The sequence below is a fragment of the Bradyrhizobium sp. 521_C7_N1_3 genome (assembly GCF_052075975.1).
GTDB lineage: Bacteria > Pseudomonadota > Alphaproteobacteria > Rhizobiales > Xanthobacteraceae > Bradyrhizobium > Bradyrhizobium japonicum.
This window is the reverse complement of record NZ_CP197232.1, coordinates 4,685,683-4,741,012: the sequence shown is the minus strand read 5'-3', so window position 1 is coordinate 4,741,012 and position 55,330 is coordinate 4,685,683. Positions and strand designations below refer to the sequence as shown.

Sequence of the window (55,330 nt, the reverse complement as noted above, 5' to 3'; positions counted from 1 at the left end):
GCGAGCCTGAATGGCCGAACGTTAGCGGATGATCGTCGTCAGCGACGAGTAGCGCCGGTTCGGCTTGGCCTCGCCCGGCGCAAACTGCGCGAAGGCCTCGCTGACGCGGACCGCCGGCGGCGTGTCGCTGGCGAAGCGGAATTCCTTCGGCCGCGGCGCGTAGAAGCTGGCGCTGTAATAGGCGTCGTCGAAACGCGCCTCGCCGACGCCGAACAATGCGTCGCAGACGAACAGGAGCGCGTAGACTCCCGCAACCGCCACAACGATCTCCCTGAGAACAGACATGCCGATGCCCCAACCTTTGGCAGGCAGGATGCACGCCGGTTCCAAAGCTGAGGTTTAAGGCAACAGCCTTCTTGTCCGCAGGGTTTGCCGCCACTGAGCGGAATGCAGACAATTTTATCGATGTCGAAAAAGAGCCCGCCTGACCGAGATCAGGCGGGCCCAGGATTGGCCGATCGGGAGGTTAATCAGACGGCCAGATTCATCCAAACAGCCTTCGGCTCGGTGAAATTGTCGAGCGCGGCGGTGCCGTGCTCACGGCCGAGGCCGGAGTCGCGCTCGCCGCCCCAGGGCAGGCGCACGTCGGTGTAGCCATAGGTATTCATCCAGACCGTGCCCGCGCGCGCCCGCTTGGCGAAGCGCTGGAGCTTGCCGATGTCGCGGCTCCAGACGCCGGCGGCGAGGCTGTAAGCCGTGCCGTTGGCAATCCTGAGCGCGTCGGCCTCGTCCTTGAACTTGATGACGCTGACGACGGGGCCGAAGATCTCCTCCTGCGAGATCCGCATCTCGTGCGCGACGCCTGCGAACACCGCGGGGCTGATGAAATAGCCGCGATCTCCGACTTTCTCGCCACCGGTGACGAGGGTCGCGCCCTCCTTTTGGCCGATGTCGACATAGTCGAGGATCGACTTCATCTGCTTCTCGGAGATGACGGGGCCGAGCGCCGTCTTGCGATCGAGCGGATCGCCGATCCTGAGCGACTTTGCGCGCGCAGCCAGACGCTCAACGACTTCGTCGTAAGCCTTCTCCTGCACCAGCACGCGGGAGCCGGCCGAGCAGACCTGGCCGGCATTGAAGAAGATGCCTGAGGCCGCAGCCTTGGAGGCCGCTTCGAGATCGGCATCGTCAAAGATGACGTTCGCCGACTTGCCGCCGAGCTCGAGCGAGACGCGCTTGAAGTTGCTGGCCGCGCCCTTCATGATTCCACGGCCGACGCCGGGCGAGCCGGTGAAGGTCACCTTGTCGACATCGGGGTGATTGACCAGCGCGTCGCCGACGACACGGCCCGGCCCGGTGACGACGTTGAAGACGCCCGCCGGCAGGCCGGCTTCGAGTGCAAGCTCGGCGATGCGCAGCGCCGACAGCGAGGTCAGTTCGGCCGGCTTCATCACGATGGTGCAGCCGCAGGCCAGCGCCGGCGCCAGCTTCCACATGCCGATCATCAGCGGGAAATTCCACGGCACGATTGCCGCGACCACGCCGACCGGCTCGCGCACGGTATAAGTCAACGCATCGTCACGTACCGGCACGACGTCGCCGCTGATCTTGTCGGCCCAACCGGCGTAGTAGATCAGCGTGTCGACCGCGGCCGGAAAGTCCTGGCGCATCGTCGCGGAGATCGGCTTGCCGGCATCGATCGACTCGAGCTCGATGATTTCTTCCGAGTGCTGCTTGAGCAGGTCCGCCCAGCGCAGCAGGATCTGGCCGCGCTCCGACGCCCGCATCGTGCGCCAAGGGCCTTCGAATGCCCGGCGTGCGGCTGCCACGGCGTGCTCGACATCGGCCTCGCCGCCTTCGGCCACGACGGCGATGACCTGCCCGGTGGCGGGATTGAGGGATTTGAAGGTACGGCCGGAGCTGGCGGGGACGCGGCGGCCGTCGATGAGCAGATGCTGCGGCCGGGCCATGAATTCGGTGGCCTGCGAATGCGCAAAGTCATATGCAATAGACATCATATTTCCTCCTGTTCTGGTATACCAGACTAGGCGCCTATCGGCTGGAGTAAATATGATATGATTTGCAAATGGACGCCCCACATATGAAGCGTAGTTCATAAGGAGGCCGAATGCTTCAGATCGAGATCGAGGCCGTCTGGCGATTTCGCCATGAGGGCAGCCCGCGCACCGCGGTCGTCATGCTCGGCGTGCTCAACGAAATCCGGAAGACCGGAAAGATCACGAGCGCGGCCAGCGATGCGCACCTGTCCTACCGGCACGTCTGGAATCTGATCGAGCAATGGTCGGAGTTCTTCGGAACCCCGCTGGTCGAAACCCAGCGCGGCAAGGGCTCGAAGCTCACGCCGTTCGGCGAGCGGCTGGTGTGGGCCGGCGAGCGCATGCAGGCCCGGCTCGGGCCGCAGCTCGAAAACCTGGCGCAGGAGCTGGCGAGCGAGATCAAGCCGTTCCTCGAACAGCGCCCTTCGGTGATCCGCGTTCATGCCAGCCACGGCTTTGCCGTGGCAAAGCTGCGCGAATTCCTCGATCGCGAGCCCGGCATCGGCGTCGATTTGCGCTATGTCAGCAACCAGCATTCGCTGGTCGCGCTGGCGCAGGGCGCCTGCGATCTCTCGGGCCTGCATCTGCCGCACGGCGCGTTGCGCGCGCAAGGCATCAAGGCGGCGCGCGAATGGCTCGATCCGCGCGAGGATCGCATCATCAGTTTCGTCACGCGCGAGATGGGGCTGATGGTCGCGCGCGGCAATCCGCTGCGCATCGCCTCGCTTCAGGATCTCACCGGGCCAAAAGTCCGCTTCGTCAACCGCGACCATGATTCCGGCACGCGACTGTTATTCGACCAGCTGCTTGCCGCGAACGGCATCGACGAGAGCAGGATCAACGGCGCGCAGCAGATCGAGTTCACCCACGCCGCCGTCGCGGCCTATGTCGCGAGCGGCATGGCCGATGCGAGTTTTGGCGTCGAAGCGGCCGCCCGCCACTTCGGCCTCGATTTCATCCGCATCCTCACCGAAGATTATTTCTTCGTCTGCAAGCGTGCCTTCCTCGATACCGGGCCGATGCGGCGCATCCTGGAGATCATGCGCAGCGCCGATTTCCGCGCCGCCGTCGCCACCCTGCCCGGCTACGTGCCGTCGGATACCGGCAACGTGACCGGCGTGAAGGCGTTTCTGGAGATGCACGCCGTGCGGTGATGCCGCATGCCGCATGCAGGCCATGCGCGCGGCAGACCCGGCCCGGAACCGTCTGGACGAGGCCCGGCATCCGTTATATCTATCCGGATATAGCGGATGCCGTCGAAAGACCCCGCGCAACAGGGTTTTGTGGATGTTTCAACGCCGCCGATCTGCCGTCGCGCTCCGTCACGTGGCCTTCGAGGATATCGGCCTGCTGGCGCCGATCATGGAACGCGAGGGCTGGAACGTGTCGTTCTGCGAGGCGCCGGTCGACGATCTCAGCCATTCCTCGATTGGGGATGCCGATCTGCTGATCGTGCTCGGCGGCCCGATCGGCGTCTACGAGACCGAGAGCTATCCGTTCCTCACAAGGGAAATTGATCTCCTGGAGCGCCGCCTTGCGCAAGGCCTGCCGACGCTCGGCATCTGCCTTGGCGCGCAGCTGATGGCAAAAGCGCTCGGCGCCCGCATCTATGCCGGCGGCGTGAAGGAGATCGGCTGGGGATCGGTCACACTGACGGATTCCGGCCACGCCTCCAGCCTGAACCCGCTCGCCGAAGGCGCGCCGGTTCTGCACTGGCACGGCGACACGTTCGATCTCCCTGACAACGCCGCGCGGCTCGCCTCGAACGAAAACTACGAGAACCAGGCGTTCGCGTTCGGCAACAATGCGCTGGCGTTGCAATTTCACCTCGAAGCCGATCCGCGGCAGCTCGAGGAATGGTATGTCGGCCACGCCGTCGAGCTCGCGTCTGCCAAGATTTCGGTGCAGGAGCTTCGCGCCAGGACGGCCGAGGTCTCAAAGACCGTCGCACGCGCCGCCGACCACGTGTTCACGACATGGCTCGGCCAGGGAAACGCCGCAGGCAAAACCGCACAAGCAAGGTGAAGAACAATGGCGGAATATCCTCTGATCGAACTCTACATCGACGGACAATGGAAGCGCGCCAGCGGACCGCCGATTATCAATCCCGCCGATGAGAGCGTGCTGGGCACCGTCCCCACCGCCACCAAGGTCGATCTCGACGATGCGCTCGCCGCCGCCGAGAAGGGTTTTGCGATCTGGCGCAGCACCGCGCCCGCCAAGCGCGCGCAGATCATCCTGAAGGCGGCCGCCCTCATCCGCGAACGCGTCGATGTGATGGCGGCCGCGATGACGCTCGAACAAGGCAAGCCGATCGAACAGGCCAAACTCGAAATCCTGCGCGGCTGCGACATCATCGAATGGGACGCGACCGAAGGCCTGCGGCTCTATGGCCGCGTGATCCCGAGCGAGCCGGGCATGCGCCACACCGTGCTGCGGCAGCCGATCGGCCCGGTCGCGGCGTTCTCGCCGTGGAATTTCCCGATGAGCTCGCCTGCCCGAAAAGTGGCGGGCGCCCTCTCCGCCGGCTGCTCGATCATCCTCAAGGCCTCCGAAGAAACGCCCGCCGGCGCATTGCAGCTCGTGCGCGCCTTCCACGATGCGGGCCTGCCAGCCGGCGTACTCAATCTCGTGTTCGGCAATCCCGCCGAGATCTCGGAATACCTCATCCCGCAATCGCGTATCCGGCTGGTCACCTTCACCGGCTCCATTCCCGTCGGAAAGCATCTCGCCGAGATGGCCGGCCGCTACATGAAGCCGGCGATCATGGAGCTCGGCGGCCACGCGCCTGTGATCGTCTGCGACGACGTCGATCCCGTCGCAACCGGCGCCGCCTCTGCCATCGGCAAGTCGCGCAATGCCGGTCAGGTCTGCGTCGCTCCGACGCGGTTCTTCGTGCAGGAGAAGATCTACGAGCAGTTCTCGCAATCCTTCGCCGAGCGCGCCAGCCAGCTCAAGCTCGGCAACGGCCTCGATCCCTCGACGCAGCTCGGGCCGCTTGCCAACTCACGCCGGATCGACGCGATGGAAACGCTGGTCGCGGACGCCAAGGCCAAGGGCGCGCGCGTGCTCGCCGGCGGGCAGCGCATCGGCAATCGCGGCTATTTCTTTCCGCTCACGGTGCTTGCCGACCTGCCCGATGATGCCCGCGCCATGAACGAGGAGCCGTTCGGCCCGCTCGCGCTGGTCAATCCGGTCAAGACGCTGGATGAGGCGATCGAGAAGGCCAACGCGCTTCCCTACGGCCTGGCCGCCTACGCGTTCACGCGCTCGGCGAGCAATGCCGAGCGCCTCGCCGAGAGCGTCGAGGTCGGCAACCTCTCGATCAACCATTTCGTCGCCTCCGTCGCGGAGACGCCGTTCGGCGGGGTGAAGGACAGCGGTTACGGGCGTGAAGGCGGCACCGAAGGCTTGCAGTGCTACACCGTCGTCAAGAACGTCTCGCACAAGACGCTGTAGGGATGCTCATGCAGGACACCGCACCACGCCACCAGGACGGCAGCGCCGGCGATGCCAATTACGGCGCCATCGGCAAGGGCTATGTGAATTTCCGTCGGCCGGACCCGCGCATCGCGGAACTGATCGATGCGGCGCTCAGCGAGGCCCGCACCATCCTCAATGTCGGCGCGGGCGCCGGCTCCTACGAGCCGGTCGGCCGCACGGTGACGCCGGTCGAGCCGTCGCAATCGATGCGGGCGCAGCGACCGGCGCATCTTCCCGCGGCGATCGATGCCGTCGCGGAGAAGCTGCCCTTCGAGGACGCCACGTTTGGCGCGGCCATGTCGACCTTCTCGGTGCATCAATGGAAGAACCTGAACGCCGGCCTCTCCGAGATGCGGCGGGTGACGCGCGGCCCGATCGCGATCATGACCTGCGCCCCCGACGAGCTCGATCGCTTCTGGCTCAACGCCTATTGCCCGGAGGTGATCGCGGTCGAGGCTGTGCGCTATCCGGCAATCCGCGATATCGCGGAAGGCCTCGGCGGCACAACGGATGTCCTGCCCGTCCCGATCCCGCTCGACTGCACCGACGGTTTCAACGAGGCCTATTACGGCCGCCCCGAGATGCTGCTCGATCCGGCCGCGCGGCTCGCCTGCTCGGCCTGGAGCTTTGTCGCCGACGACGTCGTACGGCGTTTCGAAGACCGCCTCGGCAATGATCTCGTGTCGGGCCGCTGGGACGCGCGACACGGGCACTATCGGCAGCATCCGACCTTCGTCGGCTCGCTCAAGCTGATCGTCAACCACATCTGACCCGGCGCGGCACCTTATTGCCGAGCGCTCGGACTCAGCAGGCAGGCCGCAAGCTCGGTGCGGTTGTGCACGCCGAAGCGTCGGCACAGGTTCGCGACGTGCTCCTTCACGGTCTGATCGGAAATCCCCATCTCGCGGGCGATTTCCTTGTTGGTCTGGCCGCGGCAGACCCGGATGGCGACGTCCGCGGACCGCGGCGGAAGCGATGCCGAGAGCGTCGGCACCGGCGTCGCCGCCGGCTCAGGGACCCGGATTGCGGCAGGATGGACGTCGATCGCGCCCGCGTTCGTCATGTTGGTCAAAGCGAGCGAACCGGCCCGACACAGCATCTCCATGCGCTGCCGCGACCGCATCGTGTAGGGCGCGTCCGTATCGGTCGTCGCCGTAAACAGCACGCCGACGATCTTCTGTCCGCACCACAACGGGCCGCCCATGTTGTACGCAAAGCCCCACTCGTGGAGCATCTCGAAGGACGGACTGTGCCGCCATTGCTGCGGACCGATCACCGTTTCGCCGTCGACCGCGCGGCCTTGGGTCATGATGCAGTCGAGCACGGGGTCGCGCTTCCAGAAGCCGGCCCTGTAATTGTCGAGCAGGCCTTCTGCGACGTGCCGGCTGTAGACCAGTTCCGGTTCGAGCCCGTCGAGCAAATAGAGGCCGACGGTCGGCGATCCCGTCAATTCCGTGATCGCCGAGCAGCAGGCAATGCCAAGCGCGCGCACCGAGCGGCTCTCGGCGATGGACATCAGCCGATCTGCGAGCTGGCGCTCGGGCAGACCATCCAAATGCTCCTGCTCGGCTCTCACCGCCACTCCTCGCGCGAACGCGGGGCGCCCTCGGACACACGCGCGTCATTGCCGATTGTTATAGGCTTAAAATTTCTGCCTCGCCTGATCTTTGGTCAAGCGAAAAGAAGCGGCAAAAGGCTGCTCTCCCGGCCCAGCTTTGCGGCAGAGCAGCATGGCCAACACCCCCCATGATGGGGGATTGCTGTTTTGGCCGCCTCATCTCTAGCATCCGGGCCATCGGGATCGCGTAACGACGTTCGCGCGGTTCCGACGGGGACATTTCGACACCAACGCGAGCCGTTCGTCGCGCGCACCAACAGTCATTGGCGCGTGTGGGCGGAGTCTTGCCTGCGACCGGCGTCTGTTCCGCCCGACCCAGATCTTCGCGTCCAGCAGCGTTGCGCGAAGAACCAACAGCCCGACGTGGAGACACCGACCATGAGCCCTTCCGTGCAACTCGCCGTAAAATCTTCCCCGACCCCGACGGTGGCCGAGTTCCATGCGCGCCTCGACGCGCTGCTACCGCTGGTCGAATCCAGGGCCGCGGAGGCCGAGGCACAGGGCTATCTGACTGACGACGTGGTGGCGGCGCTGCGCAAGGCCGGCATCTACACCATGCTGTTCCCGAAGGAGGTCGGGGGCGCCGAGCTTCCGCCTTACGACGCCATGACCGTGATCGAGCGGCTCGCTTACGCACACGCCTCCGCCGGCTGGTGCGTCATCGGCAACAACATGGAAGGCACGACGCTCGCCATCTACATCGAGGACGAAGGCATCAAGAAAGTCTTCGCGGGCGGGCCCGACATCACAATTGCCGGCAACGGCGTGCCGCGCGGCTTCGCCCGACCGGTCGATGGCGGTTACATGATCCGCGGCAACTGGGCCTATGGCAGCGGCATTCAGCACGCCGAGTGGGTCCATTCAGGCTGCTTCGTCACCGACGCATCCGGCAAGGACATGGTGTTCGGCCCGAACGGCCAACCCAAGATCGTCGTCACCCACCATCCGCGCGCGACCATCAAGTTGATGGGCAATTGGGACGTGCTCGGCCTGCGCGCGACGGGAAGTTTCGACTACACTTTGAGCGAGGGCGACGAGTTGTTCGTGCCCACGCACATGACCTACGATTTTGACATTGGCGCGCCGCGCCGAGGTGGTGTGCAGGGTGCACTGGGGTTGGCAGGCTACAGCGCCTGGGCACATTCCGCCTGGGCCGTCGGTGTCGGCCGCCGCATGCTCGACGAACTCGTCAAGGTGATCGTCCAGCGCCAGGATCCATTCGGCAAGTCGCGCGACAGCGCGAGCTTCAAGTTCCAGTTCGCGCAGGCCGAAGCTCGTTTCCGCGCAGCACGCGCGTTGGTCCACGAAACCTGGAAGGACGTCTCGGAGACTTGCGCCGGCGGTGAAAGTCCGTCGCTGGAGCAGATGACGATGATCAAGCTGTCATTGCGCCACGTCCACGACGTTCTGTCGGACGTCGCCACCTTCGCGCATCGCGCCGCCCGCGGCGCCTCGCTGCACAACACGCCGATGCAGCGGTTCTATCGCGACATCCATTCGGGCACCCAGCACATCCTGATGGCCGACCAGATCGTCGAAGAGTGCGGCCGCGCGCTGCTCGGCCTCCCCGGCCCTGGTGCGCAATGGACGGTCTTCGGGGTGACGGGCTGAGCAAGCGACCAGACACGAGGGCGTCGAGGTGAGGACATCCCGCATCGTTGGCTTCTGCGGCAATAGTTGGCGCCCGGCGAAGTCGCGCATGCTGGTGGAAGCCGTCGCTGCCGATCTTCAGGCGCAGCATGGACTGAAGACCACCGTCCTCGACCTTGTCGATGCCGGTTCCGGCATCGCGGGCTTCACCCGAACCGCACTCGATGACAATGCGCGCGCCGTCGTCGAGGTCATCGAACAGGCCGATGGCCTCGTGATCGGATGCCCGGTGTTCCAGGGCTCTTATCCCGGATTGTTCAAGCACGTATTCGACTTGATCGAACCCAGCGTGCTGCGCAATCGCCCGGTGCTGCTTACCGCGGTCGGTGGCGGCCTGCGCCACTCGCTGGTGGTCGAGCACCAGCTCCGCCCGCTGTTCGGCTTCTTCGAAGCCTGCACCGTTTCGACGGCGATCTACGCCAGCAGCGGCGAGATCGTACCGGGCGAGCCGCTCGCACCGATGACGGCCGCGCGGCTCGCCAACGCCGTCGAACAATTCGCCTCACTTCTCAGCGGTCGCCAGGAGGCCGCCGCATGACTCACCAACGCCCGGCTCTGCCGCCTTCAACCGGAGATGACCATGCTTGATACCGTCAAACCCTCGCCGGATCTGACCGGCTTCTCCCGCGCGGAATATACGATCAACCGTGTGCGGACCGTCGTCCACAGCATCGGAAGCGGCCCGGCGCTGGTGTTCCTGCACGGCACCGGCACCTTCACCGGCTTCGAGATGGCGCGCGATTGGGCGAAGCGGCACACGGTCATCATCCCCTATCATGCGGGCTTTGGCGACTCCGGCAACGCCGAGACGATCGACACCGTCGAGGATCACGTTCTCCACTACATGGATCTGTTCGACAAGCTTGGCCTTGAGCAGTTCGACCTCGCCGGGTTCTCGCTCGGCGGATGGCTTGCCGCGGAGTTCGCGATCCGTCAGCCGCATCGGGTCCGCAAGCTGGTACTGGTTGCGCCCGCCGGTCTTGTGGTCGGAAGCGCGCCTGCGCCCGGATTGTTCGAGATCGCACCGCAAGAACTGCCAGCCTATCTCGCGCACGATCCGGCCGCGGCACTCCGTTACTTTCCCAAGGCGCCCGATCCGGCCTTCGACGCTCAGCTTGGCCGCGAGGTCACGGGCTTTGCCAAGCTGATCCGCAGCGAACCGCAGGGCAATCCCAAGCTCGCGCACTGGCTGCATCGGATCACGATGCCGACGCTGGTGCTGTGGGGGGCCGCAGATCGCCTGCGCCCGACCGCCCAGGCAGATGCCTGGAAAGCAGGGCTCCCCGACGCACGCGTGACGCTGGTGCCGGCGACCGGTCATCTCGTGTTCGAGGAAACGCCGTCTTCCGCACACTACGTCACCGATTTTCTCGCCGATTGATCCGCACACAACAGAGGACACCACCATGATCGAGATGCCTCCGGGCGTGACCCCCGCCAAAGAAGGCTTTGGCAACGTCATCTGGAACATTCTGGGCCAGACCTACACGCTGAAGCAGCATTCCGAGGCGTCGATGGCCTGGCATGCCGTGTTTCCGGATGGCACCTTCGTGCCGCCGCACGTGCATCCGACCCAGGATGAATTCGTCTATGTGCTGAGCGGCCGCTACGACCTCTGGCTCGATGGCAAGGACTTTGTCGCCAAGGCCGGCGACCTCGTCCGCATGCCCAAGGGCATCCCCCACGGCATTTTCAACAAGTCGGGTGAAACCGCCACCAGCCTGTTCTGGGTCGCACCGACGCGGTCGCTGAAAGAGCTGTTCGAGCGCATCCACAATCTCCCCGATCCGCAGGAGGTCGTACGACGTGCCGCCGAACACGAGGTCAACTTCCTGCCGCCGCCCGCCTGAGGCCACGCCGATTCCGTCGACACGCAAACCGCGAGAACCGATGATGACCATGCTGACAACGACTTGGACGTCCATCTCCGAGAACGACCGCCGCCGGATAGCCCGGTGGCAAAAAGGCATGCTGACGCTCGCCATCCTCTGCGAGATCTTTCTCGCCGCCGACTGGTATGCCTTCGCAGCCGTACTGCCATTCGTCTCCGAGAGCCTCAAGCTCAATCCCGCCGAGGCGGGACTCGCCCAAGGCATCTTTGCGCTGACCTACGGCATCGGCATGGTCGTCTGGTCGCCGGTCAGCCGGTCGATGACGGCGCGCAACATGCTGCTGATCGGGCTTGCGGGCACTGGTATCGGCATGGTGCTCCAGGTGTTCGTGCAAAGTTACACGCAGCTCGTGATGCTCCGGCTCGTGATCGGCTTCTTCGACGCCGGCATCTTCATCGGCAACATGAAGCTGATCTTCGGCTGGTTTCCGCAAAGTCGGCGTGGCTCGGTGGTCGGCATCATCCTCGCCGCCTACAGCCTCGCCATCACCATGGATTTCGCGCTCGGCATTCCCCTGACGATTGCGACCGGTTGGCGGACCTTCTTCGCCGTGCTGGCAATCGGCACGCTGCTCGTTGCAGCCGTCGACGCGCTCGTCGTCCGCAACAATCCGCGCGAGCTCGGCATCGACGGTTTCACCTGGGGCAACGAAACGCCGCAGGAGCACCTGCCGCTCGGCGAGATCTTCCGCTCGAAATGGATCGCAGTCGGCGGCTTCGGCATCGTGGCCTGCACCTTCGCGATCGCCGGCACCGCCACTTGGGTGGTGCCGGCCTTCATCACCGTACAGCACATGCCGCCGGAAGCCGGCGCTGTCATCGGCACCGTCATGGGGTTGTCGCAGGTGCTGTTCCTGGTGATTGGCGGCTACATGTCCGATCGGCTCGGCAAGCCCTTCATGATCAAGCTCACCGCATGTCTCGCTTTCCTGACCGCGCTGATGTTCCTGTGGAGCGTGGTCACACCGATGTCGTTCTCGATGCTGGTGCTGTTTGCAGCACTCAGCGGTATCGCGCTGCTCGGCGGCGGCGCTATCTTCGCCCTGCTCAGCGAAAAATACTCCGACGCGCTCGCACCGGCCGCGATTGGATACGCCGAGGTATTTGGCATCTTCTCGGCCTTCGTGGCGCCCTGGATGATGGGCGCCGTCATCAACGCCTCGGCCGGCTCGTTCACCGGCGCCTTCATTGCTTTCGCGGTGGTCGAGCTCATCATCGTCGGGCTTTTGATGATCCTCGCCCGCGAGGACGTCAGTCAGGGCGCGGTGGTCGGAAGCCCCGCGGAATAAGATGCAGCGATCAAGGGCACGGGGCTGAAGCCCGTGCCCTGGGGACCCCGACAGAGGTCCATCTTTTGGGAAATCAGGCGCCCTCACCTTGTCCGCGACGGGCAAGAGTGGCAATCTTGCAAGGCAGAGCCCAAGAGACCCCATCATGTCGCGCGCGAGCGCCAAATCCCTCCCCCAGCTGAGCCTTCGTATCGACCTCGACGGCGAGGATCGGATCGGGCCCGGCAAGATCGAGCTTCTGGAGCAGATCCGCGAGCACGGCTCGATCTCGGGGGCCGGCCGGGCCATGGACATGTCCTACAAGCGCGCCTGGGATCTGGTCGACGAGATCAACCGCATCTGCGGCCATGCCGCGGTCGAGCCGCAGGCCGGCGGCAAGAACGGCGGCGGCGCGATGCTGACGCCGTTCGGCGAGAAACTTGTTGCGCGCTACCGCAAGATCGAGCGCGACGCCGCCCGCGCGGTGCACAAGGAGCTGGAAGCGCTCAGGAGCGACATCGCCCGTTCGCGGAAATCGTGAGCGCGCGGGCGCGCATGGGCCGGGAGCAACCCGGCCGCTGGCGGCTCGCTAGCGCATCCAGCGTGGCAGGGGCAGATTTTTCTTGCGCAGGAATTCCGGGTTGAACAGCTTGGATTGATAGCGCTGCCCGCCATCCGCGAGGATGGTGACGATGGTCTTGCCTGGACCGAGGTCGCGCGCAAGTCGCATGGCTCCAACGATATTGATCGCGCTTGAGCCGCCCAACACCAGCCCTTCATGCTCGATCAGGTCGAACAGAACAGGCAAAGCTTCCTCGTCCGTAATCTGATACGCCGTATCGATGGGCGTCCCTTCGAGGTTCCTGGTGACACGGACTTGCCCGATCCCTTCGGTGATGGAGTCTCCCTCTGTCGTCAGCTCGCCTTTGGTGAACCAATTGTAGAGCGCGGCCCCCATGGGATCGCTGAGCGCGATCTTGATGCCGGGATTTCGCTCCTTGAGGGCCCGCGCGATCCCACCCAAGGTACCGCCGCTCCCAACGGCACATGTGAAGCCGTCGATTCTTCCATCCGTCTGCCGCCAAATCTCAGGACCGGTCGTGCGATAGTGCCCCTCCCGATTGGCGACGTTATCGAACTGATTGGCCCAGAACGCACCGAGCTCCTCGGCGAGCTGACCGGAATAGCGCGCGTAATGACCCGGATTGGAATAGGGTACGGCCGGCACCAGCCGCAGGTCGGCACCGCACAGCCGCAGCATGTCCTTCTTCTCCTGACTTTGCGTATCAGGCATCACGATCACGCTTCGATAGCCGCGTGCATTCGCCACGAGCGCTATGCCGATTCCGACATTGCCGGCTGTTCCTTCGACGATGACGCCTCCCGGCCCAAGCTTGCCGCATCGCTCGGCATCGTCGATCATGGCCAGCGCAGCGCGATCCTTGATCGAGCCTCCGGGATTGAGAAATTCGGCCTTGCCATAGATCTCGCAACCCGTGGCCTCCGACGGCATTCGCAGCCTGATCAATGGCGTGTTGCCGATAGCGTCCAGGAAACCCGTTCGAACATCGCTCATCGCTTGCCCACCTCCACGCGCCCGCAACTTTAGGCTGGTGAACAGGCAATGCGATTCTCTAGTTCAGGCAACGCGTGCAATATTTGAGGCGTTCGACCGGCCCAACCGGCAATTCCATTCCTAGGCGGTGTTTTGTTTGCGCCTTTTGCCCAAGCCGCTAGTTCGGCCGCACCGACATTTCCGGCATCGGCTGGGTCAGGGCTTCGCCGAGCAGGCTCTGCTCGGCTTTCGGGATCGAGAAGCGCACCTTGAAGCCGTCCTCGGTCTGAAGCGTGATGATGCGCTGGGTCGTATCGGTCGCCTGCTCGATCGCCCAGGACGCCAGCGGATAGGCGTAGCGCAGGCTCTGGTCGCCGTAGCGGGCCTTCAGCGCCGCCTCGAGCAGTCCGGGCAGCGTCATGATGAGGGCGCCGACCTGGTTGAGCGAGACGCTGACCGCGGCGGGGTTGCCCGCCAGATCCTCGAAGCCCAGCGAGATCGCGCCGCCGTCGGACGCCACCTCGCAGGTCGTGAGCTGCCTCACCTTGATTTCCATCGCCCGTCCCGGAACACGGTTCGCTATATTCATCACGATATATCGATATGTCCACCCGCGTCCAGCCCTGCTTTTCTGGAATTGATCGAGCCGGCCGCCATGGTCGGCCCGGCGAAGTCGTGATATATAGTTCGATATAACGAGGCCCGAACGGCCCGTTTCTGCAAGGGAGCGCAAAGCCAATGAGTGACTACAATCTTCTCATCGACGGCAAGATGGTGCCCGGCGACCAGACCATGCCGGTTCTCAATCCCGCGACCGAAGAGGTGCTGGCGCAGTGTCCGCGCGCCTCGAAGGCGCAGCTCGATGCCGCCGTCGCCGCGGCGAAGGCCGCCTTCCCGGCCTGGGCCGCGACCCCGATGGCGGAACGCCGCAAGCTCGTGAACAAGATGGCCGACGTCATCGAGGCCAATTCGGGCGAGCTCGCCCACATCCTCACCAGCGAGCAAGGCAAGCCGCTTGGCGACGCCACCGGCGAAGTTTTGGGGATGGCCGCGTTCTTCCGCTACCTCAGCTCGCTCGAATTGCCGATGAAGGTGATCGAGGATTCCGGTGACCGCAAAGTAGAGGCCTATCGCCGCCCGCTCGGCGTCGTCGGCGCCATCATTCCCTGGAACTATCCGCTGCTCATCCTCAGCTTCAAGCTGCCGTCTGCGCTGCTCGCCGGCAACACGCTGGTGGTAAAGCCGGCGCCGACCACGCCGCTCGCGACCCTGCGCTTCGCCGAGCTGATCAAGGACGTCCTGCCGAAGGGCGTTCTCAACTTCATCACCGACGCCAACGACCTCGGCGGCGAGATGACCAAGCATCCTGATATCCGCAAGATCTCGTTCACCGGTTCCTCCGCCACCGGGCAGAAGGTGATGGCGAGCGCGGCGCAGACGCTCAAGCGCATCACGCTCGAACTCGGCGGCAACGACGCCGGCATCGTGCTCGACGATGTCGATCCGAAGAAGGTCGCACCCGGCATCTTCGAGGGCGCGTTCCAGAACTCCGGCCAGGTCTGCCTCGCCATCAAGCGGCTCTATGTCCACGAGTCCGTCTATGACGAGCTCTGCAACGAGCTGGTCGCGATCGCCAAGAGCACGGTGGTCGACGACGGCGCCAAGCAGGGCACCAAGCTTGGGCCGCTGCAGAACAAGATGCAGTACGAGAAGGTGAAGACGTTCCTCGAGGACGCCCGCAAGAACGGCAAGGTGGTCGCCGGCGGTTCGGCGATGGACCGTCCCGGCTATTTCATCGAGCCGACCATCGTGCGCGACATCCAGGAAGGCTCCAAGCTGGTCGACGAGGAGCAGTTCGGCCCCGTGCTGCCGCTGATCAAATATTCCGACAAGAACGACGCGATCCGCCGCGCCAACGCCACCACTTACGGCCTCGGCGCGTCGGTCTGGTCGTCCGACATCAAGCGCGCCCACGAGGTCGCAACGCAGCTCGAGTCCGGCACGGTCTGGATCAACAAGCACCTCGACATGGCCCCGCACATCCCGTTCGGCGGCGCCAAGCAGTCGGGCATCGGCACCGAATTCGCCGAGGAAGGTCTCGCCGAATTCACCCAGCTCCAGATCATCAACGGCCCGCCCGCGGCCTGATTGGAAAATCGGGGCCGCGGCGGAAGCGTCGCGGCCCCAATTCTCTGCCGTCAAACGGAAGCCGACCATGTTCGATGCGCAATGCGACCTCGCCGCCCTCGTCTACGAGGCGCATCAGGACCCCGACACGGTCCTGCGCAACTTCGCAGCGGATCTGAACGCGCGTGGCTTTCGCGTCGTCGGCATGGTTCAGGCCGGCCAATGCGCGGATTCGAGCCTGTCGGCGGTGCTGCTTCACAGCGGCGAGACGCTCCTGCTCGCGCAGGATTTCGATCCGGACGCGCGCGGCTGCCGTCTCGATCTCGCGCGGCTGCAAAATGCGGGGATGCGGATCGCGGACGCGCTCGCGCATGGCGCCGATCTCGTCATCATCAACCGCTTCGGCAAGCGCGAGCGCGACGGCAAGGGCCTGTCCCATCTGATCGAACGCGCGCTCGACGCCGACATTCCCGTGGTGATCGCGGTTGGCAGAGACCATTTCGCCGACTGGATCAAGTTCGCCGGCGGCATGAGCGTCAGGCTCGGCTGCGAGCGCGACGCGCTGGAGGCGTGGTGGCACGCCATCACGGCCGTAGATGCCCAACCCTGTAACGGATCGCATCTGACGGTTTGCGAGATTCTCAAATAGCTGCTCAGACCACCGGCTCGTCCTTCAACACCGAGATCACCTGCTCGCCCTGCGCGGTCAGTCGGTAAGTCACCAGCGGCCGGCTCGACGGCGGCTTGCGCGCGATCTCGACGATGTAGCCCCGCACCATCAGCGCTTCGAAACTGCCGTAATAGCCGAACATGCTGATCTGGGTCTGCTTGAGCAGCTTGAACTCGCGCAAGAGGCGGATCTCGTTGCCCGAGAGCAGCGACCGGCGCACGCGCTGGACGAACCGCGCGCGCTGTTCGAACCAGGCTTGATCAGGCAGTTCGTGCAGGGCCGGTGCCGGGTCGCGTTCGCAGGGACGCATATCCGGCGGAGTAGCGGCGGACACCGGAGGCATGGTGCCGATAACCGCATCCCTGGCGCCGTCGAGCAACGCGATCGGCCAGCGCCGCTTGTTGTCCACCATCACAGGCGCCGGCACGACGTTGTCGCGCACCAACTGCTCGAACCGGCCGGCGGTCACGCCGACATAGGCAGCCGCGCGGCGGCGATCGACCAGGCGCGCGTCCCGCGCCACGGGCTCACAAACAATGCTCTCGTCCACCCCAAATCCCCTGGCGCCTCGTTGCGCAAAGCATGGCGGTCCCCGGCGGGACCAGCCAAGCCGGCCGCGAACCTAGGTGGGACAGGCGCGCTCGAAAAGCAGAGAATTTCGCACATGTTGATGCCGTTTCGGCAACGGCTATAGTCCGGTTGGGGGTCCCATGCGATTTCACTCACCGGCCATCCAGTACTTCCACGCCGTCCGCCGCACCGGTTCGATCCGGGCCGCTGCGCGCGCCCTCAACGTTGCCTCGTCGGCCGTCAGCCGCCAGATTCTTAAGCTTGAGCAAGAGGTTGGATCACCCTTGTTCGAGCGCAATGCGCGCGGCCTCACGCTGACGACGGTCGGCGAGATGCTGGCCCGGCATGTCATGAACGTGCTCCAGGACCTCGACCGCTTCCGCTCGGACGTCGCGTCCCTCTCCGGCGCCTGGCATGGCACTGTCAGCATCGCCTGCATCGAGTCGCTCACAGAGTCGGTGTTGCCGGACCTGATCGCCTCGCATCGCGGCCGGGCCCGACGCGTCAGCTTCGCCACCGAGGTGAAGGGATCGTCGGACGTGCTGGAGGCCCTCAGCCGCGGCGAGGCCGACATCGGCGTCGCCATGGCGCTCCGCCATCCGCCGGACCTTCGCCAGGTCGCATTGAAACGATTTCGCCTCGGCGCGGTGGCCGCGCGCGAGCATCCGCTGGCGCGCCGCAAGACGGTCACGTTGGCCCAATGCCTCGCCTTCCCCGTCATCCACGCACTGCCGGAACTGTCGATCTATCATTTGCTCCAGCCGCTGATCGCTCAGCTCTCGGAGACGCCGGAGCCGGCGATCCAGGCCAACTCGATCGACCTGATGCGCGAGCTCGCTGCACGCGGCGTCGGCGTCGCGTTCCAGACGCAGCTCGGCATCGGACGGCTGTCGCGCGACAGCCAGCTCGTGTTCCTGCCGCTCGACAATGCCGGCAGCCCGGTCTGGTCGGACCTCGGCATCTATGTCCGCGCCGAGCGCACCCTGCCCGCCTACACCGAGTCATTTCTTCAAGAGCTGGTGCGCGAGCTCGGCGAGCGCGAGCGACGGGAGAACGCGGCCTATCCGCAAGTCGCGTGATGAAGTCTGGCAGTAGTTTCCCGGAATATGGCCGACGGTCGGGCCTCTGATACGATACGCCTCTGCGGCCTCAACCCGCTCACCCCCGACATGCCCTGGGATCCCCGAAATGCCGGTCCGTCGGCTAAAACCATCGCGCGTCCTCGGCGTCGAGCGCTTCTCGGATTTCGACGAATTTCGCGCCAACGAGGTGCTCGGTCTCGGCACCAGCACGCCGCTCCGTCCGCGGGAATTCTCGCTGTCTCGCGCCATCCTGCCGCTCCGCGACGGGCTCTTCGTGCTCCAGCGCTCCTTTTCACGGCGGTATGAGGCCGAGATCGGCACGGACAACGGCGTCGGCCTCGTTATTCCCCTCACCTTTCACTCCATCGCCAATGGCCGCGAGGTCGAGAGTTCGACGATCGCCGTCATGCGCGGCAAAACCCCCGTCAGGGCGATCGAGCATCATCCCAACACTTATCTGATGCTGCGCTTCAACTCGGACATGCGCCATCGCGGCTGGGCGGACTTCGACCCCCGCCTCGCCTATGTGCGCGCGCAGGACGATCCGATGGCGCGCCTGCGCGCGGCTATCGTGGAGATGTTCTCGCTGGCTTCGGCATGCAACGATCCCCGGCAGTTCGAGGCGCTCTACCGCCCGATCCAGGAAACGCTGCTCGCCGGCCTCGACGCCACGCTGCTGCCGGCAGGCGCACGTACCGCCCGCCCCGGTTCATTCGACAAGCACCGCAAGCTGATCGCGCATCTCGACGACGTCGTTGCGTTGTTCGGCAGCAAGCCACTCTACAGCGACGACCTCGCCGCCGCGCTCGGCGTGTCCGTGCGCACCCTCCAGGTCGCGACGCACGCGGTGCACGGCGTGAGCCTGCACCACTATCTGCGCCTCAAACGGCTGTGGGCCGTTCGCGTCCAGCTCATGACCGGGGGCGATGGCTTGGCCGTCAAGGCCGCCGCGCTCGGCAATGGCTTCTGGCACCTGGGCGACTTCTCCAGGAGCTACAGACTGGCCTTCGGCGAAGCGCCGTCCGAGACGCTGGCGCGCGGACGGCATCCGTTGCATCTGGCCATCGGCGCCTGATCGAGCGGACCGCCCCTCAGGCGTGACCGTTCTCCTTGCGCTGCCCGCTCTCGCTGAGGCGGTCGACCCAGGCGATACCGATCGCGGAAATGATGAAGGTCAGGTGGATCAGCACCTGCCACATCACGCCGGACTCGGTGAAATTGCTGCGCGTGGTGCCGAGATTGCCGGCCTCGATGAAGGTCCTGAGCAGCGAGATCGAGGAAATGCCGATGATCGCCATCGCGAGCTTGATCTTCAGCACGCTGGCATTGACGTGGCTCAGCCATTCCGGCTCGTCCGGATGACCGTTCAGGTTCAGGCGCGAGACGAAGGTCTCGTAGCCGCCGACGATCACCATCACCAGCAGGTTCGAGATCATGACGACGTCGATCAGTCCGAGCACGACCAGCATGATCTGCTGCTCGCTGGCGTCGAACGAGTGCGCGACCAGGTGCCAGAGCTCCTTCAGGAACAGCAGCACATAGACGCCTTGCGCGACGATGAGGCCGACATAGAGCGGCACCTGCAGCCAGCGCGAGCCAAAGATGAGTTGGGCGAATGGGCCGATTTTCGGTCGCGGCCCGGCGTGCGCCGAAGGTGCTTTGCGTTCAGACGTCATGGATCACTCCGGATTGCAGGCAGGACTTGTCGCCTCAGAGACTCGCGATGACGGGGGCGAGCTCGAGCGAACCGCGATAGATCATCTCGAAGGCGACGTAAACGATGATGGCGAGACCGACATAGGCGATCCAGCGCTGCTTCTGCAACACCCGGCCGAGCAGATCGGCGGCGACACCCATCATCGCGACCGACAGCAACAGTCCGAACGCGAGGATGTAGGGATGCTCGCGCGCGGCGCCTGCGACCGCGAGCACGTTGTCGAGCGACATCGAGACGTCGGCGGCGACGATCTGTAACGCCGCCTGCCCGAAGGTCTTGCGCGACGCCGGTGCGCTGCCCGCGCCGCCACCATGGCTCAAGGAGAGCTCGGTATGCGCGGCCTGCTCGCGCAGCTCGCGCCACATCTTCCAGCACACCCACAGCAGCAGCACGCCGCCGGCGAGCAACAGACCGATCACCTGCAGGAGCTGGGTCGCGACGCCGGCGAAGACGATACGCAAGGCGGTGGCGGCGACGATGCCGACGACGATGGCGCGGCGGCGCTGCTCGGCCGGCAGGCCGGCGGCGGCAAGGCCGATGACGACTGCGTTGTCGCCGGCGAGCACGAGGTCGATCAGGATGACCTGGAGCAGCGCGGTCAGCGCGTCGGCGGTGATGAATTCAGTCATGATTGATCATTTTTCGATGCAGACGGATCGAGCCATTGCGGCTTCTTCCGCTCGACCCAATCCAGGACCCTGGAGCGCGAGGCGCGCAACGCCGGGACGTCTTCGGCGAGCAGTGCGAGGCCGAGCGGCAGCATCCAGATTCCGAGCACCGGCAGGAAGGAGAGCACGCCGCCAACGATGAGCAACGCGCCCGAAGGGATCCTCACCCAGCGGCTGGACGGTTTGAGCAGATAGGTGACGGTGTCGCCCATACGCGGCGGCAGGCGACGGACGAGCTTGTCGAGACGCGGGTCGCCACCGGCCATCTGGCCGGTGGTGACCACGTTTCCCGCCGTACGCTCGTCCGATGCTGCACTCATGCTCACTCCTGCGCGGCGGCGCGCCGTTCAGTGCCCTCCCTGCCCGGCGCCACCGGCTTTGCGCGCGGCAGCACCAGCGTCAGCAGGCGCAACAGCTTGATCGCCTGCACCTCATGGGGATCCACGTCCTCGTCCGCAGCCGCGACGCGCTCCGACAGTTCCATCAAATGGGCCGACAGCGGCAGGTCCGAGACCGGACGCAACGTGTCGATCACCACATTGGCAAAGTCGGGCTCCTCGAGTCGTTCCGCCAGTTCGTCGAATATCGCAAACAGCCGGTCGTCACTCATGTGCGGCGCCAGTTCGCGATCCCTGATGAAGCGGATCACCTCGTCGCGCTCGACCGGCGAAACGCGCCGGTCTGCGACGGCGACGAGCGCGCCGGCAATGACCAACGCGACCGCGGCCTGCTCGTTCAGCCTCGACGGTTCGGTGATCTCGATCTCGGTCGGATTGGAATTGGCGGCGTCGGACATCGTAGCTCCCTTACGTTGCGAAATGACCGCGCGGAGCTGCGATGGGGACGATTGGTCGGAGGAAACAGAGAAGGCCCGACGATCGGCCGATCCATCGCATTCGCGCGGGACAGGTCATCCGACATCGCGAGGTTTTGCCGACGTGGTCGGCGTCCTCGCCAGAGGGGCCCGGATTCTTGTTCGCTTCAGACATAAAGATGGGTGGGCCGGAATCAAGGCGAACGGAGTGCGACCAGCCGCCGCATCGGGTTCCGATGTTGCTGAATCTGGTTAAGCAATAGTGCACGTCTCTCCGTGTCCCGGACGCGCTGCAACGCCCTTCGCGTTGCCGCGCAGAGCCGGGACCCAGAAGGCCACGCATTCCGCCGCAATATGGGCCCCGGCTCAGCAGCGTAGAAGAGGCGCTGCGTCCGGGGCACGAGAGCACCGTTTGGCGCGCAACTTAATCAACATCGTCATTGCGAGCGCAGCGAAGCAATCCAGACTGCCACTGCGGAAAGACCCTGGATTGCTTCGCTGCGCTCGCAATGACGGAGGGGGCCGACTTACCCCACCCGCTCGACAAGATGCGCGCGCGACGGTGCGGGATCGAACTTCTCGCCGAAATATTGCGTCTCGTGCGCCACCAGTCCTTCGCGGAATTCCATGATGCTGACGACATAGGACGGCACGCCATCATAGGTCAGCACGAACTCGCTCACCCAGAGATCGCCACCGCCGACGATGCGGCGGACCGTGAAGCGCTTCTTGTTGGGTTGCACGAACCGGCTTTCCTGAATCGTCCTGCGGCCGCGGATGCGCTCGCCGGATTGCGGATAGTCGAGCACGGCGTCCTCGCGGTAGATGTCATGCTCGGCCTCGAAATCATTCGCGTCCGACGCATCCCAATGGCGCTGAAGGGCCGCCAGTATTGCCTGATCATCCATCGCGATCTCCCGTCTTGCGGTGTCTGCTGCCCAGATCGGGGCGCAGACAGCCGGCGGCAAGACCGGCTAGCAACGTCTAACAACGACTAACGGGCCAAAAATCCGACATGGATGCAGATTGGCATTGCAGCGACCTGGAATCCGCCAGAGCCGCGCCCTCACGCCGGGGAACCCCATGGCCCGTTTGCTCTCCCTCAATGTCGGCCTGCCGCGCGACATCGCGTGGCAAGGCAGGACCGTGCATACCGGAATCTGGAAGGCACCCGTCAGTGGTCCGCGCAGGGTGCGCCGGCTCAACATCGACGGTGATGGCCAGGGCGATACCGCCGGTCATGGCGGCGAGCAGCGCGCCGTCTACGTCTACCAGCAGGACTCCTATCAATACTGGCAGGAGCACCTCGGTCGAGCGAACCTCGTCCACGGTCAATTCGGCGAGAATTTTACCGTCGAGGGCCTCGCCGACAGGGACGTCTGCATCGGAGACCGTTACAAAATCGGCTCTGCCCTGTTCGAGGTGACGCAGCCGCGCGTCACCTGCTACCGGCTCGGCATTCGCATGGAGGAGCCGGACATGGCCGCGCTGCTCGTCAGGCACGGCCGGCCCGGCTTCTATTTTCGGGTGATCGAGGAAGGCGACGTCGAGGCCGGCGACGAGATCGTCCGGGTCGCCGACGGCCCCGAACGCATGAGCGTGTCCGAGATCAATGCGCTGCTCTATCTGCCCCCTCACCCGCGCGACCGTCTGGAGCGCGCGCTGAAAATTCCCGCGCTGAGCGGCGGCTGGCGTCATTCCTTCGAGGCGCTGCTCGCGCAGCAGCGCAAGGACACAGCGGCGGGAAACGCCGGGCTCGGCCCGGCATCAAGCCCGCCTCCGGCCTGGCGCGGCTTCCGGCCGTTTCGCGTGGCGCGCAAGATCGCCGAAAGCGGCAACGTGACGTCGCTGATCCTCGAACCCACGGACGGACATCCCGTCGCCGCCGCCCTGCCCGGGCAGTTCGTCATCGTGCGGCTCGGCACCTCCGCTGCGGCGGCGATGACGCGCAGCTATTCGCTGTCGAGCGGCTCCGATGCCGCGTCCTGGCGCATCAGCATCAAGCGCGAAGACCACGGCGCGGCAAGCCAATATATCGCTGACGAGGTCAAGATTGGCGACGCCGTGCAGATCGGCGCGCCGCGTGGAAGTTTCACGCTGCGGCAAGATGCGCGGCCCGTCGTCTTGCTGAGTGCCGGCATCGGCGTGACGCCGGTGCTTGCGATGCTGCACGCGCTCGCCGCGGAAGCATCGACGCGAGAGGTCTGGTGGCTGCACGGCGCCCGCAACGGTCGCGAACATGCGTTCGCCGCCGAGGTGCGCGGGCTGTTGGCTGGGCTTGCTCACCATCACAGCCATGTCTGCTACAGCGCGCCCGATCCGGGCGATCGTCTCAATGTGGATTTCGACGCGACCGGACATCTGGACCTCCGGGTGCTTCAAACCCTCGGCGTCCCATCAGATGGCGATTTCTATCTGTGCGGGCCGGCACCGTTCATGACCGATCTCTCGCGCGGGCTTGCCGCATTCGGTGTCGCACCGGATCGCGTTCACACCGAGATGTTCGGCGCCGGACCATCCCTGACACCCGGCATAGCGGCCTCCCCGCAGAAGCGGGCGCACGTGCCGGCCGGCGCAACCGGCCCGGGCCCGATGGTCTCGTTCGCCCGCAGCGGCCTCAATGTCTGCTGGGGACCATCATATGCCAGCCTGCTCGAACTGGCCGAAGCCTGCGACGTTCCCGTGCGCTGGTCGTGCCGCACCGGGGTCTGCCACAACTGCGAGAGCGGGCTCGTGGCCGGATCTGTCAGCTACGCGCCGGACCCACTCGACGCGCCGGCGGACGGCAATGTGCTGATCTGCTGTTCACGGCCCCAGGGCGATGTCGTGATCGATCTGTGAGTGTCGGCACCCACGCCCGACATGCGAGAAGATATGGGAGAGTTCAATGCGACCTGACATGATGCCGGGAGTAACCTTCCCCGATTACGAGCTCAGCGACCACACCGGCAAGCACCGAAAGCTCTCCGAGCTCCAGGGTGGCGATCCCATGGTGCTCGTTCTCGGCCGCGGCGGCTTCTGCCCGAAGGATCGTCGCCAGGCCGAAGGCCTGCTGCAACTCCATCGCGAGATGGAGGTCGGCTATTGCCGGCTGGTCACGATCACCACCGACAACATCACCCAGACCAACGAATATCGCAGCGGCGTCGGCGCGCACTGGCCTTTCCTGTCGGATTCGCGGCGGATCGTTCAGAAGGATCTCGACATCGCCGAATACACCGATCCCGTCCACAATCCGATGATCCCGCATGTCATCGTGCTGGAGCCCGGCCTGCGCGTTCACAAGATCTATAACGGCTACTGGTTCTTCGGACGCCCGACCATCGAAGAGCTGCGCCAGGATCTCCGGGCCGTCAGCATGAGTTGCCGTCCGGACTGGGACATCACCGCGCCCGGGCTGAAGGCGCTCTGGGATCAGGGCCACAAGGAGCATTTTTATCCCTACGGCAAGGCTTACGTCGAAACTCTCGGCGAACGGGATTAGAACCACATTCCGGCATCGTCCGTTCGGACGAATGCCGACCCAGGAATGTGGATGATCCAGATGAAGACGATTCCCGGCGATCGCGCCGGCCGCATGGGCGCGCGCCAGATCTACGAGGCCCTGAGGGATCAGATTCTGGCGCGGGTCTACGGCATCGACGGCCCGCTGCCGTCGTCGCGGGCGCTTGCCGGGGAGATGGGCGTGGCGCGCTCGACCGTGACCGTCGCCTATGAACAGCTCGCCGCCGAAGGTTTCATCGAGACACGCCATGGCGCGCGGCCGCGCGTCGCCCGCGCTGTCGTCGAGCGCGGACACGCGCGCGCCGCATCGCGGCCCTCGGCGCGCAAGCCGCGCCTGTCGGCCTTCGGCGAGCGGCTGCGGTCGGACCCGCCGCGCTGGACCGAGCCGCCGCGCGGGCTCATCGCCAACTTCCGCTATGGCGAGCTCTCGCCGTCGGATTTCCCGGTGCTGGCATGGAAGAAGGCCGTGACGGCTGCGATGGCCCGCAAGCCCGAGCGGCTGGCCTATGACGACCCCTGCGGCGCGCTGCGGCTGCGGACCGCGCTTCAGGGCTATCTGTGGCGATCGCGCAGCGTCCGCTGCGAGGTCGATCAGATCGTTGTCGTGAACGGCTCGCAGCAGGGCCTCGACATCTGCGCGCGCCTCCTGCTCGACGCCGGCGACCGCTTCGTGATGGAGGATCCCGGCTACAAGATGGCACGGCACACGCTCGCGGCGACGGGCGCCGAGACGGTGCCGATCCCCGTTGACGCGGATGGACTGGAGACAGCGCGGCTCGACGGCATCGCAGCCCGGCTCGCCTATGTGACGCCGTCGCATCAATATCCACTCGGCGGCGTCATGCCGATCGGACGCCGGCACCAATTGCTCGCCTGGGCACGCAAGCACGACGCCTACGTGATCGAGGACGATTACGACAGCGAGTATCGCTACGACACCAGACCGATCCCGCCGCTGCATGCGCTGGAGGGCAGCGACAACGTGATCTATCTCGGCACCGTCTCCAAGACGCTCTCCCCGACCCTGCGGATCGGCTACCTGGTCGTGCCCGCCGGGCTGCGGTCCCTGTTCGCCGCCGCCAAGCAGATCATGGACCGACACACGCCGCTGATCGAACAGCACGCACTCGCTTCAATGCTCGAAAGCGGCGCCTATGACAGCCACGTCAGGCGCGTGCGCCGGCGCAACGCCGAGCGTCAGCAGGCATTGATCGGTGCGTTGCGCCGCCGGTTCGGAGATCGTGTCCGGATCGAGGGCACGGCGGCGGGCCTGCACGTGGTGGCGTGGCTCGACGATCTGCCGCAGAAGCGCGAGGATGCATTGATCCGGGCGGCTCGCGCGAAAGGCGTCGGCATCTATCCCGTCTCCGCGTTGTTGGTCGGCCCAAGCCGGACGCCGAGCCGGACGCGGAGGACCGTCGGTCTCGTCATGGGCTATTCGGCGCTGGAGATCGCGCAGATCGAGATAGGCTGCAAGCTTCTCGCGCAGGCCGCCGCCGAACTGGACTGACGAAATCATGTAAAACTGGCCGTTTCATATAGGCCAGATTCCGGTTATCTCCGCATCAAGAACGGAGACACGCCATGTACATCCCGCCCGCCTTCAAGGACGACGACATCGAGAGCATCCGCGCGACCATCCGCGGTGCGCGGCTCGCCAGCCTGGTGACGGCCACCGCCGAAGGCCCTGTCGCAACGCCCCTGCCGCTCTTCCTCGACGAGAGCGAAGGTGAGCACGGCGTGTTGTACGGACATGTCGCGAAGGCCAACCCGCAATGGAAGCTGCCGCCGATCGGCGATGCGCTCGCCATCTTCAACGGCCCCGACGCCTATGTGACGCCGTCCTGGTACGCGACCAAGCAGGAGACCGGCAAGGTGGTGCCGACCTGGAATTACGTCGCCGTGCACGCCTACGGCCCGGTCGAATTCTTCCAGGAGCCGGAGCGCCTGCTCGACGCCGTGACGCGGCTGACCAAGAAGCACGAAGGCGCGCGCGCCAAGCCGTGGGCGGTCAGTGACGCGCCCGCTGACTTCATCGCCGCGCAGTTGCGCGGGATCGTCGGCGTGCGCATCCCCGTGGTGCGGTTCGAAGGTAAGCGCAAGATGAGCCAGAACCGGCCCGAGGCCGATCGGGTCGGCGTCGCGCAGGCTCTCGCCTCAATCGAGAACCACGGCGATCGCGAGGTCGCAGCGCTGATCCCGCTGCCAACCTGAGTCAGCCTGCGCAGGAATGCGCGACGACGCGCTCGCCCCTCACAACGGCTTCCGCCAGTTTGCGCCCGACGTCACCGAAATCCGACAGGGCAAGATAGCCTTGCGCGTAGGCTTCCTGCGTCAGGCGTTCGAAGCGCTTGTCGTCTCCGGTCGACCATTGCTTGGCGATGTAGTCTGCCCCGGCTTTCCCGAAAATCTTGGGGTAGTGTTCCATGTCGTTCTGACGACGATAATAGTAGTAGTCGATATGGGCGACGAATTGCTTCCGTCCCTCTCCCGCGCAACGCGATCCGTAAGGGCGCTCGAACGCCAGAGCGGTCTCGCGGCGCAAGCCTGCGCGACCGTCCACGAAGATCTCTTCGTTGGAGCCATAGCCCGGACCATCGACAGGTGCTGCTGGTTGCTGGGCTGTCTTCTGCGGAGCGAATGCCCAGGCGGCGACCTGCCAGATGACAAGCGCCCAGACGATGAACCAGGCGCGGCTCATTTGAAGCTCGCCGACGCCTGCTGCCGTGGCAGGCATACCGGAGACGGATCAAACAACATACCAGGCCCGGTGAACCAGAGAACGACGTCGCGGATATCCTCCGGGAAGTCTTCCTTGACGATGCCCTTTTGTTTGAACGCCTCGGCCAGCTGCGCCTTGACGCGAACGTCCAGCGGCGTGGAATACGCGGCGTTCGCCCGATCGCGCTTCTCTTCGCTGCAGAACATGCCCATTTTCGGATTTGGGCAGTCGTAGATCTTCACCCAGCCCCGCGCATAGGCCTCCGTAGCCGCCCTCAGGTTCGCCTTCATGGTGTCGTCGCACGGCGACATCGCGTAAGCGGTGCTTGCCTGCAATGCGTCCATCCGCAGCGCGTCTTGCTTCGGGTCCTTGTCGCTTTGCAGGGTGTGCTCCGCTTCCCAATCCTTCCGCTGCCTGGCCTTTGAATGCTCATCGCCGAACGAGGAACTGAGCGTGGGCCTCAATTCACCGACCAGCGAAACGTGCGACACCGGAAATCCGCGAATCGCCCAGGAGACGCCCACGAACGTGGAGACGAACGCCATGCAGGTGAAAAGAACAAATCGGCTCATGATGCGACTCAAAATTCGCGCGCAACCTAACCGTGTCGGCGTTAAGAGATGTATTAAGGCGCAGGTTCCCGCAATGCAGGGTAAATGAACGTCTAAAACACGCCTCGGAATGATCCGGACTTTGCAGAACACATCGCCGGGAACCCAACACAGCCGATCCTGTTGGTGAACCTTACGCCACATCCTGACAGGAAGGCCGCATGTGCCGCTGGATCGCATACCGGGGCGAGACAACTTCGTTCGAGCCCTACGTCACCGAGCCCGAGCATTCGCTGATCGCGCAGAGCATCCGCTCGCTACAATCCACCGCGGGCTCGAACGGCGACGGCTTTGGTCTCGGCTGGTATGGCGAGCATCCGGAACCCGGCGTTTTAGCTGATCGCTTCAGCGTCGCGCAGGGGCTTGCGGCAAGCGAGGACCCCGGTGATCGCGAGGCTGCGGCCCTGATTCCGCTTCCGATCTAGTCTCCGATCTCCTTGCGCCGGCGCTGGGCATACTCAGCGCCCCATCCGAGGCCAAGCGTCACGGAGATGAGCGAGCCAAGCAGCACGCCGAATTTCGCGGCGTCCAGCAGCTTGTCGTCGTTGAATGCCAGCATGGCGATGAAGATCGACATGGTGAAGCCGATGCCGGCCAGAAGCCCGATGAGGCAGATGCCGGCCCATGTCACGTCGGGTGCGAGCCGGCATCCAACCACGCGCACTGCAAGCCAGGTCGCACCGATCACCCCGATCGGCTTTCCCGCACAAAGGGCGAGCGCAATGCCGAGCGTCACGAACTGAGCGCCACCGGCGAGCTCCATGCTCGTGAAGCTCACTCCCGCGTTCGCCAGCGCGAAGATTGGCATGATCCCGTAGGCGACCCAGGGATGCAGCGCCGTCTCCACGCGGATGACCGGCGGCACGATCTCCGGGCTGGCCGATCGCACCGGCGTGATCAGGCCAAGCACGACGCCTGCGAGCGTCGGATGAACCCCGGCCATGAGAAAGCCCGCCCAGACAATGAACGCCGGTACGATATAGGCATATGCGGAGCCAAGCCCGAGCCGCTGAAGGCCCAGCGCCAAGAGAACGCCGAGCACCGCAACGGCAAAGCCATTGAGATCGAGCCCGCTGGTGTAGAATAGCGCGATGATCAGCACCGCGATGATGTCGTCGATGATCGCAAGCGCCAACAGAAAGACCCGGACGTTGCCGGGAATGGATTTTCCGAGCAGTGCCAGCACGCCGACGGCGAACGCGATGTCCGTTGCCGTTGGTATCGCCCAGCCATGCTCGCGCCCCGCAGCCGCGTTGAAGCTCAGATAGATCAGCGCGGGGACGGCGACACCGCCGAAAGCCGCCAGCACCGGCAGCATGCCCTGGTCGAACTTGCTGAGTGCGCCCTCATGGATCTCGCGGCGAATTTCCATGCCGACGACCAGGAAGAAGATCGTCATCAACGCATCGTTGATCCAGAAGTGCAGCGATCTGGTGAAGACGAACTCGCCAAGCCGAAGCCGTACCGGCAGGTCCCAGACGTCATGATACGTATGGGCAAAGGGCGAGTTGGCCCACAGCAATGCGGCAGCCGCGGCCGCGAGCAACACCACGCCGCTGACAGCCTCGACATGCAGGAAATGCTGGAGCGTCGTGAGTGCCCGTTCGACGAAAAACGGAGATTTCGACAGGTCCCTGCCGGGCAGCTGATCGTTCATGGGCGCACGCTTTCCGCGTGGCGGCCCGACCATCGCTTGACCTGTCGCTGCGCACATGCAGCGAGCACCCAAGGCTGTTCTACACAGCGACGGCCGTAAGGCAACCCCTGCTCAGTACAGGGCCTGCGCCTGGAACTCCGATGCGTTAAGGATCGTTGGTGACACTCAGGACATATCCCCGACAGGAACTCTCATGTGCCGCTGGATCGCATACCGGGGCGAGACAACTTCGTTCGAACCCTACGTCACCGAGCCCGAGCATTCGCTGATCGCGCAGAGCATCCGCTCGCTGCAATCCACCGCGGGCTCGAACGGCGACGGCTTTGGTCTCGGCTGGTATGGCGAGCATCCGGAACCCGGCCTTTACCGCGAGACCCGTCCGGCCTGGTCGGACGAGAACCTGCGCTACCTCTGCCGCCATCTGCGCTCGCATCTGTTCTTCGCCCATGTGCGCGCCGCCACCGGCACGGCGGTGACCCGGCAGAATTGTCATCCGTTCGCCTGCGGCCAGTGGATGTTCATGCACAACGGCTTCGTCGGCAGCTGGAATCGCCTGCGGCGCAAGGTCGAGGCGCTGATCCCCGATGCCTACTATCCGTCGCGGCTGGGCACGACCGATTCGGAAGCCGTGTTCCTCGCCATGATGGGCGCGGGTCTCGACAGCGATCCCCTTGGCGCAACGCAAGCCGTGCTGCAATCGCTCGTCGGCCTGGTCAACGACGGCGAGCTTCGTGAGCGCCTGCGCTTCACCAGCGCGATCGCCAACGGCCGGGATCTCTATGCGTTTCGCGTCGCGGTCAACGATGCCGCCAACACGCTCTATTATCGCGAGGCCGGCGGCGACCAGGTCGTCGTCGTGTCCGAGCCGTTCGACAAGGAAACGGACTGGACGGAAGTTCCCCCGAACCACGCGCTGGTCGCGCGCGCGTCCGAAACCGTGAAGATTGTTCCGTTCGACCTTGCAATTTCCGGTGAGGCCGACGCGGAACCGGCCGGCGTCAGGCGGATTATTGCCCGCAGGTAATACCACTGCCGGGTGGCCCTATGACATTTGCATCAGACGTTTTGAAACTGCTGCGCCTCGATTCATCCGATGACAGGCAGCACCTCGTCATCCGTTCTGCCGGCGGCCGCGGCAAGGCGGCCGAATACTCCTTCGGCATCGAGGAGGAATACTTCCTCGCCGATCGCCGCAGCTTCGAGGTCGCGATCGAAACGCCCAACGCCCTGTTCGAGTCGGTGAACTGGTCCACCGGCGGCCAGGCGATGCGGGAGATGCTGCAATCCCAGCTCGAGGTCGCCACCAACGTTCACGTCGATGTCAATGACGCCCGGGAAGAGCTTCGGTTCCTCCGCCGCGAGGTCGCCAACGTCGCCGCGCAATACGGCTTCGTCATCATGGCCTGCGGCACGCATCCGACCGCGGTCTGGCGCATGTCGCAGCCGAGTCCGAAGCCGCGCTACGAGGAGATGATCGAGGATCTGCGCAGCATCGGCCACCGCAACATGATGTGCGGCATGCATGTGCACGTCCAGCTGCCCGATCCCGAGAAGCGGATGGCGGTGATGCGGGCGATGCTGCCGCATCTGCCGCTGTTCATCGCGCTGTCGGCCTCCTCCCCGTTCTGGAATTCTCACAAGACCGGGCTGAAGGGCTACCGGCTTGCCGCCTATTCCGAGCTGCCGCGCACCGGCTTGCCGGAACTGTTCGAAACCAGGCACGACTACGACGAATATGTCGGCGCGCTGCAACGCTCCGGCGTGATTCCCGACGAGAGCCATATCTGGTGGGCGATGCGGCCGTCCATGAGGCACCCGACCCTCGAGCTTCGCGCGCCCGACACCTGCACCTTCATCGACGACGCCGTTGCCATCGCCTCGCTCTATCGCTGCCTGACGCGCCATCTTTATCTGCGACCGCATCGGTCGAAGGAGGTCACGGTGGTCGAGCGCGCGATTGCGGTCGAGAACAAATGGCGAGCCCAGCGCTATGGCACCGATTGCATCTTTGCCTCGAAGGACGGGCCGGTGACCATCTCGGAGCTGCTCGCCCGGATCATCGACGACATCGCCGAGGACGCAGCCGCGCTGAACTGCGTCGCCGAGGTCGAGCACTGCCGGACCATCGTGGAGCGTGGCAGCTCGGCGGAATTCCAGCTTCGCGCCTATCGCGAGAATGCGGAGGACATCGGGGCGGTCTCGCGCTGGATCGCAGCCTCGACGATCTCGGGCGCGAGCGCTCCGATCGGAAGCGTTCGTGCGCCGTCATAGCGCCCGCGCAAGCTTGGCCAACGACAATGTCGCTCCTGAATTCGGTGATCGTGGAGGAACGCGTGAATCGCGTCACGTCTTGCGCTGGCTGCGGCCACGGACTTGTACCGCTGCTTTCGGCCAAGGGCCGTGCGGAGCTCAGCTGCCTCTGGTGCGAAGGCATCGACGCGCGAACGGTGGACATGGCGAAGTGGGCGGACAGCCCGATCGGCAAGCCCGAGCGGATCACCCGTCAGCCGTTCGAATGAGCGGTTTCACATGCCCGGCCGCAGGCCTTTGCTGATCGGCGCGACCTGCGCGGCTGCACGCCCGCGCCGGGGCTTGCCGACAAATTAGACAAACCGCGCCCCGTAGTCGGGGTTCGGGCTCGGCGATGAGGCCCAGGCAAGCCAGCCCAACGCGCCGTCTAACCTCAGGTGCAATCTCGATTTTTCATCGCGCCGTGCGGAGTCGCCGGGCCCGCGCATCGCGCTGCATCTCGACTGGCCCAGAATTCGCAAGGCAGCGTCAGGCCTGATTCCCTGCTCCCACGAATTGGCGCAGCAAGATGCGTGCGCCCGGAGACCGGATGAGCGGCAAAGATCGGAGAGTGCCATGAACGTGCATGCCGCCGGCGATCTCAAATTTACCGGCCTCACCCATCCAAACGGCGCACCGCTACGCCTCAACGCTCAGGATTTCGTGGCGATCGATCGCGACAGGAATGCCAAGTTCGAACCGACGTACCGGCCGCAGGCCCTCTACAACCGCGCGAACGAGGGCTTCCACGCCAACAACGAAACCTTCCTCCTGCACGAAGTCGCGACGAACCTCCCGATCTACCGCCCGGACACCGGCCCCACCGATTTCCATCTTCATCTTCCGCCGGGCGGCTTTCAGCTCGTGCTGGTCACCTCGGGCGCCTTCACCTTCGACTACGACGGGCGCTTCTACAATGTCGGCCCCGGCGCGGTGATGTTGCAAAGCGCGATAGTCCACCGCCAGCTGTTCTACACCTGGTCGGGACTGTCGACCGAAGAAAACCTGAAGACGCCGCAGACCGTGGTGCCCGACCCGATCTCGATGGGCTACTCCGGCAAATTCCTCGAAGCCTTCGTGACCGATCCGACGACCTTTCCGAACCCGACCATCGTCGGTCCGGACCAGATCAACGAGGCCGAGACACCGCGCGTGGCCTGGAGCCACCCTCTGCACAACCGGCCGGCCGACGCGGGCTTCTGGCTTCAGGATCCACTCGCGCTGGACGCGCTGTTCAAGCCGCTCGTCGACAGTCCGATCAAATCTGCCATGCCGGTGTACGTGCGCGACATCGGCATCGAAGTGCCGAGCGGGCATCTCGTCACCGGCCACATCATCGCGACCGACCCACCCGGCCAGGCGCTGCTGCCCAAGAGCACGTCGATCGCCGCGGACCCGACCTGTTTCGCCAAGGGCGAGGTCGTGATCTATCGCGTCATCCGCGGCACAGCCGAGTTCAAGAAAAAGTCCGGCGAGAGCTTTGAACTTTCCGCCGGCGATGTGGTGACGGCAGGCAAGAACTCGATCAGCCTCGTCGGCCTCGGCGAAAACACCCAGGTCCTGAGGCTCGGCCTGCTCAAGGGCATGAACGACCTTCGCGGCTGGACGCCGACCCAGCGCGACGAGATCGATGGCCTCGCCGGTCAGATCATCACGCAAAAGGACGTCCGTCCCCTGCGCACTGAGGGCAAGCCGGTCGGGTATCTGTACGGGTAGCGCGGCTCCTACTCCGCCGCCTGACGCACATGGCGCGCCGTCGGCGTGCGCATGGTGACGAGCTCTTCGGCCGCGGTCGGATGCAGCGCGATCGTCGCGTCGAAATCGGCCTTGGTCGCCTTCATCTTCACCGCGATCGCGACCACCTGGGTGACCTCGGCGGCGCAATCACCGACGATGTGGCAGCCGAGCACGCGGTCGGTCGAGCCATCGACGACGAGCTTCATCAGCACGCGGGTGTCGCGGCCGGACATGGTCGCCTTGATCGGGCGGAACGTCGTCTTGTAGATGTCGACGTGGCTGAATTGCGCGCGCGCCTCGGTCTCCGTCAGACCGACCGTGCCGACCTCCGGCTGCGAGAACACCGCGGTCGGAATGTAGGAATGATCGACCTGCACCTCGCGCTTGCCGAACACGGTGTCGGCAAACGCATGCCCCTCGCGGATCGCAACCGGCGTCAGATTGTGCCGGTGGGTGACGTCGCCGATCGCATAGATGCTGTCGACCGAGCTCTTCGAGAAATGGTCCACCGCGATGCCGCCATTGTCAGGGTTGATCGCGACGCCGGCCTTCTCCAGGCCGAGATTGGCGACCGACGGATGGCGGCCGATCGCGAACATCACCTGGTCGGAGGCAAGGCTCGAGCCGTTCGACAGATGCGTGGTGAATTCCTCGCCGTGCCGATCGACCTTCGCCACCGTGCAGCCGGTGAGAATGGTGATGCCCTGCTTCTCCATCTCGCTGCGGACGTGAGCGCGAACGTCCTCGTCGAAACCGCGCAGGATGTTGTCGCCGCGGTAAACCACGGTGACGTCGGAGCCGTAGCCGGCGAAGATGCCGGCGAATTCCAGCGCGATATAGCCGCCGCCCTGGATCACGATCCGCTTCGGCAGCTTCTTGAGGTGAAACGCCTCGTTGGATGAGATCACGTGCTCGATGCCGGGAATCGCAGCGCCGTGGTTGGGCGCGCCGCCGGTGGCGATCAGGATGTATTTTGCGGTGATCTTCCGGTCGTTCTCGAGCAGGCGGACGGTGTGCTTGTCCTCGATCACCGCGCGGCTCTTGACGACCTGCGCGCCCGACTTCTCGACATTCGTCGTGTAGGCCGCCTCCAGCCGCGCGATCTCCTTGTCCTTGTTGGCGATCAGCGTCGGCCAGTCGAAGGTCGCGGGCGGAACAGTCCAGCCGAAACCGGCGGCATCTTCCAGCTCGTGGCGGACATGCGAGCCGATCACGAACAGCTTCTTCGGCACGCAGCCGCGGATCACGCAGGTCCCGCCCATGCGGTACTCTTCCGCGATCATCACGCGCGCACCGTGGCCGGCCGCGATGCGGGCGGCACGCACGCCGCCCGAGCCGCCACCGATGACAAAGAGGTCGACGTCGAATTCAGCCATTGTCCACTCCGACCTCTGGAGCATGATCCGGGCGTTTTTCCTCGCGACAAACGCGAAACGCGTTTGCGCGGAGGTCATGCTCAAACAACAACCTAAAGCGCGATGACGCGCTTTAGGGATTTCTGATCAGATAGGTACTGTCAGATTTCCTTGCCACGCTTGCGCATCTCGGCGCGGAAGGCACCCATCACGGTCTCGGAGAAGTTCTGGGCCCAGGCGTTCATGAAGGCCATGCTCAGGCCGATGGCACGCGGCTCCGCATCGATCAGCTTCTGGCCCAGCGGCGACTTGTAGAAGGTGACGAGATCCTTCAACTCCTGCTCGGTGAACTCGCTGGCATAGACCTGCGCCATGCCTTCGCCGATCTCGTTCTGGCGCCCGTTGAGCTGTTGGACGACGACCTGGGCAACCTCGTTGAGGTCCTTCTGGTAGTTCAGGTTCTGCTGGATCAGCGTGATCTTGGTCTTTTCGACCATGCCCGGCACCGCGCCAGCGTACATCGCATTGGCGTTCTTCATCTGCAAAATTTCCTTGGCCGCCGCAATCGCCGCAGGCGAGGCCTTCGGCGGGGCCGGCGCGGGAGCAGCCTTCTGGGCCGGCGCGGCCTGCTGCGCGATCGCCGGGACCGCCGAGACGGCCAGTCCAGCAGCAAGCGTCGCGGCGGGCAAGAATCTCAATACGCTCTTCATTCCTAGTCTCCTTTCGGCTTACGCCGTTCAATCACGCGAATTCCCTCGCCGCCCGCCAAAACGGCCGAGCTGGCCAAGCCGATGAACAACCCATGCTCGACCACGCCGGGGATCGCGCTCAACGCCCTGGCGAGGCCAGGCGGGTCCACGATACGTCCGAGCTGGGCATCGACGATCCAGTGGCCGCCATCGGTGACGAAAACGTGGCCATCCTTGTCGCCGCCTTTGGCCTTGCGGACCGCCATTTGCCCGGAAACGCCGCATTCGGCAAATGCCTTCTCGATCGCGCGGCGCGTTGCGCCAAGCCCGAACGGGATGACCTCCACCGGCAGCGGAAAGCGGCCGAGCGTCGGCACCCATTTGCTGTCGTCGGCAATCACGATCATGCGATCCGAGGCGGCCGCCACGATCTTCTCGCGCAGCAGCGCGCCGCCACCGCCCTTGATCAGGTTGAAGTCGGGATCGATTTCGTCGGCGCCGTCGACGGTGAGGTCGAGATGGTCGATCTCATCGAGCGTGGTCAGCGGCACACCGCAGCGCTCCGCATCGAGGCGCGTCGCCTCCGAGGTCGGTACGCCGATCATTTTCAGCCCGGCCTGCACGCGCTCGCCGAGCAGCTCGACGAAATGCTTGGCGGTCGAGCCGGTGCCGAGCCCGAGCTGCATGCCGTCACGCACCTCCTCGAGGGCGCGCGCCGCAGCCTGCCGCTTCAACTGGTCCATGTTCACGATGCGCCCGCCCCTGAATTGAGAGTGTGCCGCCGATAGGTTGCTTGCGGCGGCCTATGTAGCCTCGTTTTTCCCGCCGGAACAGGCCTCCGGGCCGATCTTATAAGGTGAACTTATGGCTACGGCCCTTGCGCGGGCGGGGCCGGCCCGATAGCGCTTGAACCATGACCTCCCCCTACACCCTCGTCTTCGATCTCGACGGCACGCTTGTGGATACGGCGCCCGACCTGATCACCGCGCTGAATTTCGTGCTCGACCGCGAAGGGCTGCCGCCCGTGCCGATGGCCTCGGCCCGCAACATGATCGGCGCCGGCGCCCGCAAGCTGATCGAACGGGGGCTGGAGGCCGAGGGCCGCACCGTCACCCCTGCGGACATGGACCGGATGACGGCGGATTTCATCGCCTATTACGCCGACCACATCGCGGTCGAATCCCGTCCGTTCGAGGGGCTCGAGGCTGCACTCGACCAGTTTGCGGCCCAGGGCCACCGGCTGGCGGTCTGCACCAACAAGCTGGAATGGCTGTCCAAGCGCCTGCTGGACCAGCTTGATCTGACCCGCCGCTTTGCCGCGATCTGCGGCGCGGACACCTTTGGCGTCCAGAAGCCCGATCCGACCATTTTCCGCGAGACCGTGGCGCGCGCCGGCGGAGCGGTCAAAGCCAGTATCATGGTCGGCGATGCCGGAACCGACGTCGGCGTCGCCCGGCGCGCCGGGGTGCCCGTGATCGGGGTCAGCTTCGGCTATACGGACGTGCCGATCGCCGAGCTGAAGCCGGACCGGCTGATCCATCACATGCGCGACCTGCCGGCCGCGGCCCACAGCCTGATGACTGCCTAGGAACCACAAGCCTCTGAGATGACTGCCATATTCTACGGAACCCTGCGTTAACCATCTATTAACTATGCGCACCGCGCCGGTTGCTTGCTTGGAACGACGCTCGTAGGTTCGCCCGGGGATGTGGCGGTTCGTCGCAGTTAGAAGTGGGTGGTCATGCGTCGTGTCATCGCGATTGCGCTAGCGGGAGCGAGCCTTGGCGGCTGCTCCTCGATGTCTTGGGACATGTTCAAATCGGCGCCGCCGACCGTCCAGGTCCGGCTCGAATCCAATCCTCCGGGGGCTGACGCCACGACCTCACTCGGTGCGGGTTGCAAGACCCCCTGCTCCGTCTCGGTTCCCGCCCCCGACGCCCCGTTCACGGTCGCTTTCGCGCTGCCAAAATACCAGCCGGCGAGCGTGCCGGTGAACGTGATCAAGAATCCCGGGGATTTCACCACGCCCGCCTCGGTCACCACCGACCCGAATCCGGTGTTCGCGGAGCTTCAGCCGGCCGCCCCGCCAAAGCCGGTCCGCAAGCCGCACCGGCCCAAGAAGCCGAAACCGGCTGCGACCGCCGCTGCCCCGGCTGAGGCCGCTCCTGCCGCGGCTGCGGCCGCGCCTGCCGCGGGCTCGCCGTTCCCCGATCCGAACGCAGGCACGCGCTGATCCAGGCGCAAATCTACGTATACCACCCGATTGTCCTAGCCGCGTCCGATGCTTAGATTGCCTCCAAGGCACCGGTGACGCAAAGGTGCGCCCGTCGCCGTAAGTGACAAGGCATTTGGTATGAACGGACTTTCCGCGAGCCCTCTCGCAGCAGCGAGCCCCCGCGACGCGCTGTCGAGCGCGATGACCGATCCGTTCGGGCGGACCATCTCGTATTTGCGCGTATCCGTCACCGACCGCTGCGATCTGCGCTGCTTCTATTGCATGTCGGAAGACATGACATTCCTGCCCAAGGCGGACCTGCTGACGCTGGAGGAGCTCGACCGGCTCTGCACGGCCTTCATCGCCAAGGGCGTGAAGAAGCTCCGGCTCACCGGCGGCGAGCCGCTGGTCCGCCGCAACGTGATGACGCTGGTGCGCTCGCTGTCCCGCCATCTTTCGAGCGGTGCCCTGAACGAACTGACCCTGACCACCAACGGCACCCAGCTTGCGAAACACGCCCGGGAGCTCGCCGATTGCGGCGTCCGCCGCATCAACGTCTCGCTCGACACGCTCGATCCCAAGAAATTTCGCGAGATCACCCGCTGGGGCGAGATCGACAAGGTGCTGGAGGGCATCGAAGCCGCACGCGCCGCGGGGCTTGGCGTGAAGATCAACGCGGTGGCGCTGAAGAACCTCAACGAGGACGAGCTTCCCGACCTGATGCGCTGGGCGCACGGCAAGGGCATGGGGCTGACGCTGATCGAGGTCATGCCGATGGGCGAAATCGGCTCGGGCCGTATCGACCAGTACCTGCCGCTGTCGCTGGTGCGCGCGCGGCTCGCTCAGCAATTCACCTTGACCGATCTGGCCGAGAGCACCGGCGGGCCGGCGCGCTATGTCAGCGTTGCCGAGACCGGCGGCAAGCTGGGCTTCATCACGCCGATGACCCATAATTTCTGCGAATCCTGCAACCGGGTGCGCATCACCTGCACGGGCACGCTGCACACCTGCCTCGGCCACGAGGATGCTTCAGATTTGCGCAAACCTCTGCGTGCATCTGACGACGACATGCTGCTTGCGGATGCGATCGACCGCGCCATCGGGCTCAAGCCCAAGGGCCACGATTTCATCATCGACCGCCGCCACGACCGCCCCAGCGTCTCCAGGCACATGAGCGTCACGGGTGGCTGAGGGATTCGCGCCCTCCCCGCCATAAGCTTTTGACTCGGCGTCAATTTGCCCATTTTCCGATTGACGGCGCACAAGCCCGCTGGTTTGGTGCAGCCGCCTTTGCTTGCCCGGCAGCAATAAGCCGGCCGCGCCTCTTTGGCGGTCGCGGTCAAGACGGCAAGGCACGAGGGGAGGACTGACGCCGCAATCGCTCGGAATTTCATCCGTACGGTCGCGTGCTTTTCGCACGCCGGCCAGGCGATGCGTGCTGAAGCCTCCCGTAAAGTGTTAGGCCGCGACGGCGACGGAGAGAAGATAAGATGCGTCCATTGCTGGCGGTGAGCAACGCCATCGACGCCCTCAATGAAAAGATTGGGTACGTCTGTAACATCCTGGTGCTGCTGGCGTGCCTGGTCAGCGCGGCCAATGCCATGATCCGCTATGCCTTCAGCAGCTCCTCGAACGGCTGGCTGGAGCTGCAATGGTACATGTTCGCCATCCTGGTGATGTTCGGCGCGTCCTACACCTTCAAGCGCAACGAGCATGTCCGCGTCGAGATCTTCTACCTCACGCTCTCGGAACGCGGCCAGCTCTGGCTCGACATGATCGGCACGCTCTGCTTCCTGATCCCCTCCTGCCTCCTGCTCGCCTATCTGTCCTGGCCGTTCTTCATGCAGGCCTATAACGTCGGCGAGATGTCGGGCAATGCCGGCGGCTTGATCCGCTGGCCCATCAAGTTCGTGATCCCCGCCGGCTTCGTATTGTTGGCGCTCCAGGGTGTTTCCGAAGTCATCAAGCGTATCGCGGCTCTCCAGGGCTATGTGACGATCGACGCCAAGTACGAGAGGCCGACCCAATGATTACGCTGGAAATGATGCCGCCGCTGATGTTCGGCGGCCTGGTTCTGGCGATGCTGATCGGCTTCCCCGTCGCGTTCACGCTCGCGGCGGTCGGCCTCTCCTTCGGCTTCCTCGCCATCCATCTCGGATTCTTCGACCTCAACTTCCTCCAGGCGATTCCCGGCCGCGTGTTCGGCAGCGTGCTTTCCAACGAGCTGCTGCTCGCGATCCCCTTCTTCACCTTCATGGGCGCGATATTGGAGAGATGCGGGTTAGCCGAGGACATGCTGGATTCGATGGGCCAGCTGTTCGGCCCGGTCCGCGGCGGCCTCGGCTATTCCGTGATCATCGTCGGTTTCATCCTCGGCGCCATCACCGGCACGGTGGCGGCGCAGGTCATCGCCATGGCGCTGATCTCGATGCCGGTGATGATCCGCTACGGCTACAACATGCGCTACATCACCGGCGTGCTCGCGGCCTCCGGCACGATCACGCAGCTGGTGCCGCCCTCGCTGGTGCTGATCGTGCTCGCCGACCAGCTCGGCAAGTCGGTCGGCGACATGTATCTCGGCGCCTGGGGCCCGTCGGTGTTCCAGATCATGCTGTTCGCCGGCTACACCTTCGTCCTCGGCCTGATCAAGCCGAGCCACGTGCCGCCGGTGCCGAAGGAAGCGCGCACGCTGACCGGCTGGGCGCTGTGGAAGAAGTGTCTGATGGGCATCATCCCCTCGGCCGTGCTGATCTTCGTCGTGCTCGGCACCATGATGATGGGCCTTGCGACCCCGACCGAAGCCGGCGCCATGGGCGCGGTCGGCGCCATCGTGCTCGCCGCGATCCATCACAAGGACTTCTCCTCGAATGACCGCAAGATCCTGATAACAGGCGTGATCGCCGCCGGCGTCGGCACGATCGTCGCGATGCTGTTCACCGAGAACCTGGTCTTCAGGCTCTCGTTCGCCGTCACCTATCTCGCCGTGGCGTGGATCTGCATCCAGGCCGCACGCATCCCGGACCTGCGCGACCTGATCAAGCAGGGCTACGAGTCCACCATGCGCCTCACCTGCATGGTCACCTTCATCCTGATCGGCTCGACCTGCTTCTCGGTGGTGTTCCTCGGCGTCTCCGGCGGCGTCTGGCTCGAGCATCTGCTGACCTCGCTGCCCGGCGGCGTGTGGGGTTTTCTGATCTTCATCAACCTCTTCATCTTCTTCCTGGCCTTCTTCCTCGACTTCTTCGAGATCGCCTTCATCATCCTGCCGATGATCGCGCCGATCGCGCAGAAGGTCCTCGCGCCGGTGGTGGGACCGGACGCGGCGCTGATCTGGTTCGGCGTGATGCTGTGCGTGAACATGCAGACCTCGTTCCTGCATCCTCCGTTCGGCTTCGCGCTGTTCTATCTGCGCGGCGTGGCGCCGAAGGAAGTGAAGAGCTCCGACATCTATTGGGGCGCGATCCCCTGGATCGGCCTGCAGATGATCATGGTGCTGCTCGTCATCATCTTCCCGGTCACGGTGACGGGCCTGCTCGACAAGCCGCTCAACGTCGACCTCGACAAGGTCAAGATCGAGGTGCCGCAGATCGACCTGCCGCCGCTGGATCTCGGACCGCCGCAGAAGTAGCGGCCATGACCATCGCCGTCATGTTCCGCCTCGGCGGTTCATGACGCGCGCACCGCCGCGCGTGACAAGCGCCGGCAACACGGGCATACCGGGCCATCCTCCAACTGATGGACCGCCGCGCATGTCCCGATCGTTCCCTGCTCCGTCGCTCGCTCCCTTGATCGCATCGCTCTGGCTGGCATGTACCGCAACGTTTGCGCATGCGGAACCGATGACCGATGTCCATGCGCTGGCGCAAAAGGAACAGCAGCCGCTGCTCGACACGCTGCGCGATCTCGTCAGCATCGAATCCGGCAGCAAGGACATCGACGGCCTGAACCAGATCGCCGAGCGCGTTGCCGGCCAGCTCAAGCAGCTCGGCGGCACGGTGGAGATTTTGCACCCCACCGACGTCTATCGCCTCGACGACACGCCCGAGACGATCGGCCCGGCCGTGCACGCCGTGTTCAAGGGCACCGGCAGCAAGAAGATCATGCTGATCGCCCACATGGACACGGTGTACCTGAGGGGCATGCTGAAGGACCAGCCGTTCCGCGTCGACGGCGACAAGGCCTACGGCCTCGGCATTGCCGACGACAAGCAGGGCGTCGCGCTCATTCTCCATACCGTGGCGATGCTCCAGAAACTCAACTTCAGGGATTACGGCACGCTCACGGTGCTCACCAATGGCGACGAGGAGATCTCCTCGCCCGGCTGGCGCAGCACCATCACCAAATTCGCCGCGGATCAGGACGTGGTGTTCTCGTTCGAGGGCGGCGGCACCGACGGCACGCTGCGCCTTGCCACCAGCGGCATCGGCTCGGCCTATCTCACGGTGCACGGCAAGTCGTCGCACGCCGGCGCGCGGCCCGAGGGCGGCGTCAACGCGCTGTACGAGCTCTCGCACCAGGTGCTCCAGATGAAGGACCTGTCCAAGCCCGAGCAGGGCCTGAAGCTGAACTGGACGGTCTCGAAGGCGGGCACCAACCGCAACGTGATCCCGGCCGACGCCTCGGCCCAGGCCGATGCGCGTGCGCTCAAGGTCGCCGATTTCGACGAGCTGCAGAAGGCGCTGCAGGAGAAAATCAAGAATCGCCTGCTGCCCGACTCCAGGGTCGAGCTGAAATTCGAGGTGCGCCGCCCGCCGCTGGAGGCCAACGACGCCTCGCGCCGCGTCGCGGCCTACGGCAAGACGGTCTATGGAGAGATCGGACTGTCCCTCAAGGTCGACGAGAAGGCGGCCGGCGGCGGCACCGACGCCGCGTTTGCCGCGCTCAAGACCAGCGGCGCCGTGGTGGAAGGCATGGGCCTGTCGGGCTTCGGCGCGCACTCCAACGATGCCGAATACGTCCAGATCAACAGCATCGTGCCGCGGCTCTATCTGGCCACGCGCATGATCATGGACCTGTCCACCGGCAAGCTGAAATAGCCCGCCCCTCGCAGGGCTCGACGATCAGCCCTGACCAAGGGAGGGAGCAGCAACGGCTCCCTCCGCCAGCCGAAACCGCAGCGTGAACTCCGCGCCGCCGCCTAGAAGATTTTCCACCGCCACCGTCGCGGCATGATCGTCCGCGACCCCGCGCACGATCGAGAGCCCGAGGCCCGCGCCGTCGCTGCGCTGGCGGTCGGCGCGCCAGAAGCGCTGGAAGATCAGCTCGCGCTCGGTCTCCGCGATGCCGGGGCCGCAATCGCGCACGCGCACCGAACCGTCCTCGCGCACCTCGACATCGACGGCGGTATCCTTCGCCGTGAACTTGATGGCGTTTTCGGCGAGGTTGAAGATCGCGCGCTGGAGCATCTCCGCATTGCCGTGGATCAGCACCGGCGCGTCAGCGCCCTTCAGCGCGATGTCCTTGTGCTGCGCGATCGCGAGCGGCGCGATGGAGCCGACCACCTCGGCGCAGACCGCGCGCAGATCCGCGGTCTCGCCGGGATCGAGCACCAGAGTATCGAGCTCGGCGATCTCCAGCAGCTGGGCGACGATCCGGCTCATGCCCTCGATGTCGTCGTGCAGCGCCTGCCTTGCGGCGCCATCGCCCAGCGTCTCGATCCGCGTGCGCAGGATCGTGAGCGGCGTGCGCAATTGATGCGCGGCATCCGCCGTGAACTGCCGCTGCACCCGAAAACCGTCCTCGAGCCGGTCGAGCGCCTGGTTGACGGCGGTGACCAGCGGCATGATCTCGCGCGGAATCTGCTCCGTCGGCAGGCGGATGTCGGTGCGCGCCGGCCCGATATTGCTGGCCTCCTCCGACGCCTTCCACAATGGCGCGATGGCGCGGCGGAAGATGATGATGTCGGCGGCGAGCAGGATCAGCAGGATCGGAATGGTGATCCACCCGACGCGGCGGAAGAAGTTCGAGATGATGTCGTCGATGATGACGTCGCGATGTGCCAGGTCCTCGGCCACGCGGATGCGCACGATCTTGCCGTCGATGATACGGGTGACCCCGGCGCCGGAAATCGTCTCGGAAAGAGTCGGCGGCGCCGACGCTGCCGCTCCCGTCTTGCGGCGGGACGAAAACAGCAAATGACCTTCGGCATCGCGGATGTCGTAGAGATAGCGGCCGTAGGCTTCCGAATAGAGCCCCCGCAGACTGTCCGGCAGGTTGAACGTCAGCAGGCCGTCCGGCGCCGCGACGATGCGCTCGGCCAGCACCTCGGCCTGTGCCCGCATGGCTTCGCGGTGCAGCTGGTCGACTTCGGAATTGAGCAGCCAGAACAGCACCAGCGGCAGGAAGATCGCGACGACTGCGACCGCCACGATGTGCATGAACACGATGCGCCAGATCAACGATTTGAATGTCGGCGATCTGCCATAGGCCCTGGCGGCCGCCACGTTATTTCTCCTCGGACATGAGATAGCCGACGCCGCGGATGGTGTGGATCACGACCTTGGCGCCGTGCTCGGTGAGCTGCTTGCGCAGCCGCGAGACGTAGACCTCGACCGCGTTGGAGGCGACCTCGCCTTCGAGCCCGAAGATGTGGTCCTCGACGTTCTTCTTCGGCACCACCCGCCCCTGCCGGCGCAGCAGGATTTCCAGCACCGAGGTCTCGCGCGCGGAGATGATCCGCGGCTGGTCGTCGACGAAGATCTGGCGGCTCTCGGTGTCGTAGACGAGATTGGCGAGGCGCAACGAGCGGCCGAGCAGCTGGCCGGGCCGGCGCAGGATCGCCTCCAGCCGCGCCACCAGCTCCTCCATGGCGAACGGTTTTGCCAGATAGTCGTCGGCGCCGCTGCGCAGGCCGCTGACGCGGTCCTGCAGACCGCCGCGCGCGGTCAGCACCAGCACCGGCAGCGGCTCCATCTGCCGGCGCAGCTCGCGCAGCACCGACAGGCCGTCGCCGTCGGGAAGGCCGAGGTCGAGGATCATCGCAGCGTAGCTGACGCTGCTGACCGCCTCGCGCGCCTCGGCCGCGGTGCTCACGATGTCGCTCTGGTAGCCGGCGGCCGACAGCCCGGCAGCAACGAGCCGCGACAGCTCGACATTGTCCTCGACGATCAGAAGGCGCATCGTAGTCCCGCCGGATGTTCCGGTGCAATCACGGCTCGCGCCGCATCTTCGCTCTCTTCCACCATTCCGGCCGCCTCGGCCAGCGAAAAAGCGCGTAGCAGGGCGGCCCACGCCCCTGTCAGGTCCGTGTAAGCCGACCTGGGCGCGTTCCCATGATGGTTTACTCGATCACCTCGTCTGCGCCGGCAATGACTGCTGCGGAGAACGGATGGCCGAGCAGTTTCGCTGCCTTCAAATTGACAACGAGCTCCACCTTCGTGACAAGCTGAACCGGAAGATCAGAAGGCTTCTCGCCCGACAGAATGCGTCCGGCATAGATACCCGCGCGACGGTGCGACTGCATGAAATCTCCGCCGTAGCTCATCAAACCTCCAGCCACGGGAAAGTCCCGGGTCTGCGTGATTGCGGGCAATTGATATTTCATCGCGAGAGCCGCCAGCCGGACACTGCGAAATGCAAAATAGGGGTCGGAGGTAAACACAACTCCGCCTGGCCCGTCGCTGGCAACGGCGGCGAACACGGATTCGAATTCATCCTCCTTGCTTGCGTTATAGATCTGCAGCTGAACCCGCAGGGCTTCTGCGGCCGCCTGAAGCTTCTGCAATTGTGATGGTGCGGTCGGACTTGTCGGGTTGGCGACCACCGCCAATCTGGTCGCCGTGGGCAACAGGTCGCGCATCAGCTCAAGCCGCTTTGGCGACACATCGACGCTCAGGCTCGATACCCCCGTGATGTTTCCGCCCGGCCGCGACAGGCTGTCCACCACGCGCAGCTGAACGGGGTCGCCGCCCATCTCGAACACGATGGTCTTGGTCGTACCCGTAGCCTTCGCGGCAAGTGCCACAGGAGCCCCGCCGGGAGCCACGATCAGGTCTACGTTTCTGGCGACCAATTCGGCAGCCAGGGCAGGCAATCGAGAATATTGTCCGTTGGCCCACTGAAAGTCGATCGCCACATTGCGACCCGCGACGAAGCCGGCCTCCTCCAGTCCCTGTCGGAAAGCCTCGAGTCGGCTGCCAAAGAGCTCGGGTGACTCCGGGCAAAGATAGCCGATGACCGGCATGGAGGGCTTCTGCCCATACGAGACGGTCGTCCACGTCGCGGCGCCTGCCATCCAAAGAAGAAAATCACGCCGCCTGGCGCGTCTGCGTAGCGTTGCTGCTTCAGGGTTGGCGCACCTCATGCCCACGGACCCGCTGCCGTCAGCCGTTTGCCGGAGCATAGCCCCGGATACCCGAACAGTCTCTAGCGGATTGTGCCAGACATCCCGCGGCCACTCGGCTGGAGAGCACCGAAGGATATTCCGAAGACTGGAATGGCTTCGTCAAATCCTTTGATTTCGCGGCCCCCGAGATCCTCAACGGGCCGCCTGCCCTTGACGTCGGCGGCGACTTTGGCGTCGATCAGGATTTCCTTGTCTGCGGCAGATCCGCACAGCCGGGCCGCAAGATTCACGACGCTCCCGATGGCGGTGTAGTCGAGCCGGTCCTCGTATCCGATCCGGCCGACAGTCGCCGGCCCGCTGGCAAGGCCGATTCCGAAACCAACGTGGTAGCCACGCGATCGCCAGCCGGCGATGAGGGCTTGCACGTTCGTCTGCATGTCGACGGCGAGATCGATGGCTCTCAATGCAGGCTCTTCGACCGGGACAGGTGCGTTCACCAGCACCATCAGTCCGTCGCCGGAGAAATTGATCAGCGTTGCTTCGAATTTCGCGATGACCCTGCCAAGGCTTTCATAATATTCCGACAGTACGCTCATGACCTCCTCGGGCGTGGCGCCTGCTGAAAACGCGGTGAACCCCCTCAAATCGCAGAAGACAACGACGACTTCCGTACGGCGGCCGTCCAGCACGCTGTCATCGCCGGCTCGATCGACGAGATCGGCGACCTGGGGGGCAAGGAACCGCTTGAGCTTGGCGATGCGTTCCTGGTGCTGCTGCGCCAGCGCCAGCTCGGAAGCCATTCTGTTGAAACTGTTTGCAAGACGCTGGAACTCGTCCCCGGTGTCAATCGAGATGCGGTGGTCAAAGGATCCGGCACCAATCCTCTCCGTGCCCTCCTCGAGCAACTTGATCGGCTCCGTCATCCGGTGCGCCAATGCATAGGCAAGAATCCCCGCGAGCATGGTGCTGATTGCGAGGAGCATTGCCGTCCGCCACAAGGCGGAATAGATCGGCGCGTAAGCTTCGGACAGCGGCTGCACGACCACGACTGTCCAATCGGGGCCCTGAACGGGAGCAGCGCTGGCGGCAACATAGTGTCCCTGCGCATCCCGGCTCGTTGCGAAGCCCGCTTTCGACCCTATCGCGTCGCGCACGGCCCGAAATGGTTTGGAGGTTGCTTCCTCCGCCCCGCGGAGCACGAGGCTGATGTCGGGATGGGCGATCAGGCGGCCCGATCGGTCCAGGACGAAGGCGGAGCCGGTCCTTCCGACCTTGATCGCCGAGATCACGTCCCAAATCAGCTTGAGGTTCACTTCGGCTATGACTGCGCCGACAGCCGGCCGGTTGCCGGCCATCCCGACCGTCAAGTACGGTTCGGAGCCTCGATTGTAGCTGACGTCGCTGAACCAGATCTGAGCTGCGCGGGCACCAACCAAGGCGGGATCGGCTGATCGGTCCGTGCGGCTCTCGATACGATTGAGGCCGATCCGCGAGATGTAGAGACGCTCCAGGCCATTGCCGTCGAGGAGTGTGAGACTGACGATGGCGGGCGCTTGTCGAAGCAGGCGCAACGCGTCGGTCCGCCGGCGTTCGTCGAACTCGTCACTCCATGGAAGCTGAACCAGCCAGCCAAGCTGACTCGTGATGCCGTGGATGAAATCGTGAATTTCGGCGGCCGCGGATGCGGACTGGAGGCTAAGCCACTGGTCGAGCCTCGCGCGCTGATCGCGATAGCCGAACCACGCCTCAATGACGCCGTTGAATGCAAGTGGGATCGCGACAGCCACGAAAAGCGCGAGCAGATATTTATGAAAAAGGCCGCGAAACCGATCCTGAGGAATCATGATCCGGTCCCCTGATAATCACATAAATACAATGACCCAGAATAACATGCCGCTCCGCCGTCGGGTGGAGTTCATTCGAATCCCGAGCGTACCGGTGCACCCTTCGCGCTTTTTAGGGCGGAGCAGCCGCGCGGTCTGGCGACAAATTGGCGCCATGGCTGAATTGTCCGCCGATGTCAGGCTCCGGCTGACTGGCCTTCGCGCCGCACTGCGGCTTTTGACCACCCTGAACGGACTTTGCTGCCGGGCGGACGTAGCATGCGCCCCAGCCACGTTGATATAGGTCAAGCATCACCCCCGCCTTTGGCCTCACGTCGTGTTCAGCCGCATTTGAGGCGGCGACGTCGCCCTTCAGTTCGCCGGCACCCAGCAACTTCAAGGTCGGCGTCGCATTCTTCCAGTGACCTCCTCTCCCTCCTGATCCCCGCAGAAGGCTTACTGGGGGTTCGTCGACGAGGACCTTGCTCATGATAACAATTCCAGAACTGACGTCCCAGGCGCTCGGTGCGTTCCTCATCTCGGAGACAAAAGGCCGCTTCGGCTCATCGCATGCCAACTTGCCGGAATTGCTCCCCTACGCAGCGAAGCTGGCCCTGGAATGTATCGGTAACAGCGATGCATTGTATCACAACGTGGAGCACACCCTGTTGGTCACGCTGGTTGGGCACGACATTCTGATCGGTCGCTCTCTTCTGAGGCAAACAACGGCCAGCGATTATGCTCACTTCATCCTGGCGTGCCTGATTCACGACATCGGCTACGTTCGAGGCGTCATTCATGGAGACCAGGACGGAGCCTATGTTGTTGATGGTACCGGCCGAACGGTTGAGCTACCGATCGGCTCCTCCGATGCAGCGCTTGCGCCCTACCACGTCGATCGCTCAAAATTGTTCGCCGCGGAGCGTTTGGACGCAGTCGACCAGATCGACGCCGCGCGCGTTGCCCAGGCGATCGAATATACCCGCGTTCCCTATGCAGACGCACCAACGAGCGCACTCGAGGATGATCTGGACCAGGAGGAAGGCTTGTTGCTGCGTGCCGCTGATCTGATCGGCCAGCTCGGCGATCCGAACTACATGAAGAAATCAAACGCGCTCTTCTACGAATTCGAAGAGATCGGGCTCAACAAATCGCTCGGATACGCCACACCCGCGGACGTGGTGCACAAATATCCGCAGTTCTACTGGACCAAGGTCGCACCGCAAGTCCCGACGGCGATCCGTTATCTGAACGTAACGTCGAGCGGAAGACAATGGATCAGCAACCTGTATGGCAATGTCTTCCGCGCCGAGCGAGAGGTCAGACTATCCGGTCCGCAGTTGTAGATCGGTGGTCTTGAACGGTTCCACCACAGCGTGGATTTTGCTCGTCAAGCCGCCGCGTGACCTACTCATCGATTGGCGCTGGTTCCTTGTGATGCAGGCCCCATGCTGATGCACGGGGACAATCGAGGTGTCGATCATCTGGACTGCGGCATCATGGGCAGCAGCAAGTGCGTCCATGATGCGGCCCCAGACCCCAGCCCGCCGCCAACGGACGAAGCGGTTGTAGCATGTGGTGTACGGACCAAACGTCTCGGGCAGATCACGCCAAGGTGCTCCAGAGCGCAAGACCCAGAAGATGCCATGAAGGACACGACGGTCGTTAACCCGAGGAACGCCATGCGGCTTGTTCGGCAGCATGGGCTTGATGGCGATCCATTCATAATCGGCGAGTTCGTAGCGCATGATTCGAGCTTCAGTTTGGAAGCTTGAATCACAGGGGTCTGGCCAGACGCAACGCGTCCGGGCGGGCCCCGGTTGGACGCTTACGGCGTAGAAGCGGACATCAGCCGGCCGACCATCTCCGCTGAAACCGTCGAAAATGACCCCTACCAGACATCGGGGGACCGCGCAGCCTCTACCGAGGAGGCTCACGATCAACGAAATATGCCCCCGGATACTTGGACCCATCTCGGGCTGACGGCTATTTCACCGGCTCAACCCATTCAAAATTCCGAGTTGCGGGCGCATATTCTAGCGGTAGCGTGCCGCGAGGTGACTTAATGAAACGCCGCTATTTTGTCACTCTTCTCGGCGCTGCGGTAGTGGCCTTGCCTCTCGCAGCCCACGCGCAGCAACCAGCGGTGCCGCGGGTCGGCTACGTCTGGAGCGGCGTTCGCGGGACGGACGTGTACTACCAGACCGGATTCCGTCAAGGACTAGCAGAACTTGGATATGTAGTGGGGCGCAATCTGCTGCTCGAAGAACGCTACGCCGACGGAAAGCCGGAGCGCGTTCCTGCGCTGATCGCTGAACTGCTCACGCTCAACGTCGATGTTCTCGTGACTCCAGGCACACCCACTTCGCAGGCTGCGCAACGTGCAACATCCACCGTGCCGATCGTCTGCATGAGCGGAGATCCCGTCAGAGCCGGTCTTGTGGCAAGCCTTGCCCGGCCAGGCGGCAACATCACTGGGCTGTCGCAGCTCTCCGGCGATTACGGCGTCAAGTGGCTGGAGCTGCTGAAGGAGGCGGCACCGAAAATGCGTCGTGTCGCCGTGTTGTGGAATCCCGACAATCCGACGACTGCCAACCAAGTCGAACTTATGCAAAACGCGGCACCCAGGCTCAGTCTCGAGTTGACAGCCCTCTCGGTGCGGCTCGCGGAAATCGAGAACAGCTTCGCCGCGCTGGGAGAGAGCGGCCTCGATGGCGTCGTCGTCACCGACGATCCATCGCTGATACCCCTCGTTCCCCGGCTGATCGCGCTCACCGCAGAGCGGCGCTTACCAACGATCTATCCATTCCGCGATTCGGCTCAGAGAGGAGGACTGATGTCGTACTCGGCCAATCTTTTCAAACTATGGCAACGCGCCGCGGGCTATGTTGATCGCATTCTCAAAGGGGCGCGTCCGGCGGAGCTTCCCGTCCAGCAGACGACGGAAGTGACCCTGAATATCAACCTCAAGACCGCTAAGGCGCTCGGTCTCGACATTCCAATGACGCTGCTCGTCCGCGCCGACGAGGTGATCGAATAGATAAATTGCTGCGCGGTGCATGAGTCCGTTCCTGGCCCCAAGCAGCGGTTGGTGGATGTGTGCTATTCCGCTGCTGTAAGGGGAGAAGCAGACGTCCGGCAAACAGGCCAAAAATGACGCGAATGACCCGAAGCGGACCTTTAAGTGCCGCCCGGTCCGGACTAGCAGCAGGCCACTGAAACCCTGCAAGCGCGTCTTCGGCAAGTTGAAAACATCGTCTCGAAAACATACGCTCCGTCCAGACGAAACTCAGGGCAGCTTCGTGCCGCGCGTTCCAGCCGCTGGGAAGATTCGCTCCGATGATGAAGCCCGCCGTCATTATCCCGGAGGATCAGTCTTTCGCCCTTGCGACCTTACCGCCCAGCCGGGCGCAGAAACGGCTTGCCCTTGCGGTCATGCTCGCCTTCCTGGGCGCCGTCTTAATCTTGGCAGGGGCGCTCTCGAACGTCCAGCTGGCGCGGATCGATAGCTTCGTCCCGGCCTACGGCACGGCGATGTTCGTGAATGACATGATCACCGCGGTCCTGCTGTTCAACCAGTTCGCCACCCTGCGTTCGAGTGCCCTCCTCGCAATCTCAACCGGGTATCTCTTCACGGGGCTCATGCTTGTCCCCTGGATGTTGGTCTTTCCAGGGGCGTTCGCGCCAGGTGGCCTGCTTGGCGCGGGGCTACAGAGCACGGATTGGCTTAATGCTCTGAGGTACGCCGGTTTTCCTACGTTCGTCATCGCATATACCCTTTTTAAGGTTGCCGATCCGCCCAAGCGATTGTGGGAGGGCTCAGTGGGCGCGACGATTCTTTCGAGTGTTGCGATGACGTCAGCCGTTGTGTGCGCCGTGACAGTTCTTGTCACAGTGGGTGAAGCATACTTGCCCCGCATCATGCTCGACCCGGTCCATTTTTCTACCCTCGCGCTTTATATTGCCAGTTGTCTAATCCTGTGGAACGCAGTTGCGCTCACCTTGCTCTGGATGCGCCAGCGTTCGGTGCTCGATCTGTGGCTGATGGTGGTTGTTTGCGCGTATGCAATTGAGATCTATCTGGTCTCGTTTCCCGGTTTTGCCCGGTTCAGCGCCGGCTGGTATGCTGGCCGGGTCTTCGGGTTCGTGTCCAGCATTCTTGTACTCTTTGTCCTGCTGTATGAGATAACGACGCTTCACGCGCAGCTGCTCGGCGCGGTCCTGGCGCAACGTCGCGAACGTGAGGCGCGGCTGATGACCGGCGACGCCGTCTCGGCTTCAATTGCCCACGAGATCAAACAGCCATTAACGGCGATCATAGCCAGTGCCAACGCGGGATTGCACTGGCTTGATCGTGTCGAGCCCGACCTCGATAGTGCCAGGAATGCATTTCGGCGCGTCGTGACCACCGGACACCATGCGGACGCCGTGATCGAAAATATCCGAGTCCATTTCAAGACGGGTGCACGGACCCGGACTTCGCTCGATATCGACGATGTCATCAACGAAGCTCTGGCCGTCGTCCGTGACCAATTGCGGAGACATCGGGTCGCCGTTCAAGCCGACGTTAACAAACAGCTGCCGCGGATAAGAGGCGAACAGGTTCAGCTCCAGCAAGTGCTGGTGAATTTGATTACGAACGCAATTGACTCCATGGCCACGAAGAATGGGGAGCGGGTCCTATCCATAAGGTCTGAAGTCCATCACTCCAGATACGTGATGGTATCGGTAGAAGACACGGGGGAAGGTCTAGAGCCCGGCGGCGCCGTGGATCGGATATTCAACCCGATGTTCACGACCAAAACGGACGGCATGGGCATGGGGCTGTCAATCTGCCGGTCGATCATCGAGGCGCATGAAGGACAAGTATGGGTGACCGCCGATAAAGGCCGCGGCGCCATTTTTCACTTCACGGTTCCGGTAGACTCGGACAGCCCATCCTAGTAGCCGCCTGAGTGCGACTTTGGCCCATCGCGACCGTGCGCAGGCGGCCGATTACGCGCGTGATGATCCGGATGAAATGATGGGGTTCGCTACGCTCTACCCATCCTACCAAAACAGCAGCTTCGCATCAGCATCTTCGCCGTTGAGGAATCGCGATGCTGTTGCGGAAATCGGGTGGCCGCTCCATGATTGCCGCGACTAAAACATGGCGACTTATTCAAGGAGCCATTCATGCCCGATACTCACGTCGCGATCGAACCCGCAATCCTTTATTTCGGTACGCCAGTCGTCCTGATCAGCACGCAGAACGAGGATGGCACTGCCAACCTCGCGCCGATGTCGTCCGCGTGGTGGCTCGGATGGCGGTGCATGCTCGGTCTTCAAACCGCATCGAAGACGCCGCAGAACATGATCCGCACAGGCCAGTGCGTCCTAAATCTGGCATCACCAGAGCAAGTTGATGCCGTCAACAGGCTGGCGCGATTGACAGGCACCGGGTCCATTCCTGATCTGAAGCAACGGTTGGGATATTCCTACGAACCTCGCAAGTTCGAAGTGGCCGGCCTCACGCTGATAGCGTCGCAGACCGTGGCCGCGCCGCGCGTGCTCGAATGCCCGATCCAGCTTGAAGCCGTTGTCGCGGAGCGCCACGGCATCATGAACGGCGATCCGCAAGTGGCAGGCCTGATCTCGGCATTCGAGGTGCGCATCACCCGTGTCCACGTGCATCCCAGTCTGCTGATGGACGGGCACAAGAACCGGATCGATCCAGCCAAATGGCAACCGCTGATCATGAACTTCCAGAAGCTCTACGGGGTCTCCGGCACCGAGATCGTCCCTTCCCGCCTCGCGGAGATCGAGGAGAGGGCTTACCGCATGCCCGACGTCGATCGCGCTCGCGAAGAAGCGCTTCGGCCGGCTCTCGCCGCTTGCTGAGCTTGCACGGCTTCGATCGGCGAAGCCGCAATCGATGATGCACATCCCCCGGCCCGGCACTGCTCCGACGGCTCGTCGCCGGAGCAGTACCGAGCGAAGGCCTAGAGCACTTTCGAGCCTACGAGCATGCCGTCTTGCGAAACTGGAATTGCTTCCGATGACGGACGTCTGGTCACGCGCGAAGGCGTTCCGTCATTCATCAATGATGGCTTTTCCTGATCATGTCTGCTGCGCGCTCACCAATGACGACACATGGCGCCATGGTATTTCCGGTCGTCACTCTGGGCATGACCGAACCGTCGGCGATGCGCAAGCCGTCGATTCCATAAACCTTCAGCGATCCGTCCACCACCGACATCTCATCGCGTCCCATCTTCGCCGTGCAGGCGTAGTGATGAAACGAGACGGCCGCGTCGCGCACGAAATGTTCGAGTTGATCCGGCCCGCGCGGGCCGGGCACGAGTTCTCGCTTCGCAAAGGCGCGGAATGGTCCGGAGTTGCCGATCTCACGGCAGAGCTCGATGCCGCGCATCCCCGCCTTGACGTCGATCATATCGCTGAGACTGTTGGCATCGATATCCACGCCGTCACCGGGGCCTGGACCCGTGAGATGTATCCGGCCGACACTTGCGGGTCTCACAAGCCCAGGCAGGAATGACCAGCATGGGACATCACGATCGAGATGCTCCGTCGCGGGCCCTCGCATCACACGGTCGGTGATCAGGCATTGAAGATCGGGAGCGGCAAGCGGTTCGTCACTTTTCCAGAATAGAATCCCCTCGGATATATTCATATTTCGATCAGCTCTGCCCGCTCCTTCCCAGACGCAAGCGTTCAGCAGAAGGTGATCCTGCAAATTGCGTCCGACGCCGGGGAGATGCTGTCGCACCTCGATGCCGCATTTTCGCAGTTCCTCGGTGTCTCCGATGCCCGATTGCATCAGAATCTTCGGGGTATGAATCGCTCCGAGCGACAATATCACTTCGTGCGCGGCTTCGAATGCGCGAGTGGCGCCGCCGTAGGCCACCTCCACGCCGACTGCTCTGGTCCCCTCGACGATCACGCGTGTCACCAGCGCCTCGGTCAAGACGGTGAGGTTCGGCCGGTCCATATAGGGATAAGCATAGCCGCGAAACACCGAAAGGCGTTTGCCGTCAATGATCAGATGCTCGGGAGCCGCGACGCCGCCTTCGGTTTCCATCATCCGCCCGTTTTGATCGGCGAAGGAAGGGATGCCGATGGACTTGGCACTTTCAATCAGCGGCGATAGAAGCCGGCTTCGATCTTCAGGAGGATTGATCGTCAAAGGCCCGCCCGAGCCGCGCCATTCGGGATTGGGAGCGCCTCGCCAGTTCTCGATCTTACGATAGATCTCGAGCACGCTCCGATAGGACCAGCCTTCGTCGCCGGTCTCTTGCGCGAAATGGTCCCAGTCGCTCTTGTGGCCTCGCGCC

56 protein-coding genes and 2 pseudogenes (2 of these 58 running past the window's edge) are annotated in these 55,330 nt (G+C 64.1%); 34 read left to right on the top strand and 24 right to left on the bottom strand.

The window, feature by feature from the left end:
• On the top strand, positions 1-10 hold the end of the coding sequence (locus tag AB7008_RS21780) for a COG4705 family protein (RefSeq protein WP_304493815.1). It extends 782 nt beyond the left edge of the window; only the last 10 of its 792 coding nucleotides appear in the window; its start codon lies off the left edge, out of view; its stop codon occupies positions 8-10.
• A gap of 11 nt (positions 11-21) precedes the next feature.
• Here AB7008_RS21780 and AB7008_RS21775 read toward each other — a convergent pair whose 3' ends face one another.
• Positions 22-285, bottom strand: coding sequence for a hypothetical protein (locus AB7008_RS21775; protein WP_028159369.1), 264 nt, complete (start codon positions 283-285; stop codon positions 22-24).
• 185 nt (positions 286-470) lie between these two features.
• Positions 471-1,955: an aldehyde dehydrogenase family protein gene (locus AB7008_RS21770; RefSeq protein WP_304494171.1), complete on the bottom strand. Its 1,485-nt coding sequence runs from the start codon at positions 1,953-1,955 to the stop codon at positions 471-473.
• 113 nt (positions 1,956-2,068) lie between these two features.
• Between AB7008_RS21770 and AB7008_RS21765 the strand changes: the two genes are divergently transcribed.
• The 4 genes from AB7008_RS21765 (at position 2,069) to AB7008_RS21750 (ending at position 6,250) form a co-directional block, all read left to right on the top strand.
• On the top strand, positions 2,069-3,151 hold the full coding sequence (locus AB7008_RS21765; protein WP_304493814.1) for a substrate-binding domain-containing protein: 1,083 nt from the start codon (positions 2,069-2,071) through the stop codon (positions 3,149-3,151).
• 133 nt (positions 3,152-3,284) lie between these two features.
• Entirely contained in the window at positions 3,285-4,022 is a 738-nt protein-coding gene (locus tag AB7008_RS21760; RefSeq protein ID WP_304493813.1) for a glutamine amidotransferase, read from the top strand.
• Positions 4,023-4,028: 6 nt separating this feature from the next.
• Complete coding sequence (locus AB7008_RS21755) at positions 4,029-5,456, top strand: NAD-dependent succinate-semialdehyde dehydrogenase (RefSeq protein ID WP_304493812.1); 1,428 nt, start codon at positions 4,029-4,031, stop codon at positions 5,454-5,456.
• An 8-nt stretch (positions 5,457-5,464) separates the two neighbouring features.
• Positions 5,465-6,250, top strand: a complete 786-nt coding sequence (locus AB7008_RS21750) for a class I SAM-dependent methyltransferase (protein WP_441259514.1) — start codon at positions 5,465-5,467, stop codon at positions 6,248-6,250.
• A gap of 14 nt (positions 6,251-6,264) precedes the next feature.
• Here the strand turns inward: AB7008_RS21750 and AB7008_RS21745 are convergent, their stop codons facing one another.
• On the bottom strand, positions 6,265-7,056 hold the full coding sequence (locus AB7008_RS21745; protein ID WP_014496158.1) for a response regulator transcription factor: 792 nt from the start codon (positions 7,054-7,056) through the stop codon (positions 6,265-6,267).
• 420 nt (positions 7,057-7,476) lie between these two features.
• Between AB7008_RS21745 and AB7008_RS21740 the strand changes: the two genes are divergently transcribed.
• The 6 genes from AB7008_RS21740 (at position 7,477) to AB7008_RS21715 (ending at position 12,448) form a co-directional block, all read left to right on the top strand.
• Positions 7,477-8,709, top strand: a complete 1,233-nt coding sequence (locus AB7008_RS21740) for an acyl-CoA dehydrogenase family protein (RefSeq protein WP_441259513.1) — start codon at positions 7,477-7,479, stop codon at positions 8,707-8,709.
• 28 nt (positions 8,710-8,737) lie between these two features.
• Positions 8,738-9,286: an NAD(P)H-dependent oxidoreductase gene (locus AB7008_RS21735; protein ID WP_441259512.1), complete on the top strand. Its 549-nt coding sequence runs from the start codon at positions 8,738-8,740 to the stop codon at positions 9,284-9,286.
• Between the two features lie 42 nt (positions 9,287-9,328).
• Entirely contained in the window at positions 9,329-10,129 is an 801-nt protein-coding gene (locus AB7008_RS21730) for an alpha/beta fold hydrolase (protein ID WP_304493808.1), read from the top strand.
• Positions 10,130-10,154: 25 nt separating this feature from the next.
• Complete coding sequence (locus tag AB7008_RS21725) at positions 10,155-10,598, top strand: cupin domain-containing protein (RefSeq protein ID WP_028159377.1); 444 nt, start codon at positions 10,155-10,157, stop codon at positions 10,596-10,598.
• Between the two features lie 118 nt (positions 10,599-10,716).
• A complete protein-coding gene (locus tag AB7008_RS21720) occupies positions 10,717-11,928 on the top strand; it encodes an MFS transporter (protein WP_441259511.1) in 1,212 nt (403 codons plus the stop codon).
• A gap of 145 nt (positions 11,929-12,073) precedes the next feature.
• Positions 12,074-12,448 carry a winged helix-turn-helix domain-containing protein gene (locus tag AB7008_RS21715; RefSeq protein ID WP_028159378.1) on the top strand — a complete coding sequence of 125 codons (375 nt, stop codon included), beginning with the start codon at positions 12,074-12,076 and terminating at the stop codon, positions 12,446-12,448.
• 48 nt (positions 12,449-12,496) lie between these two features.
• Here the strand turns inward: AB7008_RS21715 and AB7008_RS21710 are convergent, their stop codons facing one another.
• Together AB7008_RS21710 and AB7008_RS21705 are read right to left on the bottom strand one after the other, a co-directional pair.
• Positions 12,497-13,483: a cysteine synthase A gene (locus tag AB7008_RS21710; protein ID WP_041957594.1), complete on the bottom strand. Its 987-nt coding sequence runs from the start codon at positions 13,481-13,483 to the stop codon at positions 12,497-12,499.
• A 157-nt stretch (positions 13,484-13,640) separates the two neighbouring features.
• Entirely contained in the window at positions 13,641-14,018 is a 378-nt protein-coding gene (locus AB7008_RS21705; protein WP_028159380.1) for a hypothetical protein, read from the bottom strand.
• A gap of 182 nt (positions 14,019-14,200) precedes the next feature.
• Between AB7008_RS21705 and AB7008_RS21700 the strand changes: the two genes are divergently transcribed.
• Together AB7008_RS21700 and AB7008_RS21695 are read left to right on the top strand one after the other, a co-directional pair.
• On the top strand, positions 14,201-15,610 hold the full coding sequence (locus AB7008_RS21700; protein WP_014496167.1) for an aldehyde dehydrogenase family protein: 1,410 nt from the start codon (positions 14,201-14,203) through the stop codon (positions 15,608-15,610).
• Between the two features lie 67 nt (positions 15,611-15,677).
• Positions 15,678-16,238: a DUF2478 domain-containing protein gene (locus AB7008_RS21695; protein ID WP_441259510.1), complete on the top strand. Its 561-nt coding sequence runs from the start codon at positions 15,678-15,680 to the stop codon at positions 16,236-16,238.
• A 4-nt stretch (positions 16,239-16,242) separates the two neighbouring features.
• On the opposite strand, the gene AB7008_RS21690 is transcribed toward AB7008_RS21695, so the two are convergent.
• Entirely contained in the window at positions 16,243-16,809 is a 567-nt protein-coding gene (locus AB7008_RS21690) for a hypothetical protein (protein ID WP_441259509.1), read from the bottom strand.
• 160 nt (positions 16,810-16,969) lie between these two features.
• On the opposite strand from AB7008_RS21690, the gene AB7008_RS21685 reads away from it, so the two are divergent.
• Positions 16,970-17,908 carry a LysR family transcriptional regulator gene (locus AB7008_RS21685; protein ID WP_441259508.1) on the top strand — a complete coding sequence of 313 codons (939 nt, stop codon included), beginning with the start codon at positions 16,970-16,972 and terminating at the stop codon, positions 17,906-17,908.
• 109 nt (positions 17,909-18,017) lie between these two features.
• Positions 18,018-18,986, top strand: coding sequence for a helix-turn-helix domain-containing protein (locus AB7008_RS21680; RefSeq protein ID WP_441259507.1), 969 nt, complete (start codon positions 18,018-18,020; stop codon positions 18,984-18,986).
• A gap of 16 nt (positions 18,987-19,002) precedes the next feature.
• Here the strand turns inward: AB7008_RS21680 and AB7008_RS21675 are convergent, their stop codons facing one another.
• The 5 genes from AB7008_RS21675 to AB7008_RS21655 form a co-directional block, all read right to left on the bottom strand.
• Positions 19,003-19,587, bottom strand: coding sequence for a TIGR00645 family protein (locus AB7008_RS21675; protein ID WP_028159384.1), 585 nt, complete (start codon positions 19,585-19,587; stop codon positions 19,003-19,005).
• Positions 19,588-19,621: 34 nt separating this feature from the next.
• Positions 19,622-20,257 (bottom strand): TerC family protein, encoded by a 636-nt coding sequence (locus AB7008_RS21670; protein WP_038932081.1) that lies wholly within the window; start codon positions 20,255-20,257, stop codon positions 19,622-19,624.
• On the bottom strand, positions 20,254-20,616 hold the full coding sequence (locus AB7008_RS21665) for a hypothetical protein (protein ID WP_028159386.1): 363 nt from the start codon (positions 20,614-20,616) through the stop codon (positions 20,254-20,256). The genes AB7008_RS21670 and AB7008_RS21665 overlap by 4 nt, the downstream gene beginning before the upstream one ends.
• A 2-nt stretch (positions 20,617-20,618) precedes the next feature.
• A complete protein-coding gene (locus tag AB7008_RS21660) occupies positions 20,619-21,092 on the bottom strand; it encodes a tellurite resistance TerB family protein (protein ID WP_441259506.1) in 474 nt (157 codons plus the stop codon).
• A gap of 545 nt (positions 21,093-21,637) precedes the next feature.
• Complete coding sequence (locus tag AB7008_RS21655; RefSeq protein ID WP_014496176.1) at positions 21,638-22,018, bottom strand: nuclear transport factor 2 family protein; 381 nt, start codon at positions 22,016-22,018, stop codon at positions 21,638-21,640.
• Positions 22,019-22,193: 175 nt separating this feature from the next.
• On the opposite strand from AB7008_RS21655, the gene AB7008_RS21650 reads away from it, so the two are divergent.
• The 4 genes from AB7008_RS21650 to AB7008_RS21635 all read left to right on the top strand — a co-directional run bounded on the left by AB7008_RS21650 (position 22,194) and on the right by AB7008_RS21635 (position 26,828).
• Positions 22,194-23,951: an MOSC domain-containing protein gene (locus tag AB7008_RS21650; protein WP_441259505.1), complete on the top strand. Its 1,758-nt coding sequence runs from the start codon at positions 22,194-22,196 to the stop codon at positions 23,949-23,951.
• Positions 23,952-23,997: 46 nt separating this feature from the next.
• Positions 23,998-24,594: a redoxin domain-containing protein gene (locus tag AB7008_RS21645; RefSeq protein WP_028159390.1), complete on the top strand. Its 597-nt coding sequence runs from the start codon at positions 23,998-24,000 to the stop codon at positions 24,592-24,594.
• A gap of 51 nt (positions 24,595-24,645) precedes the next feature.
• A complete protein-coding gene (pdxR, locus tag AB7008_RS21640; RefSeq protein WP_441259504.1) occupies positions 24,646-26,124 on the top strand; it encodes a MocR-like pyridoxine biosynthesis transcription factor PdxR in 1,479 nt (492 codons plus the stop codon).
• Between the two features lie 74 nt (positions 26,125-26,198).
• Positions 26,199-26,828, top strand: a complete 630-nt coding sequence (locus tag AB7008_RS21635; protein WP_441259503.1) for an FMN-binding negative transcriptional regulator — start codon at positions 26,199-26,201, stop codon at positions 26,826-26,828.
• Position 26,829: 1 nt separating this feature from the next.
• Here the strand turns inward: AB7008_RS21635 and AB7008_RS21630 are convergent, their stop codons facing one another.
• Entirely contained in the window at positions 26,830-27,315 is a 486-nt protein-coding gene (locus AB7008_RS21630; protein ID WP_028159393.1) for a hypothetical protein, read from the bottom strand.
• Positions 27,312-27,908 carry a hypothetical protein gene (locus AB7008_RS21625; RefSeq protein ID WP_304493796.1) on the bottom strand — a complete coding sequence of 199 codons (597 nt, stop codon included), beginning with the start codon at positions 27,906-27,908 and terminating at the stop codon, positions 27,312-27,314. Before AB7008_RS21625 ends, AB7008_RS21630 begins: the two co-directional genes overlap by 4 nt.
• A gap of 200 nt (positions 27,909-28,108) precedes the next feature.
• Between AB7008_RS21625 and AB7008_RS21620 the strand changes: the two are divergent.
• Positions 28,109-28,279: pseudogene (locus tag AB7008_RS21620) on the top strand (class II glutamine amidotransferase); the annotation flags it as partial.
• 89 nt (positions 28,280-28,368) lie between these two features.
• On the opposite strand, the gene nhaA reads toward AB7008_RS21620, so the two are convergent.
• Positions 28,369-29,604, bottom strand: coding sequence for a Na+/H+ antiporter NhaA (gene nhaA / locus AB7008_RS21615; RefSeq protein WP_441259502.1), 1,236 nt, complete (start codon positions 29,602-29,604; stop codon positions 28,369-28,371).
• A 193-nt stretch (positions 29,605-29,797) separates the two neighbouring features.
• Between nhaA and AB7008_RS21610 the strand changes: the two genes are divergently transcribed.
• From AB7008_RS21610 to AB7008_RS21595, 4 genes are all read left to right on the top strand, one after another.
• A complete protein-coding gene (locus AB7008_RS21610) occupies positions 29,798-30,628 on the top strand; it encodes a class II glutamine amidotransferase (protein ID WP_441259501.1) in 831 nt (276 codons plus the stop codon).
• Between the two features lie 20 nt (positions 30,629-30,648).
• On the top strand, positions 30,649-31,875 hold the full coding sequence (locus tag AB7008_RS21605; RefSeq protein ID WP_441259500.1) for a carboxylate-amine ligase: 1,227 nt from the start codon (positions 30,649-30,651) through the stop codon (positions 31,873-31,875).
• Between the two features lie 26 nt (positions 31,876-31,901).
• Positions 31,902-32,123, top strand: a complete 222-nt coding sequence (locus AB7008_RS21600; RefSeq protein WP_175618061.1) for a hypothetical protein — start codon at positions 31,902-31,904, stop codon at positions 32,121-32,123.
• Between the two features lie 346 nt (positions 32,124-32,469).
• On the top strand, positions 32,470-33,609 hold the full coding sequence (locus AB7008_RS21595; protein WP_441259499.1) for a hypothetical protein: 1,140 nt from the start codon (positions 32,470-32,472) through the stop codon (positions 33,607-33,609).
• A gap of 8 nt (positions 33,610-33,617) precedes the next feature.
• Here AB7008_RS21595 and gor read toward each other — a convergent pair whose 3' ends face one another.
• The 3 genes from gor to rpiA form a co-directional block, all read right to left on the bottom strand.
• On the bottom strand, positions 33,618-35,006 hold the full coding sequence (gene gor / locus AB7008_RS21590) for a glutathione-disulfide reductase (RefSeq protein WP_028159400.1): 1,389 nt from the start codon (positions 35,004-35,006) through the stop codon (positions 33,618-33,620).
• Positions 35,007-35,146: 140 nt separating this feature from the next.
• On the bottom strand, positions 35,147-35,695 hold the full coding sequence (locus tag AB7008_RS21585; protein ID WP_028159401.1) for a DUF2059 domain-containing protein: 549 nt from the start codon (positions 35,693-35,695) through the stop codon (positions 35,147-35,149).
• Positions 35,696-35,697: 2 nt separating this feature from the next.
• A complete protein-coding gene (rpiA, locus tag AB7008_RS21580; protein WP_441259498.1) occupies positions 35,698-36,423 on the bottom strand; it encodes a ribose-5-phosphate isomerase RpiA in 726 nt (241 codons plus the stop codon).
• Between the two features lie 164 nt (positions 36,424-36,587).
• Between rpiA and AB7008_RS21575 the strand changes: the two genes are divergently transcribed.
• The 6 genes from AB7008_RS21575 (at position 36,588) to AB7008_RS21550 (ending at position 42,925) form a co-directional block, all read left to right on the top strand.
• Positions 36,588-37,262 (top strand): HAD family hydrolase, encoded by a 675-nt coding sequence (locus AB7008_RS21575; RefSeq protein WP_014496192.1) that lies wholly within the window; start codon positions 36,588-36,590, stop codon positions 37,260-37,262.
• Between the two features lie 153 nt (positions 37,263-37,415).
• A complete protein-coding gene (locus AB7008_RS21570; protein WP_248882637.1) occupies positions 37,416-37,907 on the top strand; it encodes a hypothetical protein in 492 nt (163 codons plus the stop codon).
• Between the two features lie 120 nt (positions 37,908-38,027).
• Positions 38,028-39,080: a GTP 3',8-cyclase MoaA gene (gene moaA / locus AB7008_RS21565; RefSeq protein WP_039150122.1), complete on the top strand. Its 1,053-nt coding sequence runs from the start codon at positions 38,028-38,030 to the stop codon at positions 39,078-39,080.
• A gap of 299 nt (positions 39,081-39,379) precedes the next feature.
• Positions 39,380-39,919 carry a TRAP transporter small permease subunit gene (locus AB7008_RS21560; protein ID WP_304493790.1) on the top strand — a complete coding sequence of 180 codons (540 nt, stop codon included), beginning with the start codon at positions 39,380-39,382 and terminating at the stop codon, positions 39,917-39,919.
• Entirely contained in the window at positions 39,916-41,517 is a 1,602-nt protein-coding gene (locus AB7008_RS21555) for a TRAP transporter large permease (RefSeq protein WP_304493789.1), read from the top strand. The genes AB7008_RS21560 and AB7008_RS21555 overlap by 4 nt, the downstream gene beginning before the upstream one ends.
• A 121-nt stretch (positions 41,518-41,638) precedes the next feature.
• The gene (locus tag AB7008_RS21550) at positions 41,639-42,925 is read left to right on the top strand and encodes a M20/M25/M40 family metallo-hydrolase (RefSeq protein WP_441259497.1); all 1,287 of its coding nucleotides are present in this window, start codon (positions 41,639-41,641) and stop codon (positions 42,923-42,925) included.
• A gap of 24 nt (positions 42,926-42,949) precedes the next feature.
• On the opposite strand, the gene AB7008_RS21545 is transcribed toward AB7008_RS21550, so the two are convergent.
• The 5 genes from AB7008_RS21545 to AB7008_RS21525 form a co-directional block, all read right to left on the bottom strand.
• On the bottom strand, positions 42,950-44,266 hold the full coding sequence (locus tag AB7008_RS21545) for a sensor histidine kinase (RefSeq protein ID WP_441261228.1): 1,317 nt from the start codon (positions 44,264-44,266) through the stop codon (positions 42,950-42,952).
• Between the two features lie 67 nt (positions 44,267-44,333).
• Entirely contained in the window at positions 44,334-45,008 is a 675-nt protein-coding gene (locus tag AB7008_RS21540; protein ID WP_028146749.1) for a response regulator transcription factor, read from the bottom strand.
• A gap of 160 nt (positions 45,009-45,168) precedes the next feature.
• Positions 45,169-46,122 carry an ABC transporter substrate-binding protein gene (locus AB7008_RS21535; protein WP_439711311.1) on the bottom strand — a complete coding sequence of 318 codons (954 nt, stop codon included), beginning with the start codon at positions 46,120-46,122 and terminating at the stop codon, positions 45,169-45,171.
• 131 nt (positions 46,123-46,253) lie between these two features.
• Positions 46,254-48,017: a cache domain-containing protein gene (locus AB7008_RS21530; RefSeq protein ID WP_304493786.1), complete on the bottom strand. Its 1,764-nt coding sequence runs from the start codon at positions 48,015-48,017 to the stop codon at positions 46,254-46,256.
• Between the two features lie 112 nt (positions 48,018-48,129).
• Positions 48,130-48,486: a hypothetical protein gene (locus AB7008_RS21525; protein ID WP_441259496.1), complete on the bottom strand. Its 357-nt coding sequence runs from the start codon at positions 48,484-48,486 to the stop codon at positions 48,130-48,132.
• Between AB7008_RS21525 and AB7008_RS21520 the strand changes: the two genes are divergently transcribed.
• Positions 48,485-49,342 carry a metal-dependent phosphohydrolase gene (locus tag AB7008_RS21520; protein ID WP_441261227.1) on the top strand — a complete coding sequence of 286 codons (858 nt, stop codon included), beginning with the start codon at positions 48,485-48,487 and terminating at the stop codon, positions 49,340-49,342. The genes AB7008_RS21525 and AB7008_RS21520 overlap by 2 nt on opposite strands.
• An 18-nt stretch (positions 49,343-49,360) precedes the next feature.
• Here the strand turns inward: AB7008_RS21520 and AB7008_RS21515 are convergent.
• A pseudogene (locus AB7008_RS21515) lies at positions 49,361-49,744 on the bottom strand (IS5 family transposase); the annotation flags it as partial.
• A 317-nt stretch (positions 49,745-50,061) separates the two neighbouring features.
• On the opposite strand from AB7008_RS21515, the gene AB7008_RS21510 reads away from it, so the two are divergent.
• The 3 genes from AB7008_RS21510 (at position 50,062) to AB7008_RS21500 (ending at position 53,876) form a co-directional block, all read left to right on the top strand.
• On the top strand, positions 50,062-51,036 hold the full coding sequence (locus AB7008_RS21510) for an ABC transporter substrate-binding protein (RefSeq protein WP_028159412.1): 975 nt from the start codon (positions 50,062-50,064) through the stop codon (positions 51,034-51,036).
• Positions 51,037-51,335: 299 nt separating this feature from the next.
• A complete protein-coding gene (locus AB7008_RS21505) occupies positions 51,336-52,940 on the top strand; it encodes an MASE4 domain-containing protein (protein ID WP_304493784.1) in 1,605 nt (534 codons plus the stop codon).
• A gap of 231 nt (positions 52,941-53,171) precedes the next feature.
• On the top strand, positions 53,172-53,876 hold the full coding sequence (locus AB7008_RS21500) for a flavin reductase family protein (RefSeq protein WP_304493783.1): 705 nt from the start codon (positions 53,172-53,174) through the stop codon (positions 53,874-53,876).
• Positions 53,877-54,075: 199 nt separating this feature from the next.
• Here AB7008_RS21500 and AB7008_RS21495 read toward each other — a convergent pair whose 3' ends face one another.
• Positions 54,076-55,330, bottom strand: partial view of a GMC family oxidoreductase gene (locus AB7008_RS21495; protein WP_304493782.1) — the 3' portion only. It continues 368 nt past the right edge of the window; 1,255 of the gene's 1,623 nt are visible here — the last part of the coding sequence; its start codon lies off the right edge, out of view — the gene reads right to left on this strand; it ends in the stop codon at positions 54,076-54,078.

Bases quoted from the DNA above. Each gene is read 5' to 3' on its own strand.
- AB7008_RS21775 (WP_028159369.1), bottom strand. From the start codon at position 285: ATGTCTGTTCTCAGGGAGATCGTTGTGGCGGTTGCGGGAGTCTACGCG.
- AB7008_RS21770 (WP_304494171.1), bottom strand. From the start codon at position 1,955: ATGTCTATTGCATATGACTTTGCGCATTCGCAGGCCACCGAATTCATG.
- AB7008_RS21765 (WP_304493814.1), top strand. From the start codon at position 2,069: ATGCTTCAGATCGAGATCGAGGCCGTCTGGCGATTTCGCCATGAGGGC.
- AB7008_RS21760 (WP_304493813.1), top strand. From the start codon at position 3,285: ATGTTTCAACGCCGCCGATCTGCCGTCGCGCTCCGTCACGTGGCCTTC.
- AB7008_RS21755 (WP_304493812.1), top strand. From the start codon at position 4,029: ATGGCGGAATATCCTCTGATCGAACTCTACATCGACGGACAATGGAAG.
- AB7008_RS21750 (WP_441259514.1), top strand. From the start codon at position 5,465: ATGCAGGACACCGCACCACGCCACCAGGACGGCAGCGCCGGCGATGCC.
- AB7008_RS21740 (WP_441259513.1), top strand. From the start codon at position 7,477: ATGAGCCCTTCCGTGCAACTCGCCGTAAAATCTTCCCCGACCCCGACG.
- AB7008_RS21730 (WP_304493808.1), top strand. From the start codon at position 9,329: ATGCTTGATACCGTCAAACCCTCGCCGGATCTGACCGGCTTCTCCCGC.
- AB7008_RS21725 (WP_028159377.1), top strand. From the start codon at position 10,155: ATGATCGAGATGCCTCCGGGCGTGACCCCCGCCAAAGAAGGCTTTGGC.
- AB7008_RS21720 (WP_441259511.1), top strand. From the start codon at position 10,717: ATGCTGACGCTCGCCATCCTCTGCGAGATCTTTCTCGCCGCCGACTGG.
- AB7008_RS21715 (WP_028159378.1), top strand. From the start codon at position 12,074: ATGTCGCGCGCGAGCGCCAAATCCCTCCCCCAGCTGAGCCTTCGTATC.
- AB7008_RS21710 (WP_041957594.1), bottom strand. From the start codon at position 13,483: ATGAGCGATGTTCGAACGGGTTTCCTGGACGCTATCGGCAACACGCCA.
- AB7008_RS21705 (WP_028159380.1), bottom strand. From the start codon at position 14,018: ATGGAAATCAAGGTGAGGCAGCTCACGACCTGCGAGGTGGCGTCCGAC.
- AB7008_RS21700 (WP_014496167.1), top strand. From the start codon at position 14,201: ATGAGTGACTACAATCTTCTCATCGACGGCAAGATGGTGCCCGGCGAC.
- AB7008_RS21695 (WP_441259510.1), top strand. From the start codon at position 15,678: ATGTTCGATGCGCAATGCGACCTCGCCGCCCTCGTCTACGAGGCGCAT.
- AB7008_RS21685 (WP_441259508.1), top strand. From the start codon at position 16,970: ATGCGATTTCACTCACCGGCCATCCAGTACTTCCACGCCGTCCGCCGC.
- AB7008_RS21680 (WP_441259507.1), top strand. From the start codon at position 18,018: ATGCCGGTCCGTCGGCTAAAACCATCGCGCGTCCTCGGCGTCGAGCGC.
- AB7008_RS21675 (WP_028159384.1), bottom strand. From the start codon at position 19,587: ATGACGTCTGAACGCAAAGCACCTTCGGCGCACGCCGGGCCGCGACCG.
- AB7008_RS21670 (WP_038932081.1), bottom strand. From the start codon at position 20,257: ATGACTGAATTCATCACCGCCGACGCGCTGACCGCGCTGCTCCAGGTC.
- AB7008_RS21665 (WP_028159386.1), bottom strand. From the start codon at position 20,616: ATGAGTGCAGCATCGGACGAGCGTACGGCGGGAAACGTGGTCACCACC.
- AB7008_RS21660 (WP_441259506.1), bottom strand. From the start codon at position 21,092: ATGTCCGACGCCGCCAATTCCAATCCGACCGAGATCGAGATCACCGAA.
- AB7008_RS21655 (WP_014496176.1), bottom strand. From the start codon at position 22,018: ATGGATGATCAGGCAATACTGGCGGCCCTTCAGCGCCATTGGGATGCG.
- AB7008_RS21650 (WP_441259505.1), top strand. From the start codon at position 22,194: ATGGCCCGTTTGCTCTCCCTCAATGTCGGCCTGCCGCGCGACATCGCG.
- AB7008_RS21645 (WP_028159390.1), top strand. From the start codon at position 23,998: ATGCGACCTGACATGATGCCGGGAGTAACCTTCCCCGATTACGAGCTC.
- pdxR (WP_441259504.1), top strand. From the start codon at position 24,646: ATGATCCAGATGAAGACGATTCCCGGCGATCGCGCCGGCCGCATGGGC.
- AB7008_RS21635 (WP_441259503.1), top strand. From the start codon at position 26,199: ATGTACATCCCGCCCGCCTTCAAGGACGACGACATCGAGAGCATCCGC.
- AB7008_RS21630 (WP_028159393.1), bottom strand. From the start codon at position 27,315: ATGAGCCGCGCCTGGTTCATCGTCTGGGCGCTTGTCATCTGGCAGGTC.
- AB7008_RS21625 (WP_304493796.1), bottom strand. From the start codon at position 27,908: ATGAGCCGATTTGTTCTTTTCACCTGCATGGCGTTCGTCTCCACGTTC.
- nhaA (WP_441259502.1), bottom strand. From the start codon at position 29,604: ATGAACGATCAGCTGCCCGGCAGGGACCTGTCGAAATCTCCGTTTTTC.
- AB7008_RS21610 (WP_441259501.1), top strand. From the start codon at position 29,798: ATGTGCCGCTGGATCGCATACCGGGGCGAGACAACTTCGTTCGAACCC.
- AB7008_RS21605 (WP_441259500.1), top strand. From the start codon at position 30,649: ATGACATTTGCATCAGACGTTTTGAAACTGCTGCGCCTCGATTCATCC.
- AB7008_RS21600 (WP_175618061.1), top strand. From the start codon at position 31,902: ATGTCGCTCCTGAATTCGGTGATCGTGGAGGAACGCGTGAATCGCGTC.
- AB7008_RS21595 (WP_441259499.1), top strand. From the start codon at position 32,470: ATGAACGTGCATGCCGCCGGCGATCTCAAATTTACCGGCCTCACCCAT.
- gor (WP_028159400.1), bottom strand. From the start codon at position 35,006: ATGGCTGAATTCGACGTCGACCTCTTTGTCATCGGTGGCGGCTCGGGC.
- AB7008_RS21585 (WP_028159401.1), bottom strand. From the start codon at position 35,695: ATGAAGAGCGTATTGAGATTCTTGCCCGCCGCGACGCTTGCTGCTGGA.
- AB7008_RS21575 (WP_014496192.1), top strand. From the start codon at position 36,588: ATGACCTCCCCCTACACCCTCGTCTTCGATCTCGACGGCACGCTTGTG.
- AB7008_RS21570 (WP_248882637.1), top strand. From the start codon at position 37,416: ATGCGTCGTGTCATCGCGATTGCGCTAGCGGGAGCGAGCCTTGGCGGC.
- moaA (WP_039150122.1), top strand. From the start codon at position 38,028: ATGAACGGACTTTCCGCGAGCCCTCTCGCAGCAGCGAGCCCCCGCGAC.
- AB7008_RS21560 (WP_304493790.1), top strand. From the start codon at position 39,380: ATGCGTCCATTGCTGGCGGTGAGCAACGCCATCGACGCCCTCAATGAA.
- AB7008_RS21555 (WP_304493789.1), top strand. From the start codon at position 39,916: ATGATTACGCTGGAAATGATGCCGCCGCTGATGTTCGGCGGCCTGGTT.
- AB7008_RS21550 (WP_441259497.1), top strand. From the start codon at position 41,639: ATGTCCCGATCGTTCCCTGCTCCGTCGCTCGCTCCCTTGATCGCATCG.
- AB7008_RS21545 (WP_441261228.1), bottom strand. From the start codon at position 44,266: ATGCACATCGTGGCGGTCGCAGTCGTCGCGATCTTCCTGCCGCTGGTG.
- AB7008_RS21540 (WP_028146749.1), bottom strand. From the start codon at position 45,008: ATGCGCCTTCTGATCGTCGAGGACAATGTCGAGCTGTCGCGGCTCGTT.
- AB7008_RS21535 (WP_439711311.1), bottom strand. From the start codon at position 46,122: ATGGCAGGCGCCGCGACGTGGACGACCGTCTCGTATGGGCAGAAGCCC.
- AB7008_RS21530 (WP_304493786.1), bottom strand. From the start codon at position 48,017: ATGATTCCTCAGGATCGGTTTCGCGGCCTTTTTCATAAATATCTGCTC.
- AB7008_RS21520 (WP_441261227.1), top strand. From the start codon at position 48,485: ATGATAACAATTCCAGAACTGACGTCCCAGGCGCTCGGTGCGTTCCTC.
- AB7008_RS21525 (WP_441259496.1), bottom strand. From the start codon at position 48,486: ATGAGCAAGGTCCTCGTCGACGAACCCCCAGTAAGCCTTCTGCGGGGA.
- AB7008_RS21510 (WP_028159412.1), top strand. From the start codon at position 50,062: ATGAAACGCCGCTATTTTGTCACTCTTCTCGGCGCTGCGGTAGTGGCC.
- AB7008_RS21505 (WP_304493784.1), top strand. From the start codon at position 51,336: ATGATGAAGCCCGCCGTCATTATCCCGGAGGATCAGTCTTTCGCCCTT.
- AB7008_RS21500 (WP_304493783.1), top strand. From the start codon at position 53,172: ATGCCCGATACTCACGTCGCGATCGAACCCGCAATCCTTTATTTCGGT.